This is a genomic window from Clostridium akagii DSM 12554 (assembly GCF_000686725.1).
In the GTDB taxonomy this organism is placed as follows: Bacteria; Bacillota; Clostridia; order Clostridiales; family Clostridiaceae; genus Clostridium_I; species Clostridium_I akagii.
In genome coordinates this window covers 1-57671 of record NZ_JMLK01000021.1, presented here as the reverse complement: position 1 = coordinate 57671, position 57671 = coordinate 1, and the positions used below count along the sequence as shown (strand labels likewise).

The 57671-nt window shown below is 31.9% G+C and carries 52 protein-coding genes, 1 tRNA gene and 1 pseudogene (1 of these 54 running past the window's edge); 11 read left to right on the top strand and 43 right to left on the bottom strand.

Translation table 11 applies throughout. The features are described from left to right. The 3 genes from BR66_RS0112030 to BR66_RS0112020 form a co-directional block, all read right to left on the bottom strand. Window positions 1–59, bottom strand: partial view of a hypothetical protein gene (locus BR66_RS0112030; protein ID WP_026883161.1) — the start only. It extends 313 nt beyond the left edge of the window; the window shows 59 of its 372 coding nt (coding positions 1–59); it begins with the start codon at window positions 57–59; the stop codon falls past the left edge of the window. A 118-nt stretch (window positions 60–177) separates the two neighbouring features. Beyond that, complete coding sequence (locus BR66_RS0112025) at window positions 178–456, bottom strand: spore coat protein (RefSeq protein ID WP_026883160.1); 279 nt, start codon at window positions 454–456, stop codon at window positions 178–180. A gap of 21 nt (window positions 457–477) precedes the next feature. Beyond that, window positions 478–687 carry a hypothetical protein gene (locus tag BR66_RS0112020; RefSeq protein WP_026883159.1) on the bottom strand — a complete coding sequence of 70 codons (210 nt, stop codon included), beginning with the start codon at window positions 685–687 and terminating at the stop codon, window positions 478–480. Window positions 688–875: 188 nt separating this feature from the next. Here BR66_RS0112020 and lgt point away from each other — a divergent pair, with 188 nt between their 5' ends. After that, window positions 876–1682: a prolipoprotein diacylglyceryl transferase gene (lgt, locus tag BR66_RS0112015; RefSeq protein ID WP_084156505.1), complete on the top strand. Its 807-nt coding sequence runs from the start codon at window positions 876–878 to the stop codon at window positions 1680–1682. A gap of 124 nt (window positions 1683–1806) precedes the next feature. On the opposite strand, the gene BR66_RS0112010 is transcribed toward lgt, so the two are convergent. The 19 genes from BR66_RS0112010 to BR66_RS0111915 form a co-directional block, all read right to left on the bottom strand. Then, window positions 1807–2295 carry a hypothetical protein gene (locus BR66_RS0112010; RefSeq protein ID WP_051624219.1) on the bottom strand — a complete coding sequence of 163 codons (489 nt, stop codon included), beginning with the start codon at window positions 2293–2295 and terminating at the stop codon, window positions 1807–1809. Between the two features lie 122 nt (window positions 2296–2417). Beyond that, the gene (locus tag BR66_RS0112005) at window positions 2418–2900 is read right to left on the bottom strand and encodes an HD domain-containing protein (protein WP_026883156.1); all 483 of its coding nucleotides are present in this window, start codon (window positions 2898–2900) and stop codon (window positions 2418–2420) included. Window positions 2901–3021: 121 nt separating this feature from the next. Continuing rightward, window positions 3022–3111, bottom strand: a tRNA-Ser gene (locus BR66_RS0112000). Window positions 3112–3294: 183 nt separating this feature from the next. Beyond that, the gene (locus BR66_RS0111995) at window positions 3295–3735 is read right to left on the bottom strand and encodes a nucleoside deaminase (RefSeq protein WP_026883155.1); all 441 of its coding nucleotides are present in this window, start codon (window positions 3733–3735) and stop codon (window positions 3295–3297) included. A gap of 305 nt (window positions 3736–4040) precedes the next feature. Beyond that, window positions 4041–5912, bottom strand: coding sequence for a PTS fructose transporter subunit IIABC (locus tag BR66_RS0111990; protein WP_026883154.1), 1872 nt, complete (start codon window positions 5910–5912; stop codon window positions 4041–4043). A 66-nt stretch (window positions 5913–5978) separates the two neighbouring features. Beyond that, window positions 5979–6893 (bottom strand): 1-phosphofructokinase, encoded by a 915-nt coding sequence (pfkB, locus tag BR66_RS0111985; protein WP_026883153.1) that lies wholly within the window; start codon window positions 6891–6893, stop codon window positions 5979–5981. Window positions 6894–7259: 366 nt separating this feature from the next. Continuing rightward, on the bottom strand, window positions 7260–7706 hold the full coding sequence (locus tag BR66_RS0111980; RefSeq protein WP_026883152.1) for a MarR family winged helix-turn-helix transcriptional regulator: 447 nt from the start codon (window positions 7704–7706) through the stop codon (window positions 7260–7262). Between the two features lie 29 nt (window positions 7707–7735). Then, the gene (locus tag BR66_RS0111975) at window positions 7736–8059 is read right to left on the bottom strand and encodes a DMT family transporter (protein WP_026883151.1); all 324 of its coding nucleotides are present in this window, start codon (window positions 8057–8059) and stop codon (window positions 7736–7738) included. A 627-nt stretch (window positions 8060–8686) separates the two neighbouring features. Beyond that, on the bottom strand, window positions 8687–10204 hold the full coding sequence (locus BR66_RS0111965) for an MFS transporter (RefSeq protein ID WP_026883149.1): 1518 nt from the start codon (window positions 10202–10204) through the stop codon (window positions 8687–8689). A 51-nt stretch (window positions 10205–10255) separates the two neighbouring features. After that, a complete protein-coding gene (uxaC, locus tag BR66_RS0111960) occupies window positions 10256–11656 on the bottom strand; it encodes a glucuronate isomerase (RefSeq protein ID WP_026883148.1) in 1401 nt (466 codons plus the stop codon). Window positions 11657–11729: 73 nt separating this feature from the next. Next, window positions 11730–13337: a mannitol dehydrogenase family protein gene (locus BR66_RS0111955; RefSeq protein WP_026883147.1), complete on the bottom strand. Its 1608-nt coding sequence runs from the start codon at window positions 13335–13337 to the stop codon at window positions 11730–11732. 24 nt (window positions 13338–13361) lie between these two features. After that, window positions 13362–14429, bottom strand: a complete 1068-nt coding sequence (uxuA, locus tag BR66_RS0111950) for a mannonate dehydratase (RefSeq protein ID WP_026883146.1) — start codon at window positions 14427–14429, stop codon at window positions 13362–13364. 123 nt (window positions 14430–14552) lie between these two features. Continuing rightward, on the bottom strand, window positions 14553–15224 hold the full coding sequence (locus BR66_RS0111945) for a GntR family transcriptional regulator (RefSeq protein WP_026883145.1): 672 nt from the start codon (window positions 15222–15224) through the stop codon (window positions 14553–14555). A 210-nt stretch (window positions 15225–15434) separates the two neighbouring features. Beyond that, a complete protein-coding gene (locus BR66_RS0111940) occupies window positions 15435–16751 on the bottom strand; it encodes a gluconate:H+ symporter (protein WP_026883144.1) in 1317 nt (438 codons plus the stop codon). A gap of 34 nt (window positions 16752–16785) precedes the next feature. After that, window positions 16786–18504 carry a dihydroxy-acid dehydratase gene (ilvD, locus tag BR66_RS0111935; RefSeq protein WP_026883143.1) on the bottom strand — a complete coding sequence of 573 codons (1719 nt, stop codon included), beginning with the start codon at window positions 18502–18504 and terminating at the stop codon, window positions 16786–16788. A 237-nt stretch (window positions 18505–18741) separates the two neighbouring features. Next, window positions 18742–19416 carry a FadR/GntR family transcriptional regulator gene (locus BR66_RS0111930; protein ID WP_026883142.1) on the bottom strand — a complete coding sequence of 225 codons (675 nt, stop codon included), beginning with the start codon at window positions 19414–19416 and terminating at the stop codon, window positions 18742–18744. A gap of 73 nt (window positions 19417–19489) precedes the next feature. Further along, window positions 19490–20506, bottom strand: coding sequence for a sugar kinase (locus BR66_RS0111925; RefSeq protein ID WP_026883141.1), 1017 nt, complete (start codon window positions 20504–20506; stop codon window positions 19490–19492). A gap of 18 nt (window positions 20507–20524) precedes the next feature. Then, window positions 20525–21169, bottom strand: coding sequence for a bifunctional 2-keto-4-hydroxyglutarate aldolase/2-keto-3-deoxy-6-phosphogluconate aldolase (locus tag BR66_RS0111920; protein WP_026883140.1), 645 nt, complete (start codon window positions 21167–21169; stop codon window positions 20525–20527). Window positions 21170–21352: 183 nt separating this feature from the next. After that, complete coding sequence (locus BR66_RS0111915; protein WP_026883139.1) at window positions 21353–22114, bottom strand: IclR family transcriptional regulator; 762 nt, start codon at window positions 22112–22114, stop codon at window positions 21353–21355. A 373-nt stretch (window positions 22115–22487) separates the two neighbouring features. Between BR66_RS0111915 and BR66_RS0111910 the strand changes: the two genes are divergently transcribed. After that, on the top strand, window positions 22488–24719 hold the full coding sequence (locus BR66_RS0111910; protein ID WP_035796130.1) for a carbohydrate-binding protein: 2232 nt from the start codon (window positions 22488–22490) through the stop codon (window positions 24717–24719). 156 nt (window positions 24720–24875) lie between these two features. Here BR66_RS0111910 and BR66_RS0111905 read toward each other — a convergent pair whose 3' ends face one another. From BR66_RS0111905 to BR66_RS0111885, 4 genes are all read right to left on the bottom strand, one after another. Further along, complete coding sequence (locus BR66_RS0111905; protein WP_026883137.1) at window positions 24876–25592, bottom strand: SGNH/GDSL hydrolase family protein; 717 nt, start codon at window positions 25590–25592, stop codon at window positions 24876–24878. A gap of 253 nt (window positions 25593–25845) precedes the next feature. Beyond that, complete coding sequence (locus tag BR66_RS24840) at window positions 25846–26667, bottom strand: C40 family peptidase (protein ID WP_051624218.1); 822 nt, start codon at window positions 26665–26667, stop codon at window positions 25846–25848. Window positions 26668–26923: 256 nt separating this feature from the next. After that, window positions 26924–28654, bottom strand: coding sequence for a methyl-accepting chemotaxis protein (locus BR66_RS0111890; RefSeq protein ID WP_026883136.1), 1731 nt, complete (start codon window positions 28652–28654; stop codon window positions 26924–26926). Window positions 28655–28857: 203 nt separating this feature from the next. Then, window positions 28858–29229, bottom strand: a complete 372-nt coding sequence (locus BR66_RS0111885; RefSeq protein ID WP_026883135.1) for a CoA-binding protein — start codon at window positions 29227–29229, stop codon at window positions 28858–28860. Window positions 29230–29423: 194 nt separating this feature from the next. On the opposite strand from BR66_RS0111885, the gene hcp reads away from it, so the two are divergent. Beyond that, window positions 29424–31070, top strand: coding sequence for a hydroxylamine reductase (gene hcp, locus BR66_RS0111880; RefSeq protein WP_026883134.1), 1647 nt, complete (start codon window positions 29424–29426; stop codon window positions 31068–31070). A 120-nt stretch (window positions 31071–31190) separates the two neighbouring features. Here hcp and BR66_RS0111875 read toward each other — a convergent pair whose 3' ends face one another. Both BR66_RS0111875 and BR66_RS23740 read right to left on the bottom strand, forming a co-directional pair. Next, window positions 31191–32192 carry an acyltransferase family protein gene (locus BR66_RS0111875; RefSeq protein WP_026883133.1) on the bottom strand — a complete coding sequence of 334 codons (1002 nt, stop codon included), beginning with the start codon at window positions 32190–32192 and terminating at the stop codon, window positions 31191–31193. A 149-nt stretch (window positions 32193–32341) separates the two neighbouring features. Then, window positions 32342–32719, bottom strand: coding sequence for a winged helix-turn-helix transcriptional regulator (locus BR66_RS23740; protein WP_051624221.1), 378 nt, complete (start codon window positions 32717–32719; stop codon window positions 32342–32344). A gap of 164 nt (window positions 32720–32883) precedes the next feature. Between BR66_RS23740 and BR66_RS0111865 the strand changes: the two genes are divergently transcribed. Beyond that, the gene (locus tag BR66_RS0111865; protein WP_026883132.1) at window positions 32884–33444 is read left to right on the top strand and encodes a flavodoxin family protein; all 561 of its coding nucleotides are present in this window, start codon (window positions 32884–32886) and stop codon (window positions 33442–33444) included. A 207-nt stretch (window positions 33445–33651) separates the two neighbouring features. On the opposite strand, the gene BR66_RS0111860 is transcribed toward BR66_RS0111865, so the two are convergent. After that, on the bottom strand, window positions 33652–34509 hold the full coding sequence (locus tag BR66_RS0111860; RefSeq protein WP_051624217.1) for an AraC family transcriptional regulator: 858 nt from the start codon (window positions 34507–34509) through the stop codon (window positions 33652–33654). Window positions 34510–34764: 255 nt separating this feature from the next. Here BR66_RS0111860 and BR66_RS0111855 point away from each other — a divergent pair, with 255 nt between their 5' ends. The 4 genes from BR66_RS0111855 to BR66_RS0111840 all read left to right on the top strand — a co-directional run bounded on the left by BR66_RS0111855 (window position 34765) and on the right by BR66_RS0111840 (window position 37811). Further along, on the top strand, window positions 34765–35745 hold the full coding sequence (locus BR66_RS0111855) for an amidohydrolase family protein (protein ID WP_026883130.1): 981 nt from the start codon (window positions 34765–34767) through the stop codon (window positions 35743–35745). Between the two features lie 95 nt (window positions 35746–35840). Then, window positions 35841–36527, top strand: a complete 687-nt coding sequence (locus tag BR66_RS0111850; protein ID WP_026883129.1) for an SDR family NAD(P)-dependent oxidoreductase — start codon at window positions 35841–35843, stop codon at window positions 36525–36527. 305 nt (window positions 36528–36832) lie between these two features. Then, window positions 36833–37300 (top strand): RrF2 family transcriptional regulator, encoded by a 468-nt coding sequence (locus tag BR66_RS0111845; RefSeq protein ID WP_026883128.1) that lies wholly within the window; start codon window positions 36833–36835, stop codon window positions 37298–37300. A 67-nt stretch (window positions 37301–37367) separates the two neighbouring features. Continuing rightward, window positions 37368–37811 carry a hypothetical protein gene (locus tag BR66_RS0111840; RefSeq protein ID WP_026883127.1) on the top strand — a complete coding sequence of 148 codons (444 nt, stop codon included), beginning with the start codon at window positions 37368–37370 and terminating at the stop codon, window positions 37809–37811. A gap of 16 nt (window positions 37812–37827) precedes the next feature. On the opposite strand, the gene BR66_RS23735 is transcribed toward BR66_RS0111840, so the two are convergent. Further along, the gene (locus BR66_RS23735) at window positions 37828–38700 is read right to left on the bottom strand and encodes a YihY/virulence factor BrkB family protein (protein ID WP_278246814.1); all 873 of its coding nucleotides are present in this window, start codon (window positions 38698–38700) and stop codon (window positions 37828–37830) included. 215 nt (window positions 38701–38915) lie between these two features. On the opposite strand from BR66_RS23735, the gene BR66_RS24835 reads away from it, so the two are divergent. Beyond that, window positions 38916–39290: a lipopolysaccharide assembly protein LapA domain-containing protein gene (locus BR66_RS24835; protein WP_051624215.1), complete on the top strand. Its 375-nt coding sequence runs from the start codon at window positions 38916–38918 to the stop codon at window positions 39288–39290. Window positions 39291–39460: 170 nt separating this feature from the next. Here BR66_RS24835 and BR66_RS0111820 read toward each other — a convergent pair whose 3' ends face one another. The 13 genes from BR66_RS0111820 to BR66_RS0111760 all read right to left on the bottom strand — a co-directional run bounded on the left by BR66_RS0111820 (window position 39461) and on the right by BR66_RS0111760 (window position 55417). Next, window positions 39461–40669 (bottom strand): MerR family transcriptional regulator, encoded by a 1209-nt coding sequence (locus BR66_RS0111820; protein WP_026883126.1) that lies wholly within the window; start codon window positions 40667–40669, stop codon window positions 39461–39463. Between the two features lie 1093 nt (window positions 40670–41762). Continuing rightward, window positions 41763–42359, bottom strand: a complete 597-nt coding sequence (locus tag BR66_RS0111815; RefSeq protein WP_051624214.1) for a class I SAM-dependent methyltransferase — start codon at window positions 42357–42359, stop codon at window positions 41763–41765. A gap of 231 nt (window positions 42360–42590) precedes the next feature. Then, window positions 42591–43004: an RrF2 family transcriptional regulator gene (locus BR66_RS0111810; protein WP_026883124.1), complete on the bottom strand. Its 414-nt coding sequence runs from the start codon at window positions 43002–43004 to the stop codon at window positions 42591–42593. Between the two features lie 801 nt (window positions 43005–43805). Beyond that, a complete protein-coding gene (locus tag BR66_RS0111805) occupies window positions 43806–44666 on the bottom strand; it encodes a methyl-accepting chemotaxis protein (protein ID WP_084156502.1) in 861 nt (286 codons plus the stop codon). After that, on the bottom strand, window positions 44642–45442 hold the full coding sequence (locus BR66_RS0111800) for an alpha/beta hydrolase (protein ID WP_026883122.1): 801 nt from the start codon (window positions 45440–45442) through the stop codon (window positions 44642–44644). The genes BR66_RS0111805 and BR66_RS0111800 overlap by 25 nt, the downstream gene beginning before the upstream one ends. A 48-nt stretch (window positions 45443–45490) precedes the next feature. Next, window positions 45491–46360 carry a Nif3-like dinuclear metal center hexameric protein gene (locus tag BR66_RS0111795; protein WP_026883121.1) on the bottom strand — a complete coding sequence of 290 codons (870 nt, stop codon included), beginning with the start codon at window positions 46358–46360 and terminating at the stop codon, window positions 45491–45493. Window positions 46361–46483: 123 nt separating this feature from the next. Continuing rightward, a complete protein-coding gene (locus BR66_RS0111790; protein ID WP_026883120.1) occupies window positions 46484–48010 on the bottom strand; it encodes a sialate O-acetylesterase in 1527 nt (508 codons plus the stop codon). 81 nt (window positions 48011–48091) lie between these two features. After that, complete coding sequence (locus BR66_RS0111785; protein WP_026883119.1) at window positions 48092–49069, bottom strand: carbohydrate kinase family protein; 978 nt, start codon at window positions 49067–49069, stop codon at window positions 48092–48094. Between the two features lie 114 nt (window positions 49070–49183). Further along, a complete protein-coding gene (locus tag BR66_RS0111780; protein ID WP_026883118.1) occupies window positions 49184–49957 on the bottom strand; it encodes an alpha/beta hydrolase in 774 nt (257 codons plus the stop codon). Window positions 49958–49988: 31 nt separating this feature from the next. Beyond that, entirely contained in the window at window positions 49989–51356 is a 1368-nt protein-coding gene (locus tag BR66_RS0111775) for a glycoside-pentoside-hexuronide (GPH):cation symporter (protein WP_026883117.1), read from the bottom strand. 158 nt (window positions 51357–51514) lie between these two features. Beyond that, window positions 51515–52498, bottom strand: a complete 984-nt coding sequence (locus tag BR66_RS0111770; RefSeq protein ID WP_026883116.1) for a LacI family DNA-binding transcriptional regulator — start codon at window positions 52496–52498, stop codon at window positions 51515–51517. Between the two features lie 119 nt (window positions 52499–52617). Continuing rightward, window positions 52618–54072 (bottom strand): sucrose phosphorylase, encoded by a 1455-nt coding sequence (gene gtfA / locus BR66_RS0111765; RefSeq protein ID WP_026883115.1) that lies wholly within the window; start codon window positions 54070–54072, stop codon window positions 52618–52620. 808 nt (window positions 54073–54880) lie between these two features. Then, window positions 54881–55417, bottom strand: a complete 537-nt coding sequence (locus BR66_RS0111760) for a TetR/AcrR family transcriptional regulator (RefSeq protein ID WP_026883114.1) — start codon at window positions 55415–55417, stop codon at window positions 54881–54883. Between the two features lie 162 nt (window positions 55418–55579). Between BR66_RS0111760 and BR66_RS0111755 the strand changes: the two genes are divergently transcribed. Both BR66_RS0111755 and BR66_RS23725 read left to right on the top strand, forming a co-directional pair. Then, window positions 55580–56479 carry an amidohydrolase family protein gene (locus tag BR66_RS0111755; RefSeq protein ID WP_035796126.1) on the top strand — a complete coding sequence of 300 codons (900 nt, stop codon included), beginning with the start codon at window positions 55580–55582 and terminating at the stop codon, window positions 56477–56479. A 300-nt stretch (window positions 56480–56779) separates the two neighbouring features. Beyond that, window positions 56780–57103: pseudogene (locus BR66_RS23725) on the top strand (VOC family protein); the annotation flags it as partial. Window positions 57104–57671 lie beyond the last annotated feature (568 nt).

The following is a 57671-nucleotide window of genomic DNA, read 5'->3' as shown; positions in this document are numbered from 1 at the left end:
TTAGTGGAAGATTGCTCCTGAAATAAAGGTCTTAGGTAGGCGAACTTGGTTTTTGCCATATGTATACCACCTTTCTTCTCATTATACTTATATTATACTCTCTTAATTTTTGAAAAACAATTAGCAGATTTGTGAAAAAAATAAGCAAGGTTTCTAAATAACCCTGCTCATTTAAATTCATTTTAGTTCACTACACATCTGCTTAGACTCATTTTTAAGTTGATTAACTTCATCTTCTGGAGCATCTTTTGTTGGATACCAACCCTTTTGCCTCATGGCATCAAAAACTTTGTATTGTACATCTTGAACACTTTTAAAATTATTTACTAGGGTATCTCTTAAATTTGGGCATGATGATTCTGTAATTCCTGTACTATAAGAAGATACTACTTGTTTTTCTGTTGCCAATAAATCTTGCATCAATTCTTTTTCACTAAAATTACCTGCACTTGCCATAATAAAAAACCTCCTACTCTATTATTGATGAGAATCCAAATATGTCTTTAAATTATTAAAGTTGTTTTTATGAATATTGCTTGCTTCATTGCAAAGTTGCTTTAGTCCTCCATCTGTACAGTATTGACCATATTGATAAAATTTCTTATTCATAAGTAACTCATAACCTATTTCGTCTTTAATTACTTTTAAATTGCTAGCCTCTAATTGTTTTGACGCCGTAGCTTCCATATTATAGTACCTCCTTATCATATTAAAATTTCAATTTGCTACTTAATTATAGTTATCATTTTTTTATGATTTTATCCGTATAATAAAATTTTTTTATTTTGATATCTATCCCATAATTGAAAAAAGTCATCAAATACAAAGAACTATGTTTATTTTTCTACAACTATGTTGTAAAATTGATTTTGGATATGCTTTTAAAGAAAGCTTATAAAAGGAGTGATAAAATGAATCCAATAGCATTTTCAGTATTTGGTCTTGGTATACGCTGGTATGGAATAATAATCGCCTGCGGTATGTTGCTTGCAATTGTAATTTCAAGTTATACGTCAAAATTAAAAAACGTTAATTATGATGAACTTTTAAATATGATTTTAATATCCTTACCATTGGCTATAATAGGTGCAAGACTCTATTATGTTATTTTTAGTTTCGGTGACTATGTTAATAATCCAATAGAAATATTAAACATTAGACAAGGTGGCCTTGCGATTCATGGTGGCGTAATCGTAGGTCTCCTATCTTCTTTCACCTATTGTTATAGACGAAAGCTACGATTCATGGATTATGCTGATGTAATTGCTCCTTCAATTATAATTGCACAATCCATAGGAAGGTGGGGTAACTTTTTTAATCAAGAAGCCCATGGTGGTCCCGTTTCTTATAGTTTCATACAACATTTTCCTATGTTTATTCAGAATGGAATGCACATAGATGGCACTTACTATCATCCTACCTTTTTATATGAATCAATTTGGGATCTTTGTATATTCTTCATCCTTTTAGCCATATTGAAACGATCAAAACGTTCTGGTATTGTTATTTTCAGTTATATAGGTTTATATTCAGTGGGTAGATTTTTCATTGAAGGCCTAAGAACTGATAGTCTTATGATTGGACCATTAAGAATAGCACAAGTTGTTAGCTTAATTGGAATCTTATCTTGGATAGTTTTTATATTTTACTACTTTAGAAAGAAAAAACAATCCGCTACTTAAAATATTAGATAGTGTTTTTTTGTTAAAATAGAAAAAATAATAAAATGGGGATGTAGGTAGCTTTGCACCAAAGCTACCTACATCCCCAAACATTCATATCAATCATGAATTTTTTAACTTAACTCTATTGATTTCCTTGTCCATTTTGGTTATTACCACCATTTTGCCTATTTCCCATTACGCTTTTTGTTACTGTATCTGCTTGAGCCTGAGTAATAACTTTTTGAGTTACTAGTTCGCTTAATGGATTAAATGAGCCCTTTCCTTGTCCACCCCCATTACCGTTTGGTGGATTTCCGCCTGTACTATTGCCACTATTTTTAGCAGTGTTACCGCCTGCTTGTCCGCCTTTTCCTTGTGACTTTTTATCGAATCTAGCAGTAAGAGCAGTCAATATTTTACCCGATTGATCTTGGTTTATAGTTCCTTCCTTCACAAGTGCGGCTAGCTTATCTTTGTAGTTTTTCTCCATAGTACTCTTATCGAATGTCTTCCTCTGGCCAGTTCCTCCATTACCTGAATCTGAACTATCTTTGCTTTGACATCCTGCAAATAGGAACAATGTCATACTTAATATTGCTAGAACAACAGCAATCTTATTGAATTTTTTCATCTTATTATCACCCTTTTTTAAATATTTGATCATAATAAGAGTTTATATTTTATTTGTGTAAATCCCTTGCCAACTTTGTGAACAGTCCGTGAAGAATCTCATTGCTGCAAAGTAATCATTAACTATTGATAAATACTCCCAACAAAATTTAAGCCTGATTTGGTTTTAAAACATTTATTTTTTATATGTTCTATGGCTTGCTTATCCATCTTATCTTCAAATATATTTACTAAACAATCTGCCTCAACTAATATTTGAAATTCATTTCCATCTATTTTATTGTAGCTATGGTGATTACCTATTATATATAATATTCTGCTAAGCACATCCTCGGGTAAATTATATTTTTCTAACAGTCCCTTTGCTACTGCTGGTCCTTCTATTTCTTGATACTTTCCAGAAGAAGAATTATACTTTTCTTCACTTACTTTTATACCTATATCATGCAAGATAGCTGTGACTTCTAAAATCAACTGTTCTTTCTTATCTAAGTTTTCCAGTTCACCTATAGTTTTAGAAAACCCATAAACCTTAATAGCATGATTTATCCGAGTAACATCACATCCAAAATAAATAATCATATCTATCATTACTTTATCAACCATTTTTGCACCTCTTTTAAATTTAATAAAAAAAGACTATAGCTAAATTGAAATCTAACTAAGCTATAGTCTAAAAAGTTATTTAGTTATTTAAGATACTTCCAGAGGACTGAATCTAAAATTTTGGCGGAGGGAAAGGGATTCGAACCCTTGGCGGAGTCTCCCCCGCAGCAGTTTTCGAGGCTGCCACCTTCGACCTCTCGGACATCCCTCCACATATTTTTACTTAGATATATAATAAAAACGAACTAACATTCTCATAACTTTTCTAAACATGCCTTATCCATTATACTATTACCTATACGTAAATCTCAAGTATAAAATTAAAATTAATTATAACTTTAATGACATTAAGGCATCTGACAAAAGATAGACTATCATTTAGGACAGTTATGGCCTATCTGATTTTTCTAAAAAAATTTGTGATTATACTACTACAATTTTCAGAATACATCCATTTAACATCAATATTATAGTTCAAATAATCATTTTGTAAAAGATTTATTACAGAACCACATGCCCCCATAATAGGATCAAATGTGCCAATATATATTCGTTTTATTCTCGACGCCGCTATTACTGACGCACACATAGGGCATGGCTCAAGCGTTACATACATTTCACAATCATTTAATCTCCAATTTTTAAGTTTCTGTGATGCTTCTTTTATAGCTAATACCTCGGCATGAGCAGTACAATCATTAAATAATTCTTTTCTATTAAAAGCTCTTGCTATTATTTGCCCATCTTTAACTAGCACAGCCCCCACAGGAACTTCACCCAGTTTACTTGCTTTTTCTGCTTCTATCAACGCTTCTTCTAAAAATTTTTTTTCCATGATTTCTCTCCTGTGATCTACAGCCTCTACATTTTGCTTGTTATTATTTATTATATCATATAAAAATGCACAAAAAAATATGCCAGCTTTACACTGGCATAAAACAAATTTTAAAGGGGTAATCTTTATAATATTATATTACATTATATTTGTTACGATTATGTTGATTTTTTGTTACAAATCCATAATATTATAAGAATATTTTGTTAACTAAGTTTTAATTTTGTTCTAAAGACAATATTTGGGGTTAAATAGATATTTGAAATATCTATTTGAAATATCTATTTAATCAAGGTGTAGAACCCTTAAACTGTTTCAATAGGTCTTTTTAAGATTCTTAGTAAAATGCAAGTTACTATGGCACCTATGAGAATTGATAATATATAAAGTAATGGGTTACCTTTAACTAATGCAATTACAAATACACCACCGTGTGGAACTGGTAGTCCTATATTAAAGAACAATGCAAGTCCTCCTGCTACTGCAGAACCAACTGCAGTTGCTGGAATAACTCTTGCTGGATCTGCGGCTGCAAAAGGTATTGCACCCTCTGTTATAAAGCAGGCTCCCATTACATAGCAGCTAAGACCGGTTTCTCTCTCTTGTTTTGTAAATCTATTTTTAAAGAATGTAGTAGCAAGAGCAATTCCCAGTGGTGCAGACATACCTCCAGCCATAACAGCTGCATGTGGGTAATAATTTTTTGAAGCTATCATTGCAATTCCAAATGCAAAAGCAGCCTTGTTTATGGGGCCGCCCATATCTATTGCCATCATTCCACCAAGAATCACTCCAAGTAGCACTTTATTTCCTGTTCCCATGTTGCCTAACCAATGTTGTAGTAAAAGATTTATTTCGATAACAGGTCCGTCTATACAAATATACATTATAGCCCCGGTTATAAAAATGCCTAGTAATGGATATATAAGCACTGGCTTTATGCTCTCAAGTGACTCCGGTAATTTTGCGAAAGCCTTCTTAAGAAGCAATACTACATAACCACCAAGAAATCCTGCAATAAGTCCTCCAAGAAATCCTGCTTTACTTTGATATGCTAAAAATCCACCCACCATTGCAGGAGCAAACCCTGGTCTGTCTGCAATGCTCATGCCAATAAATCCAGCCAGTACTGGTACCATAAGTGCAAATGCATTATCGCCTCCAACAACTGAAAGTAGTTTAGACAAATATAACAAGTTTGGATTTGTACTCTTTTCAAATATAAATGATAAAGCTATTAATATTCCTCCCCCAACAATGAAAGGAAGCATATTTGAAATACCACTCATAAGATGTTTATAAATACCAGTCTTTTCTCTGGTATTTGTTTTTTCAGAACCACCCTCGTGGTTATATATAGGTGCTTCACCATTCAATGCTTGATTTATAAGTTGTTCTGGCCTTTTTATTCCCTGTACCACAGGAACTATAACTACTTTTTTTCCATTAAATCTTGCCATTTCAACTTGTTTATCAGCAGCTACTATTATACCTGATGCTCTCGATATTTCATCATCAGTTAATCTGTTTTTAACTCCCGTAGCACCATTGGTTTCAACCTTTATGTCTACTCCCATTTCTTTAGCCTTATTCTTCAATGCATCGGCTGCCATGTAAGTATGTGCTATTCCTGTAGGACATGCTGTTACGGCTAAAACTAAACCCTTTGAGCCTTCCGCTATTTCTGCAACGTCCTCTTCAGCATTTTCTTCTTCTAATTTTTCTTCTTCTTGACTATCAATTAAACTTAAAACTTCATCCTCAGTGTCAACAATAAGAAGTTTCTTTTTAAACTCTTCATTCATAAGCATAGTAGACAATCTTGATAATGTTTCTAGGTGTGTATTGTTAGCCCCTTCAGTCGCTGCAATCATAAAAAATATGTTTGCTGGATTACCATCTAGAGAATCAAAATCAATACCCTGCATGGAACGTCCAAAGGCTAAGGCTGGAGTTTTTACAGCTGCAACCTTTGCATGTGGTATAGCTATTCCCTCACCAATTCCAGTTGAGAAGTCTGCTTCTCTTTTTAAAATTGCTTTCTTGTATTCTTCTTTATCATTTAATATTCCAGCACTATCTAATTTTTCTACTAATTCATCAATTACTTCTGCTTTATTTGTAGATTTCAAATCTAGAATTATGGTGTTTTTTCTTAAAAGTTCTGTTATTTTCATCTTTTTCCTCCTGTAATAAATTACATTTCATTAGTTTATATAAACAGCCCAATTAAGGGCCAATTATTAATCTATTTTATTTACACTTACTTGTGCTAAATAATATTCAACGTCTTCTTTTGTACATAAATCCTTTGAAAATGCTGTTGCACTTCCGCATGTAGCACCCCACCTAAAAGCTTCAATTAAATCCTTTGACCCTGAATATTTAGCTAAAAATCCTGCAATAACTGAATCTCCTGCGCCAACCGAATTCTTTACTGTTCCCTTTGCAGGAGTTGCATGATATACTCCTCTTTCACAAATTAAAAGGGCTCCTTTTTCAGCCATAGATATAATTACATTCTGTGCTCCCATAACTATGAGCTTCCTTGCATATTCTATAATTTCATCTTGATCTGTAAGTTCTTTGTTAAAAATTTCACCTAATTCATGATTATTAGGCTTTATTAAAAATGGCTTGTTCTCTAATGTCGCTACCAAAGCATTGCCTGTTGTATCAACTATAACTTTCACATTATTAGAACTACACTTTTTTTGAAGTTTTGCATATATGTCACTGGGAACAGATTTCTGGACATTTCCTGCTAGTACTAGATAATCCTCTGAGTTTAATCCTTCTACTATTTTGAATAATTTGTTCAAATCCTCCTTTTCAATAATTGGACCTGCCCCATTGATTTCTGTTTCTCCCTTTGATTTAAGCTTAACGTTAATTCTTGTATCTCCATTTATCTCAATGAATTCAGTTTCAATGCCTTGCTTTTCTAATGAATCAATGATGAATTTTCCAGTAAAACCTCCGACAAACCCTAATGCCTTACTTTTTACACCCATGTTATTTAAAACTCTTGATACATTTATACCTTTTCCACCAGCAAATTTTTCTTCACTGCTAACCCTGTTAACTATTCCAGCTTTAAAATTGTCTACGTTCACAACATAATCTATGGCGGGATTAAAAGTTACAGTATATATCATCTTTTCATCACTACCTTTTCTATTGGTTTTTAATACCCTTATACACATGATAATATAAAAACGATCACTAAACAACATATATAATCAAATTCAATCATATTATTTTTGATTTCTTTTAATTTCGCTCACATTTAAACATAAATGGATCATTAGTATATGAAATATTAAATTGTTCATGCTGTGACTACAGCTGAGATTGTTGTTAGTCTTGTGTTGGTTGATGTAGCTCTTTAAAGCATAGTCATAAATCCTGGCCTTTTAGAAAAATTTGACCAAGTGATATCCTCTTACATAAGCAATGTATTGTCTCAATGAATGTGATTAAAGCAACTTAAGTTGTATGTTGGTAATGGTATCATTCCCACCTCATTTAGAAAGACTTTTAGCTAATAAATCAGATAATAAACTAAAACTTGCAAACATAGATTTTCTTTCTTCTTGTGACATATTACCTAAGGCTCTTATTTCTGCCACTTTAAGTTCGTCAAGTATGCCTTTTGCATATTCCTCTCCTTGCTCCGTGAACCTAACAATCTTATTTCTACGGTCTTGAGGATTTAATTCCCTCAAAACATACCCTTTCTTTTCAAGCCCAGATAATATTAACGACACTGTCTGCTTTGGTAAAAACAGTTTTCCACAAATTTCATTTTGAGTACAGTAAGGTAATTTTTCGTTTATTTCATGTAGAACAAATAGAACTGTATCCTGAATACCATGATTTTTAGCCCAAACATGATACGTATCGCCAAATTCAAAATAATATTTATAATAAAGATTTATTTCCTCATTAAATTCCTCTTTTTCATTCATTTATTTCTCACTCCTTCCTTATGCAAAACCTAGTGGCTAACACCACTTAGGTTCATGCCTATAACACCCAATATAATAAAAAGTAAAGACAGTATTTTTAAAGCACTAACGCTTTCCTTAAATACAAGTATTCCTATTACTGATACAATAATAATTCCAGTAGCTCCCCATATAGCATATGCCACACTAACAGGTATTTTTTTTAATGCTATTGCTAAAAAAGCAAAACATAAACCATATGCTAGAAATGTTCCTACAATTGGGAATAGTCTTGTAAATCCATTAGACATCTTCATACAAGTTGTTCCTATAGTTTCAAGAATAACAGCTAGAATTAAATAAACCCATTCCATAATATAAAACCCTCTTTCATTAACTACAATTAAATTAGTCCATAAATGGACTAATTTAATTGTAGTTAATGAATTCGATTTTGTCAATAATAAACAAGACTAGTTCCATACAGTTCATAACCCTATGGTGATAAATTTGAATAAGATTTCGTTAGATAAAGAAATAATCCTCAATGCAACAAAAGAAGTCATTCACCGTTTCGGACCCCACAAAGCTAATATAACTGACGTGGCAAAAGCACTAAAAGTAAGTCACGCTGACATGAACCTTCGTCATTGGATCAAAGTAATGACGGAAGCTACATGTCTTAGCTCCATTAATGATCCCAAAATGTTAGCAAATTATATGAAACTATTAAGCGGGCTTAAAAGTGCCAACGCCTGAATCCTTTATGCAAGAAAGGGACCGCCAATAAGGCGGTCCCTTTTAAATTCTAACATAGTAACAGATCAAAAGCCTCATTAGCACGATATAAAGTTATAAATCATCCTAGCTAAATAACTATTCACACATATCTTCTTCTTCTGACAATACTTCTGGTATTGAGACACATCCCCGCCACCATATGTTACCGCAAATAAGACCTTTTTGTCCGAGGAAAGATAAATTAATTTAATCATACTTTTTTACAGACTTACCCTCGGTATTTCCTGCCAAATATCTTCATATTTATATCCAGTAAGATCTTCAACAACTTCCTTTGTTTTAGCATCAACATCTAGTTTTGAACCGTTATTTTTTAATCGTTCAATTTCTTTTGTTAATATAAGATGTGTTTGTTTATTAAGATGGAAGGTTAACGTAAAGAGTAAAGCAATTACAAGTAATCCAATAGATCCACCAACCATAAGGTATGCAATAGTATGCATTACATGAGGTGGTTGAACTGCTCGTCCCTTAACAAATCCTCCATACTCCAATATAACTCCAACAACAAATGTAGCAACGGCTACGCTACTCTTTCTGGTGAAAGTCATAACTGCGGCAAAAAGACCTTCTCTTCTTTGTCTTGTAACAATTTCATCCACATCAGGAATAAATGGGAACACATTCCATGGTGTAAATTCTAATATACTTCTGCCTATTTGGTAAACTCCAGCAATTACAAATAAAATCACAATTTTTGATCCTGGATTAATTACATAAACAGTATAGAAACCTACTAAGCATACAATCATTATAGAGTAAGATATTTTGAATAAATTACCTGGTCCTATCTTAATCATCAAAAATCCTGCAAAGATAGTCATAGGTATGCCCACAATACTAAGTGAAAGCAAATTGGCAGCAAGTGAAGCTGTAACTTTTAAGTCATAAACACAGAAAAATACGAATACTGCATTAAATGTATCTTTAGCTGTAAATGATAGCATATAAATCATTAAATGTTTTCTAAAGCTTTTAATCTTTAATGTAGATATATAATCCATAATTATCTTAACGATAGTTTCCATGCGTTGTCTAACACTTTTATGTTCGTGTGTTTTGATTAATAACTCCTCTTCCATTTCAGGTGAAAGTTCTCTTTCCCAAGTAACTTTATATGATATAAATATACAAATAGCAAATATTATAGCGAAAAGGCATCCATTAAAAAAATAAGCGTATGGGTTTTTTTGACCAAAATGACTAATTAATATTCCCGGAACAAATGTTGCTAGAAATGTACCTGTAGCGGAAACAAACATCCTAGATGTAGAAAGTATAGTTCTTTCATTAAATTTCTTTGTCATTTCAGATGGCAATGTTTCATATGGTATCAATACCATAGCCGCAATAATCTCAAATAATAAATAAGTGATTAGATAATACCAGTAGCCCCTGCCAGTAACCCACAGCATAGCATACACTGCCATTAAAGGTGCTCCAATCAATAAAAAGAAACGACGTCTTCCAAATATTTTTCCTAATCTAGTTTTATAAAAATTGTCTGTTATACTCCCTATGCACAAACTAGAGACTGCATCCACAAGACGAGCAATGGCAATAATAGAAGCTGCTTGTATCGGTGATAGACCTGCAAAAGTGGTATAAAAGAATAGTAAAAAAGCTCCAATAATTGTAAATGCTCCTCCACCCATGGTGTCAACTAGTCCATAACCAAGACCTACTCCTAAAGTGATCTTCCTTGATTTTTTTAACATTTTATTTGCCTCTCTCTCTAATTAATATAGTATTTCATATTTAAATTTCATCTAAATATTAAGGTATGATTTTGCATTGTTATAACAAATATTTTGAACCATCTCTCCAAGCATTTCCATGTCGCCTGGAATCTCTCCATTTTCCACCCATTCTCCAATTAAATTACAAAGAATTCTTCTGAAATATTCGTGTCTAGTATAAGATAAAAAGCTCCTTGAATCCGTTAGCATCCCAATGAATGTGCTTAATAATCCAAGATTACCAAGTGCTTTCATTTGCTCAATCATACCGTCCTTATTGTCATTAAACCACCATGCAGCCCCCAGTTGTATCTTACCTTTTCCTTCACTTGCTTGAAAACATCCAATTAATGCACCTATTGTATAATTGTCATTAGGGTTTAGACTGTATACAATTGTTTTAGGTAATAAATCTTGTGAATCAAGTGAGTTCAATAACATTGAAAGTGAAAAAGATACTCCGCTATCACGAATTGAATCAAATCCAGTATTATGTCCAATTTTATTAAGCATTTTAGTACTATTATCTCTTTGTGCATTAATATGCAGTTCCATTGACCATCCTAAATTTGAATATAATTTTCCCAGAAATATCAAGGTGAATGTTCTATATTTTTCTTCTTCATCAGAGCTTATAATATCTCCCTTTAATCCTTTTAAAAATATCAGAGAAATTTCTTCCCTTGTGGCTTCCATATATGGTACATAATCAAGTCCATGATCTGAAATTCTACATCCAACTGAATGAAAAAACTTTGCTCTACTTTCAAGTGCCTCTAAAAAGTCATCATAATTTTCTATATTCCTATCAGATACTTTTTTAAGTTTCTCAATCCATTCAATGAAACCTACTTTGTTAATAGCCAGACCCTCATCAGGCCTAAAAGCTGGTAAAACGTTTACATTGAAATGCTTGTCTTCTTTCAATTTTATATGATATTCTAGATTATCTGTAGGATCATCAGTTGTGCATATTGTCTTCACATTTGCTTTTTCAATTAAATCCCTTGTCCTATAACCTTCACTTTTAAGTAAAACGTTTACTTTTTCCCATATAACTTGTGCATTTTTCTCATTTAACACTTCATATATACCGAAGAATCTTTGAAGTTCTAAATGTGTCCAATGATATAGTGGATTTCCTATGGCCATTGATACCGTTTTTGCATATGCGACAAATTTTTCATAGTCTGTTGCGTCGCCCGTAATGTACTTTTCATCAATACCTGCACTTCTCATTGCTCTCCATTTATAATGATCTCCGTAAAGCCATGCCTCAGTGATATTCTTAAATTGTTTGTTTTCAAATATTTCTTTTTCACTTACGTGGCAGTGATAATCAATAATTGGCATATCTTCTGCATAATTGTGAAACAATTTAATTGCTGCATCGCTATTCAATAAAAAATCTTTATCCATAAATTTTCTCATTTCTTAACTCCTCTTAAGTATATTTTAGCTGCTAGAACAACAGCTAAAATATTTATTTAATAAATTATTTTTATTACCTGCACTCCACATACTTTTGAAGTGTTAACCTAACAGCACCAGTTCCAGTAATCATTTCATCAAAATAACCTTCTATTTTTTCTCCCAGGCTAGTATCATAAAGATTTAATCCAAATATTTCTTCATTTGAAAGTATTGGTTTTAACCTTTTACCTGCTTTTTCTTCGCTACCTAATTTAATTTCTGAAACATAAGTTTTAAGTGTGCTAAGTAGTGGATCTGAACTCAATTCCATAACCTGACCATTATCATCTATAGCCATTAGATACCTGCACCACCCTGCAATTACAAGAGGTATATATTTAAGATTATTAGGGTCTAAATCTTCTCTTTGCACATATGATTTAATTGTTTCTCCAAATCTTATTCCGATTTTTTGAGAAGTATCTGATACGATTCTCTGAGGAGTATCAGGCATATAAGGATTTGGTAGTCTTACCTCAAGTACTTCCTTAATAAAATCTTTTGGATCCAATATCTCAGGATTAACAACTACCGGCATTCCTTCGACATATCCAACTTTTTCTACTAATCTTCTCAAATCTTTATCTTTCATTTCATCTGCAATCAAGTTAAATCCGAGTAAACAGCCAAAAATAGCAAGAGAGGTATGAAGTGGATTCAAACATGTACATACTTTCATCTTTTCTACCCTTTCTACAGTTTGTCTATCAGTAAAAAATACTCCGGCATCCTCAAGTGGCAACCTACCATTTGGAAAACTATCTTCTAATACAAGATATTGGGGTCCTTCTGCATTTACAAAAGGTGCAATATACGTATTACACTTTGTAATAACAACATCGGTGTCTGTAAATCCATCTTTATTTAATGTATTTTTAACACTTTCAGAAGGTCTTGGTGTGATTTTATCTATCATGCTCCATGGAAATGATACCTTTTTAGGATTATTAATATATGCTAAAAAGTCTTTCTCAGCTACTCCATTGTTAGCCCACTTAGTTACAATTGTGTTTATTGCATTATATAATTTTTCTCCATTATGTGAACAATTGTCCATACTTACAAGCGCAATGGGAAGTTCTCCACTTTTATACCTTTGGTGCATAAGGGATGCAACTTTCGCTATAACACTTTCAGGATGTTCTAAACCATCCGATATATCATTATCCGAAATATTTTTTAAGCTATATCCTTTTTCAGTTATTGTAAAACTCACCATTTGTAATGATGGTTTTGAAAATATAGTCTTCAATCTTTTAAAATCTTGCTCCCTGGAAAAATCTGCTGTTAGACCTTCACCTATACTCGCTATAACTTTTTTATCTAAACCACCATCAGGTTTCATAGTTACAAGCAAACTTAAATTATTATAAGGGGTATAAATTTTGTCTATGATTTCATAGTCATAACCTTCTACTGCAACAATACCCGTATCCGCTTTACCGGTATTTAATAATGTTTGTTGAAGCGCTGCTATAAATCCTCTGAAAATATTTCCTGCACCAAAATGCACCCATGTAGGGTTATCCATAGTTAAAGCTGACATCTTTTCAACATCAAATTGTGGAAGCTCTATACCTGCTTTTTTCCATGCTTCTGTTTGTTTTATGCTTTTTTCATTTAACTCTAATTTTTCCATCCTAGCTCTTCCCCTTTATAATAGTTATTTTTTATCTACTCTCTCAATCATGTCCCATAGTCCCCAAATATACATAATTCCAAGAGCTCTGTCATACAGTCCGTAACCTGGTCTACATTGTTCATTCCAAATATGTCTTCCATGATCTGGTCTTGCATATCCTGTAAATCCAATTTCATGGAAAGCTTTTACAATATCCGTAATATCCAGTGAGCCATCTTGAGTTCTATGAGAAGTTTCTATGAAATCACCATTTTCATAAATTCTTACATTTCTAATATGAGCAAATGCTATTTTGTCCTTAAAGGTTCTTATCATATCTGGTACATCATTATTTGCATTAGATCCTAGTGCCCCAGTGCAAAGCGTAACACAGTTATATGGGCTATCCACAGCCTTTAGTAATTTTGATATATCCTCTTTATTGCTAACAATTCTAGGTAGTCCAAATACAGAATTAGGTGGATCATCTGGATGTATAGCCATCTTTATATCATTAATTTCAGCTACTGGAATAATTTGTTCTAGAAAATACTTTAAATTTTCTAATAGGTTTTCTTGTGTTACATTTTTATAAGCTTCAAAAAGTGCTGGCAGATGTTTTAATCTTTCAGGCTCCCACCCTGGCATTGTCAACTTGGGATTTGAAGCTATTTTAGTAACTAGTTCCATTGGATCCATATTTTCAATCTTAGCTTTTTCGAAAAAAAGTGCGTTTGATCCGTCTTCTAATTTCTTATGCAAATCAGTCCTAATCCAATCAAATACAGGCATGAAATTATAACAAATTACTTTTACGCCGACCTTAGCTAGTTTTTCTATTGTTTTTTTATAATTTTCTATATACTTGTCTCTACTTGGTAACCCTAGCTTTATATCCTCATGAACATTAACACTTTCAACAACGTCGATATTAAATCCATGTTCATCAGCTATCCTTTTTACTTCAAGGATTTTATCCATTGGCCACTCTTCACCTGCTGGCATGTCATGAAGACCCCAAACTATTCCGCTAACTCCAGGTATTTGTTTTATATCGCCTATCTTTACTGTATCATTTCCTTCTCCATACCATCTAAAACCCATTTTCATAATATTATCCCTCCAAATATAGTTAATTGATTTTTTATATATAACGTTTACACGATTTGTTAAAAATAATTTTGCTAGCTTTAATATTTAGGCTTCATTACACTATCCATAATTCTGAATTTTCTACTTAAAGTACTCTGGAAAATCTTCTTTTAACTGATGTTTATCAAAATTAACCATTGTTAAATGCTCTTTCATGGTTTTTTCGCCTAAATCTGGTTTTTGATTTTTTATAGCATTACAAATATCAAAATGCTGGGAATAAACTATATCCCATCTAAGCTTACTTGTTAGCCTTAGCAATCTTATTCTCTGAAAATCGCTTTCCATGCCACTAATTGTTGCCCAAATATTCTTTTTATTACACCCGTCAAAAATCAGTTCATGAAATTCTTCATCTGCTACAAATATTTTTTTATGATCATGGCTTTCCATATACATTTCTTGAAATTTTAAATTCATCTCTAACTGTAATATTTTTTCCCTGGGAAACTCCTCACAAGCAAGTCTTACTACAGCTCTTTCTAAATGTTCCCTCATAAACCTTGCCTCTTCTACTGAAGATAGATCAATTAAAGAAACAAAACTTCCTTTTTGAGGATAAATATTTAGCAATCCTTCCTGGGATAAACGTACGAATGCTTCTCTAACAGGAGTTCTACTTACTTTGAATTTTTCTGATATATCTTTTTCAGAAATATTAAGTCCAGGAGCTAAATTTAAATTAATTATCTCTTGTCGTAGAAGATTATAAATCCTTCTACTTGTAGAATCTTTGCTTATTTCCAAAATCATACCAACTCCTTTTCCAACTGCCATACTTGTATGGTAGTTCGTATTTAATTGAATTATAACACAATTTCATATAAATTCAACATATTTTTTTTAATACCTAAAAAGAATTATTCAGCATACTTCTATTTACTCATCTAAAAATAAACAACAAAATAGCTCAACTATGGCATAAGAATCCTACGCCATAGTTGAGCTATTTATAATTAGATATTAAATAATGATATTTATTGCCAGAACTCCTATTAATCCCATGACTGAGATTATAGTTTCCATTACTGACCATGAAGATAACGTTTCACCGATAGTAAGACCGAAGTATTCTTTAAACATCCAGAATCCAGGATCGTTTACATGTGAAAATATAAGACTACCTGCTCCAGTTGCCAGTACCATTAGTGCTGGGTTTGCATTTGTTGATGCAATCATTGGTAATACAAGTCCGGCGGCTGTCATAGATGCTACTGTAGCTGATCCTAAAGCTAAACGCAATAGTGCTGCTATTAACCAAGCTAGAAGCAAAGGAGATATATTTGTTCCTACCATAAGTGTAGCTATATATTTACCTACTCCACTATCAATAAGTACTTGCTTAAATGCACCTCCACCTCCTATTATTAATAAGATCATTGCAATTCCGCTTGCCGCATCGGCTATACTTTTCATTATTTCTTCCATTTTTTTGCCTCTGAATATACCTAATGTAAAAATTGAGACTATAACCGATATAAACATTGCCATTAACGGACTACCAATAAACCCTGCAAATCCTCTTACCCCTGATGTCTTTGGCAATACAATCTCACAGACAGCTGAGAACGCCATTAATACGGAAGGGATAATTGCAGTTAAAACACTTATTTTAAAACTTGGCATTTCATCATCTTCAAAAATTCTAGCTTTAAATAAATTATTTGTTGCCTTATGATCAATCTTTTTTAAAAATAGAGTAAAAACTGGTCCCGCTATTATTACTGTAGGTACCGCTATTATTATCCCATAAAATAAAGTCATACTAATACTTGCTTTATATATTGCAGATATTGCCACTGGTCCTGGATGAGGTGGCAAAAATCCATGTGTAACTGAAAGTGCTGCAGCCATAGGAATTCCTATGTATAAAAGTGGTAATTCAGTCATTTCAGCAATTGTAAATACTAGAGGTATAAGTAATACAAATCCTATTTCATAATACATTGCTATTCCAACAATAAAACCTGTCAATACCACTGCCCATTGTATTCTTTTTACTCCGAATTTCGTAATTAAACTTCTTGCAATTCTTTGTGCTGCTCCTGAGTCTGCTATTATCTTTCCAAACATGGCACCAAACCCTAAAATTAAGGCAAGACTACCTAGTGTTCCTCCCACTCCATTTTGAATAGACGTAACTGTATCTATTGGTTTCATTCCCTCAGCTATTCCTACCACTAGTGCTACAAGAATTAATGAGATAAACCCATTCAATTTGAACTTTATCATAAGTAGTAATAATAGTAGAACTCCCATGGCTACAATGAACAATGGCATATTTATTCCCCCTTAGTATCTAAATTAATATAGTTTACTGCATGTATCCACCCTTCATAGGTGATGCTGCACATTTTGTGTAAAGACCTAAAATTCCTTTGGTATATCTAGGTGCTGGTTTAATCCAATTTTCTTTTCTTATCTTTAATATTTCTGTAATTTCTTTTTCAGTTTTCTTAGTCCCAGCTACTCCTATTATGTCAAGGCTTCTTTCAGGTATATCTATTTTTATTAGATCTCCTTCTTCAACTAGCGCAATAGGTCCGCCTTCGCTAGCTTCTGGTGAAACATGTCCTATAGCTGGTCCTCTAGTTGCACCTGAAAATCTTCCATCCGTAATCAATGCTATGGATTCAACTAGCTCTGCATCTGAAGCGATTGCTTCTGTTGTATAGAACATTTCAGGCATTCCTGAACCTTTTGGTCCTTCATATCTTACAAATACAGCTTCTCCTGGCTTTATGTTCTTAGTTAAAACTGCTTCTATGGCTTTTTCTTCGCAGTCAAAAACTCTAGCTTTTAAAACTACTTTCATTAATTTCTTAGAAATGGCAGAATGTTTTACAACGGCTCCTTCTGGTGCCAAATTTCCTTTAAGAATAGCAATAGAACCATGTTTTTGAATAGGATTTTCCTTTGATTTTATTACATCTTCTTTTTTAACTCCAAGCCCACTTATAAGCTTTTCATGTTCTTCATAATATCCACTTTTCTTTATATCTTCCAAATTTTCTCCAAGAGTTTTACCTGTAACAGTTAATACATCTAAATGTAAAAATTCTTTAATCTCTTCCATTATTGCTGGTACTCCCCCTGCATTCCAAAAATATGAGCCGGGATAAAAACCGCTTGGTCTTATATTAAGTATGTATGGAATTTTTTTATGAATTTCATCAAATAATTCTGGTTCTATTTCTATACCAAGTTCATGTGCTATGGCCGGTATATGTAAAAGTGCATTACTAGAACCTGCGATTGCTGCGTGAACCATTATTGCATTTTCAAAAGCGTCTTTTGTCATTATGTCTGATGGTTTTATTCCCAGTTCTACAAGCTTAAGAGCCTGTATTCCCGCATTTTTAGCTGCAATTTTAAGTTCCTTTTGAGTAACAGGAATTAATGCAGTTCCAGGAAGTGCTATTCCCAAGGTTTCTGCCATAACTTGCATAGTTGAGGCTGTACCCATAAATGAACAAGCACCGCAACTTGGACAAGCATTATGTTTGTAATAATCATATTGCTCCTTAGTTATTTCTCCTCTTTTATACTGAGCATCATAAGTACCAATTTGTTCAAGTGTAAGCATATTAGGTCCTGGATTCATGATTCCACCGGGAAGCATTATTGCTGGCATATCCAGTCTTGCAATTGCCATCAAATGTGCTGGTACCGCTTTGTCGCAACTAGTTATAAATACACCTGCATCAAAAGGTGTTGCTTCTACATGTATTTCAATCATGCCAGCCATAATGTCTCTTGATGGAAGTGAAAAATTCATGCCGTCATGTCCTTGGGATTCACCATCACATATGTCTGTTACGAAAAATTTAGCCCCTCTACCTCCATTTTCATTTACAGTCTTAAATGTTTCATTTACCAAAGTATCAAGATGTGCACTACCTGGATGACTATGACCAAAACTACTTTCGATTATTATTTGTGGTTTTGCAAGATCTTCAATTTTCCACCCAGCTCCTAATCTCAACGAATCAATTTCTGGAGCTTTTTCTCTTATTTCTTGACTTTTCAACATATAAATCACCTCATATTTAAATTTAGTTGTATTACAACTATACGTATTTTGTATATTTATTGGCTTTTTTTAGCTTTTATTTTGATTTATGTTTAAAGTTGTACTACAACTTTAGGTACATAATATCGTGAAAACGTTTTTCTGTCAATAGTTTTTTTATAATATAAAAAGGTTTTTCTGTATATCAAAAAACCCCAAGAAGTATTACTACCTCTTGGGGTTTTAAAATTATTTTACCTATTGCAGTTTTTTCAATTCATTTATAGTTCTCTGCGCGTGCCTTCTAGCGTAAATAGACGCAAGCTCCGGATCTCTATTTTTAATTGCCTCTAAAATAAACTTATGCTCATGAATTCCGCCTTCTGGTCCAAGACTTTCATATAAAGTTCTTTGATGGTATTCAAGCACGGATCTTAATAGTTCATTCACCTTTATAATCAGAGAATTTTGTGTTCCCTCTGAAATTTTTGTATGAAATTTCAAGTCTTCTTCTGTGAATTTTCTCATGTCACTTTGATAACTTTTCATTTTTTCATAACTTGATTCTAGTTCTGCCATTAACTCATCACTGCACCTCTCTGCACACAATCTAGCAGTTTCTGGTTCAGTAATAAGTCTAAATTCCAATATATCCATATAATTATCTCTATCCAAAATAAGCATAGGAAGCAGGCTATTTAAATATATTGATGGACCTAGTTCATTTACAAAGGTTCCTCCACCTTGTTTCTTACTTATAATGTTTAATGTAGCCAATTTTTCAATAGCTTCACGAACAGATACCCGGCTTACATCTAATTCCTCTGAAAGTTTTGTTTCAGACATAATTTTTTGGCCAGGTTTCCATTCACCAGAAAAAATTTTCTCTTGAATTTTCTCTAAAACCTTATCACTTGTTCTACCATCTTTCATATGAAATCTCCTATTTTAAGCATCCAGAAGAAAATACACTAGCATCATAACCAGTCATTTTTTAGATGCCTTACTATCTTTGAACACTACCTGAAGTATTTCCACCCGTTATTGCCATTATTTCGCTTTCAATACAAAGATTAAAATCGCCTTCAACTGTGTGCTTTAAGACGCAAGACGCCGTAGCAAATTCTAGAGCATCCTTATAATCTGATCCGTTAACCAACTTATAAACTAAGCCTGCAGCAAACGCATCTCCTGCGCCAACTCTATCTTGAATTGTAAAATCGTATTTCTTAGATTGATACAATTCTTCTCCATTGTATATAAGAGCAGACATTGCGTTATGTGTTGCAGAATAGTTATCTCTTAAGGTAGTTACAACATATTTTACATTAAATCTTTTTTTCATACTTGAAAATATATCCTTGAACCCTTTAAGGTCTACTCCTTGCTTTGCAAAGTCTGCAATTTTATGTCCCTTTTCACTATCATCATCTATCCAACCAAAACAAACGTCTACGTCTTTTATTATTTTCACCATAACTTTTTCAAATTCAGCATAATCCCAAAGTTTATTCCTATAATTTAAATCCACACTTACTGGAATTCCTTTTTTCTTAGCATATTCTACAGCTTTTTCTACTAATTGTATACATTTTTCTCCTAATGCTGGAGTGATCCCTGAAAGGTGGAACCAATCAGCATCTTTAAATACTGAATCAAAATCTATTTCTTCCACTTCTATATCACAAATGGATGAGTTTTTTCTATCATAGACTACCTTGGATGGTCTAACAGAAGTACCCTTTTCAAGAAAATATATTCCTACTCTTTCCCCGCCTCTTACAACATAATCTGTATTGACACCATAAGTTCTTAAAAAATTGATAGCGCTTTGTCCAATCTCATTATCCGGTAATTTGGTTAAGAAATATGACTCCATACCCATATTTGCTAGAAATACAGCAACATTAGCTTCTGATCCACCATATATGGCATCAAAAGATCTAGCCTGAACAAATCTACTATTCCCAGGCGTGGTAAGTCTTAACAATATTTCTCCCATAGTGACTATTTTCTTTGCCATAAACAATCATCCTCCAAATTACTTTCTTGCCTCTTTTACTTTTTCAACAAACTGCTTTGCAACTGCAGTAATCTCTGCATAGTTTCCTGTCTTTGCTCCGCCTGTAAGTTTTCCACCCACACCAACTGCAACGCATCCGTTTTTAATCCATTGATCTACATTTTCAAGACTAACTCCGCCAGTTGGCATAATTGGAACTTGTGGAAGTGGTGCTTTTACATTTTTAACCATACTTGGTCCAAATGCATCTCCTGGGAATAATTTAATTATATCCGTACCAGCTTCCATAGCCTTTATCATCTCAGTGATTGTCATGCATCCAGCCATGTATGGTATTTGATATCTGTTGCAAAGTTTAACAGTTTCTAAATCAAAACCAGGACTTACTATATACTGTGCTCCAGCAAGTATAGCAATTCTAGCTGTCTCACTATCAAGAACAGTTCCTGCACCAACTATTAATTCTTCTTTTGAAAATTTATTTTTTAAAGCAGTTATAACTTTATCTGCTCCAGGTACTGTAAATGTAACCTCAATAGCAGGTATTCCACCCTCAATGCAAGCCTTAGAAATTTTTTCAGCAATTTCTTGACTTTCAGCTCTAACTACTGCAACTACACCAACTTCTTCAATTCTTCTTAATGTTTCAAATTTTTCAATCATATTTGTTCCTCCTCATGTAATGTTGTATTTAGTATTTTATTTTTTTCTATATGTTTCATTATACAAAACTGCGTTTCATTAATCAAAACAAATTTATTCTATATTCGCTATTTAGCGTGAAATATAATAATATAATTGAATATTTCGTCTAGTTACTAGTGGATAGGAGCTAAAAATATATGCTTATTTTTTATAACCCAATTCCTTTGATATCCTTGCTGCAAATTCAGTTACCATCTTTGAAAATTCCTCTATTTTTTCTTCTTTAAAACTTATTATTGATCCAGAAATACTAATTGCGCTACAAACTTCGCCTCTATGGTCTAGTATTGAAGCTGCTGTACACCTTATACCAATCTCATTTTCCTGTTCATCCAGTGCGTATCCATTTTCTTTTACTTTACCAAGCACTTCTTTAAACTTTTCAAAATCCGTTACCGTATATTCTGTTAATTTTTCTATATTACTATTTTGCCAAATATTCAAAACTTCTTTATCTGTCATATAAGCAAGCATTGATTTTCCTACCGCAGTGCAATATACTTGACTCCTCTTTCCAACCTTTGAATACATCCTTATTGGATTTTGAGATTCTACTTTGTCTATATATAAAATATCGCTGCCTTCTCTCACTACCAAATGTATTACTTCGTTGGTTTTTTCCATAAGCTCTTTTAGTATTGGTCTAGCAATGTTTACTATGTTCATTTTTTCTACTTTTCTGCTTCCAAGCTCAAACAATTTTAAAGTTAATCTGTATTTATTAGTACTTTCATTTTGCTCCACATAACCTTTAACCATTAAAGTATATAAAAGTCTATGTACAGTACTTTTATGAAGACCTACCTTTTCACCTATCTCAGTTAATCCTAGGCCTTCATCATATTCAGACAAAACCTCCACAATTGATAAAGTCCTTTCCACCGACTGCACAACTTCCTGCATTTAAATACTTCCCTTCTTATACACAATATAACCATAATATATTTACTTAAAGAATATTACAAGTTTTTATATTAAATTGCCCGTGCACAAAACTCAAAATCTCTGAAAACATTATACTTGGAATAACTATTACTTTAGGTCTTATTTACTGCAGGGCTTTTTTCCACTTCTAAGAATAAAAAATACATTTACGTATTAAAAATTAATACATAAATGTATTTTTTATGTATTATAAATATGATACAATACAATTAATCCAATTTGCGCAAACGATTACACAATCGTTAATAAATTATAATTGGGTATGAAAGGAGTGTGCCCAACATTTATTACTCTAGTTTTTAAACAAATTTATATTGGGAGATGATTTTTAATGAAAAACAAGCTAAAAGTAATACCTAAGAAAATAGCACCAATATTTCTTGGATTGGCCTTACTCTTCTACTTCACGGTTTTTCCATCACAACAATCTAATTTTTTACAAAATAAAACGTCAGTAGTATCTGCTGCCACTATTTTACCATCTACTACAAAGGATGGTGTTATACTTCACGCCTTTGATTGGTCCTTTAATACTATAAAAAATGAACTACCTAATATAGCCGATGCTGGATATAAATCTATTCAAGTATCACCTGTACAAGGCACAAAAAGTTCAAGTACAGCTGCCTCAAATTGGTGGTTATTATATCAGCCAACAAATGAAGCTGTTGGAAATGCACAACTTGGCACTTACGATGATTTTAAAGCACTTTGCACCTCTGCAAAAAGTTATGGAATATCAATAATTGTAGATGTTGTAATGAATCATATGGCTAATAACGGAAATGCGGACCAACTTGATTCTTCTGTTGATTCAAGTTTTCAGGATTCAAGCTTATATCATAATTTAGGTCAATGCACTAATTGGACCAATCGATATGATATAACTCAACAAGGCATTGGTATGCCTGATTTAGATACTCAAAGTTCCGCTGTTCAAAACAAAGCAATTACTTTTTTAAATCAGTGCATAGATGCTGGTGCTAGTGGCTTTCGTTTTGATGCTGCAAAACACATTGAAACAGACATAGGCTTAGATGCAAATCAATCATGGGCGGGCAACTACTGGGAAAACGTTTTAGGTAATTTGCACAATAGATCAAATTTGTTCATTTACGGCGAAGTATTACAAGATGGAACTGTAGACAATGTAGCATCCTATGAAACATTAATGAATGTCACTGCAAGTACTTATGGTTATAACCTTAGAACTGCCATAACTTCAAATAATTTAAGTGGAGCAGGTGGTATGGGTGGTCTTATTCAAGCTGATAGCGTAGATTATGTTGAATCCCATGATAATTACGAAGATGGTACAAGCAGTAGTTTAACTGATTGGCAAAGAAAAATGGGTTGGGCTATCGCAGCTTCAAGGGCAGGCGCTACACCTTTATTTTTTGACCGACCTACAAGCTCAATACAAAATGAAGGGGATGGCTTATGGAAAGATACTGACGTAGTAGCTGTTAACCAATTTCACAATGCAATGGTAGGCCAAAATGAATATTTGAGATGGACAAATAGCAACCAAACAATGTTAATAGATCGTGGAACTGTTGGAACTGTGATTGTGAATGCTGGTGGGAGTATTTCACTCAATTCTTCAACAAATTTAGCAAATGGCACTTACACTAATCATGGTAGTGCAAACGCTACACTAACTGTTTCTAATGGCACCATAACAGGAACTATTCCTGCAAATTCAATTATTACGTTGTATAATACTAGTTCTGCACTTACTGCAACTGCAAGCGCCGCATCTGGTACTTATTCTTCTCCACAAAGTGTAACCTTAACAGCTTCAAGAACTGCAAATATTTATTACACCACTGATGGAAGTACACCAACAGCACTTAGTACTCTATATACAGGAGCTCTTAATGTAGCTAAAAGCCTAACACTTAAGTTTATAGCTATAGATTCAAATGGAGTTTCCTCACCAGTATATACGGATTCCTATGTTATAAGTACAGCTACTACTTATAGTCCACATTCTGGTTATAAAGTGGACTATGATAGCAGTAAACTATTACAAGGTACTAGCTTTACTGTATATTATAATGGATCTTTAGATAGTTCAAGCACTGTATCTTTACATTGGGGATATAATAGCTGGACAAGTGCAACTAATGTAACAATGACTAAACGCTCAGATGGTTTTTGGGCAGCTACTGTAACAATTCCTACTACAGCCACAAAGTTAGATTTTGATTTTACTGATGGAAGTAGTTGGGATAATAACGGCAGTCAAGACTGGCACTTACAAGTATGGTCAGGCTCTGTACCAGTTCAAGTAAGTCCAGCACCAGTTGCTACTAAATCCGTGTCAATATATTATAATGGAACTTTGGCTTCCAGTGCCACTGCTATTACATTACATTGGGGATATAATGGCTACACCTCACCTACAGATGTATTGATGACTAAGCAATCTGACGGGAGATGGTTGGCTACAATTACTGTACCAACTGGAAGCTATGCCTTAAACATGTCATTCAAGAATCAATCTAGTACTTGGGATAGTAATGGCTCCTCAAACTATAATTATTCTTCAGCAGAATAATTATACGTTTGTTAGTTTGTTAATTGGTTATTACTTTATCTACACATAATTTAAAAACTGTCATGAACTATTGTTGATTTTTAAGATTCAAAATAGGCAGCCTCACAGCTGCCTACTTTGAAAAAATTTTATAGATAACGTGAATTGTTTCCATTTCTAATTCTGAAGCAGAAAATTATAATTTTCTTTAATAAATTTTAATATGACATTTGCTATCAATGATTGACCATTAATATTGGGATGTATACCATCTTTGCATAAAAGCCTTGTATAATCACTGTATTTTAAAAATTCTGTTCTTACATCTATTAATGCAGTATTGGTTTCCTTAGCTACATTAGCAATCATTTTACTATAGGAATTATGCCAAGTAAAAAGTCTCTCCTTCGTACCTAACCAATGTAAAATATTTTGTTCTGCAAAAGAATCACCCTTAGTAATCCATTTGAAATATTTTAAAGGGTCTAATGGTGGTAAGGTCATAAGCATAGGAAATATTTGATTATCTTTTAATGTTTCTATCATATTAAGTAATGTTTCACGGAAAGTTGTTATATCAGTATTGGGTTCATATTCCACATGAGAATTTTTAGCTATATCATCCCATTTATAGTCACAATCATTACCCCCAAACTCTATTAAAACTATATCAGGAGATTTTTTGATAACATCATTATACATTTTGCTCATGCCTCTTCTAATAGTATTTCCAAATTTCCCTGCATTATATACTGATCCTTTTATGTTGTTTTCAATGATATTTGTGAAGTTTTCTTTTAAAATTGAATATCTAGATCTTTCATTATCATAAACAATTCCCTTGGTAATGGAGTCCCCATATGCTAAAAAAATATACTTATCTTTTATTTTCATAAATTTCCTCCTTAGTAGGCTTCATGATTAAAATCCATGAAATCACCGCCCATGTTCTTGTTATAATATACTTTTTATTTATAAGTCTATTATACCCCATAATAAAAATTAATAGCCTTTCTTAACCTACTAAACACTTTAATCCATGTTTTTTTGAGATTACTAAAACCACAAAAGGGTAGCATAAGTGATTTATTTATCCCACCTATGCTACCCAGTATTCTCAATAATTATAAATGCTTTTGCCTTGTAACTATTTAATTATTCTTCTTGCACCACAATAATCTGTTCTAGTGCTTAATGTAGCAGTTCTTACATTAGCACCTGTATGTGGTGCTTCTATAAACTGATTTGAACCTATATATATACCAGCATGATATGGTGATGATAAACTACCAAAAAACACCAAATCTCCTGGTTGTAAATTTGATTTAGCTACTGAAGTCCCAACATTAATTTGAGAATAGGTTGTCCTTGGAAGTTGGATTTCATATGAACCATTATGAGCGTATACATACTGAATAAGCCCAGAACAATCAAATCCAGCAGGCGTTGCTCCACCATAAACATAAGGGACCCCTAAAAATTTCTCAGCATAAGCTACAATTTGATTGCTTGTACCTATAAGCGTATTTATTGATTGATTTGTAACTGTTTTTGATAAAACATTAATTTTAACATTTGAACTACCCGTTGATCCGTCATTTCCAGTAGCCTTAATAGTAATCGTATGTATCCCAAGTGTTGATGGTGCTAATATTGAACTTATGTATCCTGAATTATTACCACTTGGATAACCAGGAATAGCAGCATTTACGTCAGGTCTACTTATGTTATATTGTGCTCCAATTAAAAAATTTCCATCAATAATAACTTGTACATTTTTTATTCCTGATTTGTTAACTGCCCATCCTCTAATATTAATAACTCCGCCGCTAGTTATTCCTTGATTACTAGTTGGTCCATCAATAACTGTAGCAGATTGTGGTAAAATAGCAGCTTGAACATGACTTGTATATGTAAATAACATGAAAAAAGTCGCTAAAAACAAAACTAACCTTATGTTTTTTTTCATAAAACTCCTTCGTCTACATTTTTTATAATATATTATTGTTTTATTTAATATATTTTTTAACTATACACTTTCATTGTACCATTTTATAGTATAAATTCATATTAAATTTAATATTTTGTTATAAAACAATTTAATTTCACATTTAATCCGTACTTTATTGTCACATTTTATCCTTTTATATTTCTCTTTAATTAATCAAAAAAATAGCTATCCCAAAATGATCTTTTCATCATTTTGAAATAACCTATTTTTTATCCTATAATTTAAACTTTGAAACCTCAATCATTAAATTTTCTCCTATTTTGGCAAGGGCCTCAGACGCAGTTGCTATTTCATGCATTGCTGCGGTCTGTTCTTCTATACTAGCTGCAATGGTCTGTGATTGAGTTGATACATCTTTGCTTATATCATCAACTTTATCCATGGAAGTTACAACCTTTTCACTTCCAGTTGATATATTTTGTGATGCATTTGATGCATCTTGTATTTGATCCGTGATTTTTTTTACTAAGGATAAGATATCTTGAAATGCCTTTCCTGCTTCATCTACAACATCCATGCCAGTTTTTACTTGATTAGTTCCTTCTAACATTGATGAAACAGCATTATTTGTATCATTTTGAATTTCCCCGATTAATCCTGATATTTTTTCTGTTGCTTTTCTAGAACCTTCTGCAAGCTTTCTAACTTCTTCTGCTACAACTGAAAACCCTTTTCCTTGCTCTCCAGCTCTAGCTGCTTCAATAGCTGCATTTAGTGCTAATAAATTGGTTTGCTGCGCTATACTTGATATAGTCTCTACAATCTCACCAATTTTCAGTGACCTTTCGCCTAGTTTTTTTACTACACCATCAATTGCACTTACTGTACCTTGAATATTATTCATTTGTTCTTTTGTTTTATTAATTGCCTTCTCTCCACCTTTAGTGGCTTCAAGAGTTTTTCCTGCTACCATTACTGTTTGATTTATATTTTCATTTGTTTGATTTATGCTCACAGACATCTCTTTAATTACTTTAGAAGTATCCACAACATTATTAACTTGATTTTCTGCGCCATATGCAATGGTAGAGATTGATTTTGCAGTTTCCTCTACGCCTTTGGAAGATTCTTCTGCGTTAGCATTAAGCTCCTGTGATGAAGCAGCTATCTGCTCAGATGCATCTGATACCTTAGATAAAAGCCCCCACAAATTTTCACGCATAGCAATTATTGAGTTGCCAAGTTTTCCTATTTCATCGTTATATAATTTTGCAGTTCTTGCTTTATTAAGAGTTTCATTACTTAAATCTCCAGAAGATATTTTTTCTATATACTTCTCCATAGCTATTATAGGTAAAACAATTAATCTTATTATAAATAAAGATATAAGTATTGAAGAAATTATAGCTATTATTATTATTATTAAAATTATAGTCTTAGCATTTGTGGAAGCAACTAAATTTTGCTGATTAGCTTGAGCTGCAGTCTTAACATTGTAATTTATTAAATCCGAAAGATTTTTTTCTATTTTTTGATTTACAGGACTTAAATCCTTTATATATTGTGCATAGGCTTCATCATTTTTATTAGCAACTGCTAAAGTCAAAATAGATGTTTTTATATTTGCTGAAATTGCCATATTGCCTTTTAACAATTTTTCATTAGTAACCTCAAAAGAATCTGGTGTTATGGTATCGTACTGGGCTATGCTTTTTTCAATGGCATCCTTTTTATTTTTAATGCTTTGTAGTAATTGACTATTACGACTATCATCTTTTGTAACCATTAATTCAAACAAATCCGCATTTGATGAATTATATGTAGCTTTTAAATCCCCAAGATATTGAATTGCTAGTAAATCGCCCTTGTACATATCATTGATTTTTGAATTTGAACTTTGAATATAATAAAAACCTATTGCCCCAACTAAAATTAAAAAAACAAGAAACGATGCTGACATAAACATCAATTTGTTTCTAACTTTAGCATTTCTTAATAAATTCATAATGCTCCCCCCAATTTTTTATTCCATAATCAAATTATACATTAACAAATACTTTTTACGACATATATTTCTATATTATGATCTTTTTCTTCATTTTTCTTCTGATTTACTTTATTAGATAATAAAAATTAAAAACAAGTAAACTAAAATAAGAGTATCAAATTTGATTTCTCAAAATCCGATACTCTTATTTAATGCTTATTTTATCGTTTCGATAATTCTATTAAGGCGCATCCTTCTACTGCATCCATTCCATTTAGTTCACAAAAGCTAAGTATTTCAGAGCTTTGAGCACCTGGTTGTATAAGTATTTTATCTATTTTTAGCTCCTGTGCTTCCTTTAGAATCTTAATCCCCTTATATGGATTAATGCATAAATCTAAAACATCTACCTTGTATGGTATATCACTTAGACAGTTATAAATTTTGCCATCAGTAACAGATGGATTAACACCTGCAACATTAAATTCCTGTTTTTTTAAGGAATCCAATATTTTATAAGCATATTTTGAAGAATTTAGTACGTCCCCTACTACAACCCAGTTTTTATAATCTAAAAATTCACTAGCATTCACTGTTATCATCTCCTAATATAAAATTAGTGTATTTATATTATACCAAGTTAATAATATATTTGTTAATACTCTTTTATTGTAAATTAATAAAACATATGAAAACGAATACATAACTGTTAATTACTTTCATGTATATTTATATAATAAAAGTGTAACATGATATTATACTATTTTATAAATTAGGAGGAATAAATATGCAAGGAGAAATGTTTTGTTTTCAATGTGAACAAACAGCCTTTGGAAAAGGTTGTACAAAAGTTGGTGTGTGTGGCAAAACACCAGAAATCGCTGCAATGCAAGATTTACTCATTTATCAGTTAAAAGGAATAAGCTGTTATGCTACTAACCTTTTGGCTAAAGGTGAAAAACTTGATAAATCGTGGGTTTCATTTATTGAGAATTCATTATTCATGACATTAACTAATGTAAACTTTGATCCTGAATCTCATATTAGCATGCTAAAAAAATCTCAAGTAATCAAAGAGGAGATTAGGAAAAAACTTGCTGAAGAAAATATTACTGCTAAAGAGGCACTATATAATTTAAGTGATTCTAAGGAACAAATTCTTCAAGATGCCAAAAAAGCAGGCGTTATGTATGATGATGATTTAGATATTGATATTCGTTCAGCTAGAGAAACTATAAAATACGGATTAAAAGGAATTGCAGCTTATGCGCACCAAGCTAGATTTATTAAATATAATAGTGATGAAATAGATGAATATTATGTTAAAGCTCTAGCCGCATTGACTGATGATAGTTTGAATCTTCAAGATCTTATTAAATACATACTTAAAACTGGAGAAATCAGCGTTAAAGTTATGGAGTTATTAGATAAAGCTAATAATGAAAAATACAGTTCTCCTTCACCTGAAAAGGTTAATGTAAATATTAAAAAGGGTCCCTTCATAATAATTTCAGGTCATGACTTAAGAGACTTAGAAATGCTGCTTGAACAAACAGAGGGGAAAGGAATAAATATTTATACCCATGGTGAAATGTTACCTTCTCATGGATATCCTAAATTGAATAAATACCCTCATTTAGTAGGAAATTTTGGAGGAGCATGGCAAAATCAGCAAAAAGAATTTGACGGTATACCTGGTTGTATTTTAATGACAACAAATTGCTTAATGAAGCCAAGAGATTCTTATAAGGATAGAATTTTTTCAACAAGTGTTGTTGGCTGGGATGGCATAAAACATATATCCGCTGATGAAAATGGTCATAAAGATTTCTCTGAAATAATAAGTAAAGCTCTCGCATTAGGTGGATTTGAGAAGGATGAAGAAGTTAAAGAAATTCTTGTAGGTTTTGGCCATAAAGCAACTTTAAGTCATGCTGAAACAATAGTTAATGGGGTCAAAGATGGTAAGATTAGACACTTTTTCTTAATAGGAGGATGTGACGGTGCAAGACCAGGGCGTAATTATTACACCGAATTTGCGCAAAAAGTTCCTAAAGATTGTATTATTCTTACCTTAGCCTGTGGAAAATACCGCTTTAATAAATTAGATTTCGGCGAAGTAGCAGGACTTCCTAGACTACTTGATATTGGGCAATGTAACGATGCATATTCAGCCGTTAAAATAGCACTAGCACTAGCTGATGCATTTAAATGCACTATAAATGATCTACCACTATCATTTATCATAACTTGGTATGAACAAAAAGCTGTTGCTGACTTGCTAGCTTTACTGTCACTAGGAGTAAAAGGAATCTACTTAGGACCAACTTTACCAGCTTTCTTAAGTCCTAATGTATTACAATTTCTAGTTGAAACTTTTAATATTAAACCTATAAGTACACCAGACGATGATTTAAAAGAAATATTGGGATAAAAGTTGTAAATATAGCTCAAATAAAAAATATTTATATTTTAATAATAAGAAACTGTAACTAAAATTTTAGTTACAGTTTCTTATTATTAAAACCATATACTTCAATCTAATACTAGGCTATTATAAATTAAAATATTGAAGTTTTAATTTTACGAATATAACATGCCTACAGTAATTTATCTTTGTAAAAACATAATTATATATTTTATAAAATATTGGTAGGGATAGAATTGCACATATTATAATGGAAAAAATCACAATAATGAGCAGATTACCAGTTAATGAATTTAAAGTTGGTACCCATGTATCAATGAATCTTATAGCATATATATGTCCCAAATAAATTATCATAGTATTTGCTCCTATTTTACTTAGATTAAATTTTCTGTTTGAAACTAGATTAATTATAAAAATACTTACTATTATAGCCAGTATATAAAATAGAGCTCTTAACAGCATTCCTTGAACTACCCCTAGTCCAAAACTCTTATATGATTCTGACATATAGAGAAACCTATAATTTACAACACTATATTTAGTAATTAAAAATGCAAATGAGCCTATGCTTATTAATCCTAAAACTGATATTATCTTTGGGTAGCTTTTAATTTTCTTAATAGTTATATTATTAGAATAATATCCAAATAAGAAAAATGGTAAGAAGGCAAATGTTCTTGTAAACGATAATAGATAAACATACTTATCATCAAACCCAACAAATAAACCCAATATTATGCTTAATCCTAGAAGCCATTTTACTTTAATAATATCTATCAAAAAAAATCTCCAGATAAACAGACTGAGTAAATACCATAATGTCCATCCTGCATAATAAATTGGAAACTTGAAATTACCAACAGATATATACCAAATGATATTAAAAAATATAAATGGTATTAATAAATCTTTAATTGCATTTTTTCTACATTTCTCAACATTCTTAGAGAAATATCCAGATACATATATAAATAATGGCATATGAAACATAAATATAAAAAAATACATACCTCTCAAAACCATATTGTTATCAATGTAATTTTCTAATGAATGGCCTACCACAACTAGAAATATTAATAAAACTTTTAGATTATCGAATAGATAATTACGCTTTATTTCTTTCATTAATTAAGCCCCCTCCATTTTCATCGCCCTAGATTTAGTCTAATCTTATTTTATGGCGATGATATTACGAAGGTAAGAATAATCCATAAAGTATTAATATGGTCAATTAAATAAACATATAAAGACCACGTGATCTATATCTTCCCAACCTATTTGCTTTTTTTATTCAATATCTTCTCATCTAGAATTTCAGGGAAAGTTCCATTTGGGACTTGTTGTTTTTGAGATTCACGAACTTCATAACCCCATTTACCAAGGGATTTCAAAACAACAGTTAGTCTTTGACCAAATTCTGATAATTTATACTCTACTCTTGGTGGAATTTCATTGTATTGATGACGAATAACGAGAGAGTCTTTTTCAAGTTCTTTTAAATTTTTTGAGAGCATTAGACTGGATATGCCATCAACTTTCCTCTGTAAGTCATTAAATCGAATAACTTCATTTTGTGATATAGCCCAAATAATTAAAATTTTCCATTTACCACCTATAGCCTTTAGGGCACCTTCTATATAACAACCTTCTATATAACAACTTTCCATGAAAATAGCCTCCATTACTTATATAAATATTAGTAACTAAATATTTATTGCGTACTTGTTAGTTTATATGTTACTCAATATAATTAGGTTAGTCAATAAGTAATTAGCTTGATTGAAGAAAATTTTGTAGTTAAAAGGAGATATATCAGATGTCAAAAATTGTTGTTTTTAACGGTAGCCCAAGAAAAAATGGGTATACATCAAAATTATTAGAGCAAGTGGTAAAAGGAGCAAAATCTAAGGGTGCTGAGGTTATGGAATTTAATTTAAATGATCCTGGTATTCGTGGATGTCAAGGATGTGGATATTGTCGTACGCATGATGGTTGTGCTGTTAATGATTATCTACAGCCAATGTATGAGGCTATTAATGAGGCAGATGCTATTGTATTTGGTTCTCCAATCTACTATTATCAAATTACAGGTCAAGCAAAAGTTTGGTTAGACCGTACATTTCCAATGGTTGAACATGATGGACATACCGTTACACCTAGACATCCTGGCAAAAAGGTAATAACTATATTTGCTCAAGGCGGCTCAGATCCTAAAATAGGTGCAGAGGGCATTAAATATATTACTAATATTTTTGAATTATATGGTTGGAAATTAGAGGATAGTATTCAGTTCTGTGGAACTAATAATCCTGATTTACAAAAGTTTGAGGAGTTATCTTTAAAAGCATTTAAGGATGGCGAAAATTTAGTTGAATAAATTATGTACTAAATAATTATTATAATATTAAAGAATTTAGAGTATGAATAAAGGCATAAAAAACATAATCTTTCTTGTGAAAACGGACATAGTGATATTTGCTCACTGTGTCCGTTTTCAGCTTTATCTATAGATAATATAATTGTTACAGTTTTGAATTACTTGGTTTATGAGCAGAGATACATTTTCTAAGCTCAAGGATTATACTTACCTGCGCATGGCAGATGGTGATATTTTTTGATATTTTTTAAATAGACGACTGAAATAATTACTATCATCAAAGCCTACAGCCATAGCAACTTCGCTGATATTTAAATCACTCTCGGATAAAAACGTTACTGCCTTATTAATGCGTAGGTAATTCATATAATCAACGGGGCGCTTACCAGTAGTGCCTTTAAAGATACGACAAAAATGTTGATTGCTCATGCTAGCTAAGTTTGCCAGTTGGGTGAGACTAATATTTTCATTGTAATGCTTATCTATATATTCTAATACAGTACGTAATTGGTTCATGCCTTTTTGCTGGCGATCATACCCATTGTTATTGAACATTTCCTGTTTATATTGTCGAAGTAGTAATACGATTATATGATAGATATGCTCTTTGATAGCCAATTCGCACCCTATTTCTTGTTGATTATATTCTTTGACAATCTTCTGGATTTGCTCTGCCAACCGATCATTTTGGGTGATATGATTTTGAAAGCGGATTCGACCTTGCAGCAAGGGATTTATATATTTTGTTTGGCAAAAATCAACCTGGCTGCTGAGCAGGAAGTTAAGATCGACTTTCACAATATAATAAATCAAATGCTTACAGAGAGTTTCACCACAATGTATTTCGTTATTATTTATAATCATTATATCCCCTGTTTTGACTTCGTAAGGACGCCCATTGCAATGAATCAACGATTCACCTTGTTCAAAATACAAAATTTCAAATTGTTCATGCCAGTGACTTTCAAGAACAGGTCCACGTTCTAATTGTTCATAACGGGTTATTTTAACCGGAAAATCATGGTACATATCGTAGTCCCACTGTCGTCTATTAGCAATTGTCAATTTTATCACCTCCTAATGCTAATATTGTGCTAATAGTTAGTAATATAATCCATGAATTATATTACTGATTTGTATTATAATAATACCATCATATAACTAAATAGTAAGGTGTATCGTAGAAATTGATAAATTAATTTTGTGCTACTATATGAGTTTTCACTAATGATCCTGTATTCATGAAGTATCTGAAAGTTCAATTTATAATCTTTGTTTGGTGCTCCAAAAATCAGTAAACTTAAAGGAGAGATGATATCAATGAAAATCGTAGGAATTGAAGAACATTTTCTTACCAATAGTGTTAGAAATGCCTGGTCTGTCGGGGAGCAGGATAGTAGTCAAGGTCTTAACATGGGAGAAGTGGAGAATCGGTTGGATGACCTGAGTGATGGTCGTATAAAGCTCATGGATGAGAGTGGAGTCGATATTCAGGTTCTATCACTCACCTCACCCGGCTTGCACAACCTTGGTAGTGTCAAAAGTGTTGACTTAGCCAGGCAAACCAACGATCTCGTCTCCGCTACAGTGTCACTTCGACCTGATCGTTTTGAAGGATTTGCTACTCTTCCTACCGCTGCTCCACGCGAGGCTACCCTGGAACTTGAGCGAAGCATCCGCCATCTCAGACTGAAAGGAGCTATGCTTTGCGGCCGGACACAAGAAAAGAACCTTGATCATAGTGATTTTCTGCCAATTTTTGAGGCGGCAGAAAGTTTGCACGTCCCACTGTTCATCCATCCTCAAATCCCGCAACGTGCTGTACAAGATGCTTACTATTCTGGTTTCGGCAGTCAAGTAGACCTTGCTTTTGCAACTTTTGGTCTCGGATGGCACTACGAGAGCGGGATCCAATTTCTACGGCTGGTTTTGGCTGGTGTATTTGACCGATTCCCGAACCTACAGGTCATTCTCGGCCACTGGGGTGAAGTCATACTATTCTACACCGAACGTCTCAAAAATTTGGACAGGGTGGCAAAACTGCAACGGCCCATTGTTGACTATATGCGTCACAATCTTTACGTGACATCGAGTGGTATGTTTAGCCAGTCCTATCTCCAACGTTCCATTGAAATCGTTGGTGTTGACCGTATTTTATTCTCAACCGACTATCCTTATCAGTATCGTCCTGGTGGTGGTCCAGGTCACTTCTTGGATGAAGCAGCTCTCAGTCCAGATGAGAAAGATAAGATTGCTCACATAAATTGGGAGCGTCTCTCCAGGCCAAATGAACATCAATAATAACGGCTCATTTAACCTAGATAGATTGTCTAGTAATTATGGTTTTGATGAAAAAGTAAATAGCGAAATAAAACTCATAAAAGGAGAAATGTAAAGTGGAAAAGAAAAAAGCTTTGATCATAGGCGCATCCAGAGGGCTTGGATTAGCTCTTGCCAAGGAGTTTCTGGCACGAAATTGGTCTGTTATGGGAACTGTCCGAAAAGAAAGTGGAACTGCATTACACGATTTATCGCAAAACTCGTCCGATCAGCTTCAAGTGGAGGTGCTAGATATCACATCCATGGACCAAATTTTGTCACTGAAGTATCGACTTCAAGGCCAAAAATTTGATCTGTTATTTGTGAATGCAGGCACTGGTACCTATGAAACTACCATCACCATTACAACAGATGAGTTTGTAAGAGTGATGGTAACCAACGCGTTATCACCAATGAGGGTTGTTGAAACACTTGAGTCAAATGTTGTCGAAGGCGGCACTATCGGAGTGATGTCTTCTGGCCAGGGTAGTGTGGCTGACAACGAGAGAGGTGATTTTGAAGTGTACCGCGCAAGCAAAGCCGCGTTGAATACATTGATGCGCAGCTTTGCAGCTAAACATCCAGAAGACAGTCGGGCGATGCTTTTGATATCTCCAGGCTGGATTAGAACGAAACTTGGAGGCCCCAACGCTACCTACTCAATTGAAGAAGCCATCCCACGAGTTGTAGATACCATTGTTGCTCAGGCTGGTAAAGTTGGCCTTCAGTACCTAGATCAATTCGGAAAAGTTGTGCGTTGGTAAATCTTAACCCTCACTTGTACTTTCCCTAGCCAGGATATGATTCCTTCATTACTAAATTTAACTAGAATAAAATTTAGTTCAACTTATTATTACAATTCAGCATACACAATCTGTCCATTATCCAAATAGAATAATAGATTCTTGGACAGATTGGCAATTAACTGAGTTTGGTAAAGAACAGACTGGTAATATTGTAAGAAAATTATCAGCAGAAATGAAATAAAATTTTTCACTATATCTATTGACATTAACTATCTATGGATATATAATATCTATAGATAGTTAATAGAGAAGGAGAATTAAAAATGCAAATTACAATTGGTGTGGAGCAGGCAATATACGTAATTGCTGTACTAGCAAGACAAAATGATAATCAGCCATTAAAAAGTCATGTGTTAAGTAAAATTTTAGATGTTTCTGATTCATATTTAAGAAAAATCATTCGAAAATTGGTCATTGCAAAAATCGTAAAATCTAGTGCAAGCAAAACAGGTGGAATATCCTTAAATATGGATACAAATAAGATTACATTTCTAGATATTTTTGAAGCTGTCGGAGGGAATTCATCTTTTTTAAAACTCAATAATCTTGGAGAGAAAGTAATAATGAATAGTGTGGAAAATTTTAATAATAACTCAGATAAAGTAGTTTGTGTTTTTAATGAAGCAGAAAATGAATATAAAAAAGTATTAAGCAGATTTACAATTGCAGATTTACTTGCTTATGAGTTTGAGAATCTACCATCCATTGACTGGAACTTAATCGTCAAGTAGATAAGAAATTGTAAAGCAAGTGTTTTTAGTAATTAGAAATTTATGATAATACTATTGGGGGAAAAGCATGTGGGAAATATTAATAATTTTATTAATACTGTTTAAAGGTTTAAAATCAAAAGAAGTTGGTATAAAAACATTTATAGCCTTACCTATAATTATGCTTTATGAATTGTATGATAATTTTAAAGGTGTTACAATTCAACCAACTGAGATTAGCGAATTAATTGTTCTTTTAGTAATAGCAGTAATAGCCGGCATAATACTAGGAAATATGAAGTTGATAGAAGTTGACAATGGTAAATATTACATAAGACATACTTACAAATATATAGCTAGTTGGGTAGTGATAATACTAATAAGAATTTTGGTATCTAAATTCATTTTTAAATCAAGTATGGACGATTTCAATTGGATTTCATGGGCATATTTTTTAGTATATTATTCAACAAGAAGTATTACCATGGTATTAAGATATCCCGAAGTATTAAGCAACCTTATAAAAAATTGAGAAATGAGAACGTACGCTATTCCCGCCTTATAACCTTAGGGGCTTGTACTAAAGGGATACTTAATTTAAAAGAGTCATACTTTTCGATCTTTTCTTTACTTTGAAAATATCTATTAATTGCATTTAATTCTCCGCCTATAAGTATAATTAGGGTACTACCATATAGCCAGCTTATTAAAGCAATAATACCACCTAAACTTCCATAAACTTTTTGATAATTTGAAAAGTTATTTACGTAGAAAGAAAATAACAAAGAAGTTGCAATCCACCCAACTGTGGTAAAAATAGTACCTACTATAACAGTATTAAATTTCAACTTTATATTTGGTACATACCTGTATATTAAAGAGAATGTAGTAAACATTGTCATAAGAGGAATACAATATCTTAAAAATGACCAAATAATATTAAACAATAGAGTTGCTCCTACCAAACCAAAAACATAGGTTCCTATAATTTGTCCAAATACTATCATAAAGAATGACAGTATTATCATAATGGTTATCCCGATTGTGGAAATAATCGCTATCAAATTAAGTTTAATAAAATTACGATTTTCCTTTATTCCATAGGCTTTATTAAGACATTTAATAATAGCGGATATTCCTTTAGAAGCTGCCCAAAGACTTCCTAACATCCCTACAATTAAAAGAGTTTCACTTTTAGATTGTAAAGTCTGTACAACCAAATTCTTTACTAAAACACCTGTGTCATTAGGAAGAAATTTATCAAAGCTTATAATAAGTATCTCACTTGAAAGAGGCGTGAAACTTAATAAATTAATTAGGAAAAGAAGAAATGGGAAAAAAGCCAATATTAAGTAATATGTCATTTGAGCACTCATTGAGGGTAAATCATCATCCTTATACCTGAATATTAGTTGTTCTATATATCTAAATAAAAGTGAGTTTTTAAATTTTTTAATTATGCTTCCCTCCTCTAAGAATAGTAATAATCTACTATTCTATTCTTAGCTATACTATATAATCTTACCTTTTAAAATACAAGATAAAGATAGGCTAAAAATAAATATAAATTGAAAACATATTTCAATTTTCTTCTTATTTATGTATAATGTAAATAAAAAGAAGGAGGAAGTGTCTAATGCGAATTGGTTTTATAATCTCTTTAGTTTTTGCTATTATAGTAACCTTATTTGGTATACAAAATGCTGCAATTATATCTGTTAATTTCTTTATTGCAAAATTTCAAATTTCTTTGGCACTTATAATATTTGTATCTGCAATTATTGGGGCTATAGTAGTTACGTTATTTGGATTTAAAAAGGAATTGAAACTAAGTCGTGGAAATACGCGACTAACAAAAAAATTTGAAAATCATGAAAAAGAAACTTTATCATTAAAGATGGAGAATGAAAACTTTAAAAGCAAAATTGAAGCCTTACAAACTGAAATCCAAGCTTTAGAAATTAAAAATAAAACTTTAAATGATGAAATTCGACGGCTTAATAATATTTAGATAACAAACTAACAAATTAAAATCGGATAGTTATTATTCTAACCCGATTCTAGAATATAGAAAACTCAATTGCATTTTTTGTATTATAAAAAATGTTTTTTTCCATGTTCAAAAGTAAAATTTTACTGATATGTGATGCTATTTTTGATGTAAGGCTCCTTTTTATTTCACTACTTATTATTTTTAGCATAAAACTTTAGGGCCTCGCCAATAAATTTAGATGAACCACTCCCATATTTCTTGTCTATTGCTTTTATATACGTAGGCTTTGATAAATACCAATCTGCCATATACCCCAAATGATTTTCTCCCTCATCTACTTTTAAATCCTCATGGATTTTTCTATTCTCATCTGCTATTTCGGAAACAATTTGTTGAATCTCTTTTGAAGTAGGATCTTTACTTAAGTTAGATCCAAGCTTTTTATATAGAGTTTCTATTTTAGGCTCATAATTCCCCAGATAAATTTTTAAAGCTTTTCCAATAAATTTAGATGCGCCCTCTCCATATTTCTTATCAATTTCTTCTAACCACGATACACCATGTCCCCCATATTTCTTATCAACTTTGTCTATTCCCTTAGGAAATTCTAAGTAAAATTTTACCATAGTGTACCAATAATAGTCTCCCATATTAGTTTTAAAAGCTTCATAATCTTTTTTAGCTATATTAGTTATTTCACCAGCGATATGCTGAATTTCCTCTGAAGAAGGATTCTTTGTTAAGTTAGCCGTAAGTTTTTTATATAGGTCTTTTAATTGTGGATGCTTATCGTAAAGACAGTCTTGTTTAAACTTATCAATTTGTTCCGCTTTAGTTATTGCTAGACTATTATTTAAATTTTTCTTCAAAGCTTCAGTAAATTTTTTTATACTTCCATAATGATCTATAGCCTCTTTAGCAATCTCAGTTTCCTTAGACTTGCATCTTTCAATGAATTCATTATAGTTATCTACACTACCATAAATTCTAATTACTTTATCCTTATTTACGTTCTTAAATTCTTCTAATACATTATAATATTCAGTCATATCAAATTCTTTAAAACTCATCTTTTTCTCTCCCTTTATAGTTTTATTTATAAGCTCTATCAAGCTATTCAATCTATCTCGTTTTAAAACCATTAGCTTTTTATGACTTTCTAGTGCTTTCATCTTATCAAAATGAGGGCTAGTTATGATTTCTTTAATTTCTTTCAGTGGTAAATCAAGTTCTTTAAAAAACAAAATTTGCTGCAAAGTTTCAAGAGCTTCATCATCATAAATCCTGTAGCCTGCTTCTGTTAATTTGGTTGGTTTTAATAATTCGATCTTGTCGTAGTGATGTAGCATACGCACACTTACTCCCGTTAAATCCGAAACTTGTTTTACTGTTTTCATAAACTTTACCTCCAACAATGAGTTTTAGTTTATATCTTCAAACTCTATTTTTATATTACACTATGACACTGTGTTAGGGTCAACACTAAAAAAATTTTTAATTTGAATTAATTTTTACAATTCTAACTTTTATATAGAAAAAATAAGCGTAAAACCTTATAAATTAAGATCTTACACTTATTTGATGAAATCCACATAATTGTTATTATATTGATTTCATTTAGACTATCCTCGTGACAAAATAAAGTTAAGAATATAAAGAGATATACCATAACCTATGATAACAAAAAACAAACAAGGCGTTTATACTTAAAATATTTATTTTTATTTGATGTGTTGTGACATTTTACCAAAAGCCAAATACAACACATTACGATTATTTTGACCAATTATGTAGAATGCAAAAACTGATTTTAGCTTATAATTGCCCTTGCCCGGTGATCAGTTGTTTTTTAGCCTTGATAAAATGTTTTAAAATTAGGAAAATCAAACTTGAAATTTCTTTAGATTACTTTGATTTCCTATATGATACTATCAATTGGATTGATGTGGCTTTTTTCGTAAATATCAATCTATATGGTTATTTTAACTGTTTACAATCAATATTTAATTTTTTCACATCATTTTCATAAATAAAGATTAGTATATAAATATAGCATTGCCTATACGTATAACGGGTGACAGACGACTTACGTATAAAAAAATGAGCCACATCAAGTTGATGTAGCTCATTTTTATTTTGTACTCAATTTCCCAAAAAATAATAAAAGCCCATAACCATTGAGGCTATAAGTTTTGTGTTGGTGCACCTAAGAGGATTCGAACCTCCGGTTCAAGGTTTAGGAATGTGGATGAGTACCTATTTCACTCTTTAGTGCCTTTCGTTAAAGCCTTATATATATCCATTTTATAAATCTTAATTACTGTATTTTATCGTGAAATTGGAGACTATTTTATGTGAGTAGTCTCCAATTAAATATTTGATTCTATACTTGTCTTGATGCTTCCTATATTGTTTTACATTTTTATCCATTACCTTGTTTTTAATTAGTACCTAAATGTATAGGGATTTTAGACTGCAACGAGAACAATCTTATCTTTTAACAATAAAAATATATAAAATATCACTTGGAAATAATTTTTGTATTATACTAAATCCAGCATTTATTAATTCCTCTTCCATAATCGATGAAGGAATTCTTATATGCATTGGGGGGCCATCAGTAGCACTTTCTGTTTTTTCAAATTCGACACATAGAAAATATCCATCTTCTTTAAGCACACGTTTAATTTGCTGTAGCGTCTTAGATAACGGTTTAACTTCATGTAAAACTAATGAAGCTAGTACAATATCAATTGAATTATCTGATAGTGGAATATCATCAATACTTCCTTTAACCAATTGAATATTTGTAATATTTTCATCTTGAGCCTTAGACTCTATAATCCTAAGCATCTTAGAATTCATATCTAGTGCATAAACTAATCCATGAACCATTTGAGCTGCAGTAATTGCTAAATATCCTGTACCTGCACCTAAATCTAAAATATTATCAGTTTTTTTAATAGGGAGCATTTGCAATAGTTCTTTTGGTGGAAAAGCCTTTATTCTTTCAGGACTGTCTAAATATTCTACTGTTCTTGATAATTGTCGCTGGATTTCTTTTAGATTGTGTTGATGTTTTTTCATATTTGTCCTCCTCTTGATAAAATGATTTATTTGTTATATGGCAGTCATCGCCTACTTAATTATATTAAAAGGCTTTGATATTACCTTTAGTATATTTTCTGAAAAATCTGCTCTATAATAGATCTTATTTTATATATTAAAATTTATATCTTTATTGTATACAATAAAGACTCTTATTATCCTTAATTGATATATAAAACATTATACATTAATTAAGGATATATGAAAGGATTATTCCTCACATATTCCATTGGTTGTTGTACTTGGTACTACTTCATATAGCTTTTTATTTTGCAGATACGTTTCCATAACATTTTCTGCTTCTGTCATTACTTTAAAAATATGACACTTGTCGTCCTCTTGTAAGTCACAAGTAAATAACGCCCCAGTTCCTTCGGTTGCATTAATTACATCCATAAATGAAATGTCCTCTTTCTTTTTACGCAAAGTATAACCACCATTTACACCTGGAGTTGACTGAATTATATCAGCCTTTACTAACTGCGTTAAAATCTTTGAAAGATAGGTAGCCGACATATTCAAGTGTTTTGCTAATGGTTGTAAACTCAAATTATCATTTTTATCATATTTAATCATATACGCGACAATATGCAGTGCATAGTTTGTCGCTTTTGTATATTTCATAATATACCCCCTTAAAAGATAATACAGACTCTATTTATCTTTAATAATACCGATATCAATTACTTTTGTCAATCCCTTAAAAAGAAAGTTAATGTAAATAGTTGCTAAAATGATTTTTAAAAATTAAGTGTGTGTACTTGAATCTGATAAATTGAGACCGCTTAATATTAATAATTCATAAAATGGTTTACAATGGGTTTTGTTAAAAATGTTAGCTATATGGTTATTTTAACTGTTTACAATTAATATTCAATTTTTTCACATCATTTTCATAAATAAAGATTAGTATATAAATATAGCACTGCATATACGTATAACGGGTGACAGACGACTTACGTATAAAAAAATAAGCCACATCAAGTTGATGTAGCTCATTTTCATTTTGTATCCAATTTTACAAAAAATAATAAAAGCCTATAACCATTTCGGCTACAAGCTTTTTTTTGGTGCACCTAAAAGGATTCGAACCTCCGGCCCACGATTTAGGAATGTGGATGAATACCTATTTTGTGGTTTAGTGTCTTTGGTCAAACCCTTATATATAGGTATTCTATAAATCTTAATTATTGTATTTTATCGTGAAATTGGAGACTATTTTATGTAAGTAGTCTCCAATGAAATATTTGATTCTATAGTATTTTTCCATACTTTTCTTGATGATCCCAAAATAGTTCTGTCATAAAAAAGTCAGGAAATTTAAATTTAAAAAATATGATTTTGCCAACAAATCTTTTCTAATTTTTTTGAAGATGCCTAATGCAGTTTAATTAATAATTATCAAGCAAATAACTCATTAATTCATTATATTTTTTTAGCTAATTCTTCTAAACTATGTGTAGCAGTATTAAGTTCTTCAATAGATGTGGCAATCTGCTGAATATTCGTTGCTTCATCTGTAAATACTTCATTTGACTTTATTATCATTTTATTTATACTTCCTATTGATAATTTTACTTTTTTTAACACAGAATCTATTTCTTTAATAGACTCCCCAGTTGAACCAGATAGCTTTCTTATTTCTGTGGCCACTACACTGAACCCTCTTCCATATTCACCAGCTCTTGAGGCTTCGATTGCTGCGTTTAAGCCCAACATATTTGTATTAGTAGCTATACCCCTTATAAAATTTAATATTTCATCAGTATTTTTAGCACCAATATCTGATTCATGAACTTTTTCCAATATATCATTATTCATATCCTCCACCTTTTGTATACCAGAGGATAGATTATTGATTGCTATAGATATTTGTTCCACCGCAAAAGCTACAGTATGGATCTGATTATTAACATCATTTTTCTTAACCATACTCTTTGCAAGAACTATACAGCCTGCTAGCTCACCATTCTCATCTTTAATAGGAATTGCATAAGAAGTAAATGGTACTCCATAAATTTCTTTAGGAACATCTTTTGTAATTATTTTACCCGTTCTTAGGGCATCACTAATAGCTCCACCCTTAGGAATTTTGTCACCTACATTAGGTTTCATAGGTATATTATCATTGTTTTTTTGAATAATAAATGTATCTAAGTTTGTAATTGAAAATGATACATCATCTTCAAAAAAATATTGAATATAATCGAGTAAATTATTAAACGAGTTGAATATCTCATTATCAAATATTTCGCCGGTGGTCATGAATCTTTTTCCATTGCCCATATAATTGCTTTTTCAATATATTCATTCCAAAAATCCCAGTTATGAATACCAGTACTTTCAACATACGTATGCTCTATCTTCTGTGAAATTAAGAAATCCCGATAGCTATGATTTACTTCTAGCAAAAAATCTTCAGTACCACAAGCCATATATATTTTAGGAATATAATCATCTTTCTTCTTTAGATTAATTATAAGTGCCTGTGGATCTTTATCACTGCCTAGAAGTTTATTTAAATCACCAAAAACCCTTGTATAATATTTATAGTCTGCAACTTCATCTTTATAATCGCTAGTAATCCCAGCAATATTGTAAGTTATAAGAGCAGAAGATAATGCTATTATGCGACTAAATTTTTGAGAATATTTTAGTCCATTTCGAATTGCTCCATATCCACCCATAGATAATCCACCTATAAATGTATCTTCTCTTTTATCTGAAAGTAGAAACATCTTACGTGTAAATTCTACTAGCTCATTCCCAACAAATTCTGCAAATAGTTCCCCTTTATCAATATCATCTAAATAAAAATTATTTTCGACAGAGGGCATAAATACTGCTATATTATGTATTAGTGATAATTCTTGGATTTTAGAGCCACAAACCCAGTCCATATGATTTCCCGAGTAACCATGTAAAAGGTATAGAGTTTTCATTGGTCCCCTTTCAATTTTCTCTTGACCCGGTATCTCAAATGTATCAATAGGTATAAGCGCATTAAATGTAACTAGTCTCTTTAAACATTTTGAAAAAAAGTTTACTTGTAAAAAAGCCATTTTATTTCATCTCCTATAATATGTTGAACTATTAATTTATTTTATTTATCACAAATATTTAAATGGTTCTTTTGCATCCACAAATCGTACTGGAGTATCTTTCAGCATTGGAGCTAACCATTCAGCCATATACTTCATTCCAGGTTCTTCGCTGCGTTCATGTCCTAAAACAAGCATAGCTTTATTCATTCCCAAAGAAGTAGCATCACGAATATATGGACATAATGTCCATTCTATGATATCACCGCACACAATAGCATCTAGGTTCTGCTCTTTCATTAGGACCATAGGAATTTCTTCTCCACCTATTCCTAAACTTACCCCACCAACCAAAATACCAACTCTTCTACATTTAGTATTAGGAGATCCTACAATTTGAATCGCATCAATTCCTAATTTTTTTTTGAAATTTTCTGCTAATTCTTTCAAAGATATTTCTGGTATCTCATAGCAATGTGGATTTTCTTTAAAAACTTCTTCCAATCCTTTGAAAGGCATTTTTTTTATCTCCTGACAATGTGAAGATTGTATTCCTTTAATCACGTAATCTTCCCAGCCTAGCTCCTTTAATAAACCATCATAGATTAAATCAGTAGGTGCTGCATGCATATGATCATGGAAACGCCAAATTGCAATACCGTGTTCTTCTAGTATTTTTTTCTTTTCTTCGTATATTGGGTCTCCCTTTAACCATTCCGTTTGATCTAATCCAGTATAGTATGTTGGTTCATGAGTAATAATAAAATTGGCCCCGCAATCAATTGCTTCATTGATTACATCTACCGTAGCCATAAATGTAGTTACAACACCTGTTACTTCTGTATCAAAACTACCGCTCATAAGTTGGTCACAAGTTTGTTCAAATTTAACGCCACCAAACTTGTTTATAATTCCATCTATAATTTGTTTTACCTTCATAATATAAAATCCTTTCAATAAATACTTTTTTAAACAAATTCCTACTACAAACTACTCTACATTTTATAGAGTAGCCCAACTATAAATCAGATATTTATACAAATAAGTTAATGAATTATCATGTTATACAATGACTTCAAAGGGTTTCATCGGATTATCGTTCTTATTATAAAGATTAATTTCATAATAACCTGTCTTAGCAAAATAAACATATACTTTCTCAGGGAATTCTCCCTTAATCAATAAAGCATCCTCAAAAATAGAAACGCCCATTGGAGTGAGTTCTGTTCCATCTACACTCACAATTGACAATGCATTCACCTGTTTACCTTTTACATGTAAACCATCTGCATTTTGGAAGTCAATCCTTATTCCTTCCGGAACCCTCTTGGCATTTAAAAATTCAGGAGGATTACACAATATATTTTCACCATAAATATGTCCTCTTGCCAATAGAGCTAGACGCGTACCGATTGGTTTCTTATGCTTCGGGTGGATATCCCATTCCATACCGGCATCGGAAGAACTAATCATCCAGGTATCAGGTACTGTTTTAGACACAAGTTCCTGTTGCTTACGCAGTTCTGGAAATTGCTTACCGGAAGCTATTAACCATTGGTCAAATGGAGCCAGTTGTACGAACAAGAACGTCAGTTTATCTCCCCATAGGTCACGCCAGCATTCAATCATTTTACTAAAAACCGTGCCATAAATTTCTGGTTTTTCATCATCGCTTTCCCCCTGATACCAAATGACACCTCGAGCGTTATAATGTGCAACCTTTTTCAGCATCACTTCATACAATCCACCAGGACGCCTTTCATAATAAGGTCCTGGTTGTGGTAAAAGCATCTTACCCTGATCACCTGACATCATTTGAATTAATCCTAACTGCTCCTCACGAGAAAGTCCCGGATAAAACATTTTGCTCATCATTTCATCTTGTAATGGATTTGAATGGTCATTCATAGGATTAGCATGAAAATTAGACTTATATTCTTCAACATTAAGATCACTAACAGCTTCTTCATATGATTCAAGCCATGCTTTTCCTTCATTATCCTTTAAATAATCCGGATCCAACCAGGCGCAGGCAGGAGTACCTCCCCAATTACATCCAACTATACCGATAGGGATGTCCAGCATTTTTTGCAAATTCTCCGCAAAATAATAACCTACGGCAGAAAAATAAGGTAAATCCTCTTTAGTACATGTTCTCCAAATGCCAAATCTGGAATAGTCATGTTCCTCAAGCTGTCCTTCATAGGATACTTCTGGATAATCAAAAAAACGGATATCAGTATTCATTTTTTCGTCCAGAACGCTTTCTTTTTCTGCATCATATTGTAAAAAATATTCCATGTTGGATTGTCCACCAGCCACCCACACTTCACCGATACAAATGTTACCATATGTCAATGTCTCGTTGCCATCCGTTATTGTAAGTTCTAAATTCCTCTCAGCTTCTAGTGGCGGAAAAACCAGCATCCAATTACCATTTTTATCTATAATTCCTCCTACCACTTCATTTTTCTTTCCTTTTATCATACCTGTGATAGATTTACCGGATAGACCAGTTCCCCATATATTAAACTTCTTTTGTCGCTGAATCACCATATTGTTACCAAAAATCATCTCAGTTTTTAACATTAACATCACTCCCTCTCCTAATGGATCTTAGTAAATGGTTACACGTTTGAAACCCCTCCTACAGCATATTGGGTACTGAAACTATTCAACCTGTAATTCTAATTTATCTTCATTTTTATTTTCCACCTCAGAAATGGTTGGCAATGAAGAAATAGCACCTAATTTTGTACATACTTTAGCCCCAACTTTATTTCCAAAATAAATAATTCTTTTTAATTTATTGAAATCTTCGCAAATTTCATGTGGATTGTCTAGCTGTGATATTTTATATAGTACCCCCCCTACAAAGGCATCCCCTGCTCCTGTTGAATCAATTGATGTTACATTAATGCTATTAATAATTTCTGTTCTTTTTCCATTAGAAATCATTGTTCCATCTTTTCCCAAGGTCACAGCAACAATTTTATTTTTAACTATGCTTTCAATTCCTTCAGCTAAATTTTCTTTACCCGTTATTAATCTTAATTCCTCATCACTGAGTTTAACGAAATCAGCAATTTCTATACAGGCAAGAGATAGTTCAATAAATTCCTTAGTTCTACAGCCCCAAAGATTGTCTCTAAAGTTAGGATCAAAAGATATAAAAATACCTTTAGCTTTAGCTTTCTTCATAATATCTATATAGGTATTCTTCATTTCGCCACCTAGAAGAGCTGTTGCAGAACCAAAATGTATTATTTTATTTGAAAATATTTTATTAATGTCTAGTTCTTCATATTTTAGTAACTCATCTGCACCTCTATTAAAAACAAAATCTCTTTCGCCATCTGATTTTATTGATACAAAGGCTAGTGTGGTATAAGCATTTTTATCTAATACGATCATTGATGTATCAACCATGTTATGTTCTAATGTGTTTTTTAAAAAAACACCAAAGGCATCATCCCCAACTTTCCCAACAAATGAAGCCTTTCCTCCCAATTTGCAAATAGCAGAAGCAACATTTGCAGGAGCACCTCCAGCTTTCTTCTTGAAATTTCCTCCAGTTATTATGCTCGAATTAATATCTGAACATATAAAATCAATTAGAATTTCACCAATACATAATACATTATTCATACAAATTGCTATGATTTAGTAAAACCATAGCATTCACCTCCCTATATTTAATTCTGATGCAAATTAATAAGTTGCTGGCTAATGATTTCTTTCATCCAACAACTTATTAATATATTATTTCAAGAAAAAGTTTAATGTTTTATTAAATAGTTGTTCTCTTTGATCTACAGTGCCCCAAGAATGATCTGCTCCACTTATTACTTCAAGCTTTGCTTTTGCACCATATTGTTCAATATAAGTTTCCGCATATTTAACTGGTGCAATCCAATCTTTATCTCCATGAATTATTAGAACATCTTTATCAAATTTTTCAGCTCTACCGTAAATATCTAAATTTATAGCATCATCTATTAACTCTTGGCTAACTTTTAAAGTATTGAAATCAAAATATCCTTTTTCTTTAATTTCTTTAGCATATGGTTTTCCTTGTAATGTTTTATTTATTTTAATTTCATCTACAACAACAGCTGCTGGTGACCACATACATAAAGATTGTACATCTTCGATTTTTTCCGCAGCTACAATACTAGCTACAACACTACCAAGACTCATGCCCATTAAATTAATATTATTCGAATCAACAAACTCTAGAGTTTTTACGAAATCAATTATTTGTTTTCCTTCATTAACCTCATTTGATATAGTAACATCAAAGAATTCCCCGTCACTCTCACCATGCCCTGACAAATCAAAGCGTACACTAGCAATATTATTCCTTTCCAATAATCTTGACATGTTAACAAATGAGGAAAAGTATTCAATTCTATTAGCACCAAAGCCATGGAACATAATTACGGTTTTGAATTTACTTTTGCCTTTAATTTCTGGAATATGAACTGTTCCTCTTAACCAATTATCTCCACATTTAAAATTTACATAGTTAATCATTTAAAAATCTCCTTAGTTATTATATAATATTTTAAACTGACTCATTATGTCTCCTTGCAAGTTCTGAGAGCATTTCTTCTCTACATGAATCTAAACGATAAAAACATATTAAAACTATACATATAATTAAAGTTATAACTGGTAACCACACATAGCAAAATGAAATTGCGTTTAGTGCTGAAGATTTTTCAACCACATTTGGGATAAACCCTGCTTTTGATAATATAAATGACATTAACACACCAGCAATACCAGCACCACACTGTACTCCAATTGTTCCAGCAGATGTAACTAGTCCTTGAGCCCGTACTTTAAATTTCCACTCACCGTAATCAACGGTATCAGCAAACATTACAAATACTATACTTTGTGCTCCCCCTAGTCCAAAAGATGCAATAGCTGCTCCCATAAGTGTTATTACTATGGAATGATTTGTTGTTGCTATATATAATATTAATTGTCCAGCAATACTAATAAGTAAACCTAAAATAACTATATTTTTATTTTTTAACTTCTTAGCAATAATTGGAACAAGTGCCATAGCTAAAATCATAGCGAAAGCATTTAAACCATTAGCTATGGAAGCTATATTTTCATTACCAATGTTGTATTTGAAAAAGTATACAGTTGCCTGTAATTTAACAACAATTCCAGTAAAAATTACAAAGTTTAAAATAGCAAGTATCCACCATGGCACATTATGAACAAGTGCCTTAATGCTAATAAATAAAGGTGCTTCTTTTTGTTTCTCTACAATAACCCTTTCTTTTGTGTTTTTAAAAGCTGTAAGTTGTAAACACACTGCAACTACACCATACAAAAGTAATGTTAAAAAGAAACCAGTTTTCTGATTACCATGTCCTAAAATTGACACTAATGGTAATGTTGCCATACTTGCAACAAGAACACTTACTTGACCACATACACATCTAAAAGTATTTGCTTTAATTCTTTCCTGTGGATTAGTTGTTAAGCTAGGCAATAATGCTGTTATTGGCACTCCTACTGCTGATGCCATAATATTCATTAATATGTAAGTTACATACATATAAACTATTTGTCCATTAGCACCAATACTTGGTACAGAAAAAGTCATAACTCCAATAATAGCAAATGGCCAGGTAAACCATAAAAACCAAGGTCTGATTTTTCCCCATCTAGTATTTGTTTTATCGATCAGTGCACCAACAATTGGGCTTACAACTCCATCCAGTACACGAACTACCAAGAAAAGTGTTCCTACCGCTACTATATTGACCCCAGCAACGTCTGTATAATAAAACATTAAGAAACTAGAAATAACAGTAAAAACTAAATTGTATCCAGCGTCACTTGCCCCATAACTAAGCTTTTCCTTTAATGACAGTATAACATTTGAATTTGAACTTGAATTTGACATTTTATAATTCCCCCTTCATCATAAAAAATAGCTTTCCGCAAACGTTTACTTCAATATATTTATTGTATATCAACCGATACCATATGTCAACCGGTTTCATAGTATTGTAATAAAAAAAGATGATGTAAAAGTTTGTGACATCATCTTCTTTATTTAAATTATGTAGTAGTTCCTTCGATAAGTTTCACAGGTAGAATTGTCTGCAAATTTGTATCATTATAGGTACCATCAATTTGTTTTACTAAAATGTTTACTGCCACCTTAGCAATTTCTTCAATTGGTTGCTGTATAGTTGTTAACTGTGGCATGCAGGTCCTAATAGTTTCTGTACCATCATATCCAATTAATTTTAAATCATTAGGGATATTTATATCCCTTTTTCTAGCTTCGTTAATTACTGCCGAAGCAATTAAATCATCACTTGCAAAAATTCCATCAACATCTTTATTTTCATCGAATAGTTTATTTACTGTTGTAATATGCGTGTCTTTTTCAAAGCTAGCTGATATTTCATAAGTAATAGGTATTCTTGCTGCTGCGAGAAGTACATCTTCATATGCTTTTTTTCTCATATTTGCTGGTGTTTTTAATCCATTTGGACCACTAATAAGTATTATTTTTTTACAACCTTTATTCAATAATAATTTAGTTGCCATTTTACCACCTTCATAATTATCACTTGAAACAATAGGAATTTTATCTGATAAATAACGATCTATTGCAACAACGTGTATGTTAGCATTTTCATAATCTAATATTCCTTGATTATGAGTTCCAACAATTATTCCGTCCACTTGATTCCTCTGTAACATATCTAAATACTGTTTTTCTTTATCAATATGATTCAGACTATTGCATAGCATAACCTTATAGCCTAACGACATACATATATTTTCTATGTGAAAAATTAATTGTCCAAAAAATGGATTGCTTGTAGTTGGAAAAATTAATCCAATTATATATGTTCGATTATAAAAAAGTGACCTTGCTAAATCATTTCGATGATAATTTAGTTCCTCCATTACTTTATAAACGCTTTCTCTTGTTTTTGCGCTAATATAACCACGATTATTTAAAATACGAGAAACCGTAGTAGGGGAAACACCTGCTAATTTTGCTACATCTTTTATTTTGGGTTTCAATTGCTTTCCCTCCCTTGAATTATTCACATATTTTATAGTATACTATAAAACATGTGAAAGCAATTGTACATTTTTTAATACATTTGTAGCAAAATTCACATGATATGCTCCAGCAAATGTTAAATCTCTTTTAGTTCTTCAAATCTCCCTGTACTTATATCATAGTAAGTAATTTTATATTCATGAGTGTTTAGATTAGCACTTAAGGTTGTGTTAAACTCATCTTTTTTCCATGTAAGTTCAATGTTACTTATAGCGCAATCTTCATTTATAAACAAATCACCATCAAAAGCTTCATAGGAATTTCTGAATTTCATTAATTTAAACAACCGCTTAAGCACAGGTCTTTGTAAATTAGTCTCAATTTCTTCTTTCGAATAATAATGTCTATTAATATTTCTACCAACCTTAGTTTCTTCAAGTAATTTAATATCATTTTCACCAGCTAATAATCCAACATAATATACTTGTGGAATACCCGGAGTGAAAAACTGAATAGCTCTAGCTAATAGATAAGATCTATCGTTATTTCCTAAAGCAGAATAATAAGTACAATTAACTTGATAAACATCAAGATTGTTATACGCCATTGTATTGTATATTTTCTTTACGTTTGCACCCTTTGAAAACAAATTTTTTTTCGTTTCGTGAATCTCTTCTTCTGTTAATAGGTCAGCAACATCAACCACACCAATTCCATCATGAGTATCAAGAGTAGTAAACTGTTTTCTTGGGCATATTTTAAGCCAATTATTAATCCGTTTGTTAGATCCACTATATAATGTATAAAGCAATATCATTGGCAATGCAAAATCATATACCCAATATCCTTTTTCTGCTAATTTCATTTGTATTGAATAATGTTCATGTATTTCTGGTAATAATTCAACTCCATATGGATTAAGTATTGATTTAACAAAATCAAGAAGTTCCCAGACATCTTTTTCAATAAAAAAGCAATTTGTCCCAGGACGTTTTGTTGCATATGCAAAAGCATCTAGCCTTACAATAGATACTTTCCTTTTGCAAAGATAAACTAGAAAATCTTTAATTAATTGTTTTGTTACATCTGAATATATATTTAAATCTATCTGTTCTTCATCAAATGTACACCACACTTTTTCACTTGTACCATCTGAAAAATCAACATCAATACATGGGGCTTTTGGTTTTCGTTTGTATATCAAATCTATGTCTTTTTCACTTGGCTCACCACTCGGCCAAAATTTTTTGTATCTAATAAATAAATCTGCATAGGGTGATTTGTCTTTGTTCTGCTTGAAATCTTGAAAATACTCGGAACTCTTGGAAATATGATTTATCATAAAATCATACATTAAATAAAAATTTTCACCAATTTGATCTATATCATTCCAATCTCCAAAATTTTTATCTACCTCTTTATAAGTAAGTGGAGCAAACCCACGATCTGATGATGATGGATAAAAGGGTAATATATGAACTCCTTCAACTATTCCTTTAAAATGCTTGTTTAAAATTTCGCCTGCTTCTTTTAAATTTTTTCCAAAGCTATCAGCATAAGTTATTAACATGATTTTATTTTTAATACTCATTAGAATACTCTCCTATCTTTCACAATTTAATGTATGTTATTTATTTATCTAGAAATTAATATAACCATAAATGATTATTTTCTATTTAAGTAGCCTTAGTGATCATACTAATTACCGACACTATTTATAAAACAACCTCCCATAAAATAAAATTTTAAAATCATATTATAATTATATATCGTTTACATATCTATGTCAATCGGTTGACATAGATATTATGACTTTCATCTTAGGCCATATTGTTTAATTTTCACACAATTTTTTAAAGCTATCTAAATAAATGTATATATTATGGATATTTGACAACAAATCAGCTTGCTAATCAATTTCAAAAAAATATAACAAGGCCTGAAACTTAGCATTTTCAGGCCTTGCCTTGGTGCTCCCGAAGTGATTTGAACATTCGGCCAAATAATTCTTTGATAAAAAAGTCAGGAAATTTCAATTTCATATATGAAAAATATTATATTATTCATTAAATTTTTTAAGCAGATTGCTTTATAAACTGAGGATTTATATGTTTTATCACCTGCACACCTTTTATTTTGGATACATCCACTTAATAAATTATATCTGTCTAAAACCTAAATTTGACGCAATAAATGTCAAAAATAAAAAGGCGTATTGATAAGTAGACTTTTGCGAATAGTATGTAATAACTTTATTATCCCATCTTTCTTTCCATAAAATCCTATATATTTTTGAAATACTTCAAAATAAACCTTTATAACTCTAATGAAACACTTTTTCATCATGTTATTAGGGTGTGCTTGTTGAAATATAATAAAATTTAGTATTTAATATGCGGCTAATGAGGTATTTCAGCTATAAGTTTTGACATATCCTCAATACTTTCTCTCTTAGTATTTTTAATCCATGCTAATAATATACTAAGAAGGCCTGCTGAGGCATAATGTGCTAGATAATTATTATACTCTAATTTAAATAAAAAACTGTAAGGTGTGATCATAAAAAATTTTGACATATTAAAACTAAAACGATCGAAAAGAATATAACTTAATCCGGAGTTGACTAATGTTTCAATAATTTCATTTCTATTCATAAAAAAAGAAAAGTACAATAATGCGAAATCATATCTTGTACTAATTTTTGAACACTTGATTTCATTAACAAATTCATTAAATAATTCGTCTAAATATTTAATAATTATATCCTCTTTAGTAATGTAATTCCTGTAAAAAGCCATTCTAGATACCCCTGCAACTTTTGTTAATTGCGTTATAGTTATATCATTAAATGATTCTTTTTTTAACTTAATAATTAAAGCGGTAAATATACTTTCTCTTGTAATTTTCTTTTGAGATTCAGCATACGAATCAGGCATATCAAATTCCCCCTTTCTGTAACAGAACCCTCGAGTTGTATTGATTTCTAACATTAACTACTATATCATATGATTATATCAGTTACAAATGCAACGGACTTAATTACTATTAAGCAACTTTACAATTAACCCAATATAGATAATAAGAGAGGATGATAAATTATGTCAAATGAAGCAAGAATAATAGATGTTCACCATCATGTGTTTCCTAAAAAGGTGGAAACCGGTGGTATACCTTGTCCGGAGTGGAGTATTGAAAGCGATAGAGAAGAAATGAGACTATTAGGAATCACAGGGGCTCTACTTTCATTGCCTAATAGCGATGAAAATTTTGAAACAGTTCGCAAACTCAATACTTACTTAGCAGAGATAAGTGCAAAGTATCCTAAAGAATATGGAGTATTAGCTGGCATCCCATATTTAGACACTGATAAAGCCTTAGAAGAAATAGCATATTCCTATGATATCTTAAAAGTGGATGGATTTTCTCTTGTAAGTAATCATGCTGGAGTTTATTTAAGTGATGATAGTATGGATGTAGTTTTAGCTGAATTAAATAGAAGGTCTGCGGTGGTGTTCGTTCATCCTGGTCATCCTGCAGGAGATAACTTACCCTCATTTGGACGCCATGTATCTGTCTATGAATTTACGTTTGATACAACACGAGTATTTATGGATCTTATTTACAAAGGGAAACTTAAGCGTTATCCCAACATCCGTTGGATTGCTGCTCATGCCGGAGGAACAATTCCATATCTTTCATATCGCTTGAGTATTGCAAGTGAATGGGGTGGGATTACCCAATCTCCAGAGGAAGTATTATCTTCCTTGCGCACATTGTATTACGAACTAGCATTATCAACTTCACTAATTACATTTTCTGCATTGAATGAGCTGGTGGGTCCATCTCATATTCTTTATGGTACGGATTATCCTATACGTGCTAAGAATGGGGTAGAAGCAAGTCTTAATCAACTAAATGACTATAAAGGTTTTAGCGAGGCCGAAAAGCAGATGATCAAATCAGATACGATATGTAAACTCTTCCCTCGTTTTAGCTGAGTTCAATTCGGATGTTATCAACTTTACTGGTTAAATTCAAAATTGTGGTAAAAATCCGATAAACATTTCAGCACTTTTGCTTTTACCAGATTGGCCTAACCCATCCAAAAGGCTATATTAGATGGCGTAATACAAGCATCTCTGTAATCAGGGGCAAAGTAGCATTAATATATTGCCGTAGTTATATAATAACTTACATGGTAGTCACTACCATTGATTAACCATGAAAGGTCATTTTTATTACCTAAACGGTCAAGGAAAGCATAAAAATGGAATTTAAAATACATAAAAGCTTTGATATATAATCAAGTTCTCGGATTTAGAATTTAAAATGACCTTGATAATTATGTTGAATTTGAAAACGATGGAGCAAGATTTGCTATTTGTATGAGAGATGTTATGTATGTGTATAGTAGCGAATATAGGAAAGAATCATTTGGACAGGGGTTTGAACTTGCTTTTCCATGTGAAAATCCTAATGATGTTGATGAATCATTTAAGAAGTTAATCTCTAAAGGAGCAACTTCTGTTCATGAACCACAAGATATGCCTTGGAATCAAAGAACAGCACTATTCGCCGACCCAGATGGCAATATACATGAAATTTTTGCAGAAATTAAATAGTACGTAGTTTTGAAAAAAGGCGAAGTACCAAGACAATACGCCTTTTTTATTTTTTGCCATTTATTGTGTCAAATTTAGGTTTTAGACAGCCATACTACCATACCAAAAGAATATAATTCTATAAACCTAAGTTTTGATATTTCAATATGGACATAACATTTATTTTCACCAATTATGTAAATAGCCAAAACTGATTTTAATTTATAATTGCCCTTCTCAGTTGATTGCTTGTTTTTTTACCAGGATAATTTGTTTTAAAATTAGGAAAATCAAACTTGAAATTCCTATAAATTACTTTGATTTTCTATGCAATACCATTAATTGAATTGCATATGTTTTTGTATATGCAATATTTGTTAATATACGTGCCTATAACGCACGTATACACCTTATATATCACTGCTTAAAAAGTGTTTCATAAATGCTAACGTTCCTTTTATTGTAACCTTTTAATAGTAACATTCCATAACATAAAAAAGACTAAAACCTTTTAATATCATGGTTTTATACTTGTACCATTTGGTTTGTAGCATTCCAAAAACATTGCATTTTTTTCGGAGCATTGTGT

Coding starts and splice junctions, on each gene's coding strand:
- BR66_RS0112025 (WP_026883160.1), bottom strand. CDS start 456: ATGGCAAGTGCAGGTAATTTTAGTGAAAAAGAATTGATGCAAGATTTA.
- BR66_RS0112020 (WP_026883159.1), bottom strand. CDS start 687: ATGGAAGCTACGGCGTCAAAACAATTAGAGGCTAGCAATTTAAAAGTA.
- lgt (WP_084156505.1), top strand. CDS start 876: ATGCTTTTAAAGAAAGCTTATAAAAGGAGTGATAAAATGAATCCAATA.
- BR66_RS0112010 (WP_051624219.1), bottom strand. CDS start 2,295: ATGAAAAAATTCAATAAGATTGCTGTTGTTCTAGCAATATTAAGTATG.
- BR66_RS0112005 (WP_026883156.1), bottom strand. CDS start 2,900: ATGGTTGATAAAGTAATGATAGATATGATTATTTATTTTGGATGTGAT.
- BR66_RS0111995 (WP_026883155.1), bottom strand. CDS start 3,735: ATGGAAAAAAAATTTTTAGAAGAAGCGTTGATAGAAGCAGAAAAAGCA.
- BR66_RS0111990 (WP_026883154.1), bottom strand. CDS start 5,912: ATGAAAATAACAGAACTTTTAAGAAAAAACACCATAATTCTAGATTTG.
- pfkB (WP_026883153.1), bottom strand. CDS start 6,893: ATGATATATACTGTAACTTTTAATCCCGCCATAGATTATGTTGTGAAC.
- BR66_RS0111980 (WP_026883152.1), bottom strand. CDS start 7,706: ATGAATGAAAAAGAGGAATTTAATGAGGAAATAAATCTTTATTATAAA.
- BR66_RS0111975 (WP_026883151.1), bottom strand. CDS start 8,059: ATGGAATGGGTTTATTTAATTCTAGCTGTTATTCTTGAAACTATAGGA.
- BR66_RS0111965 (WP_026883149.1), bottom strand. CDS start 10,204: ATGTTAAAAAAATCAAGGAAGATCACTTTAGGAGTAGGTCTTGGTTAT.
- uxaC (WP_026883148.1), bottom strand. CDS start 11,656: ATGAGAAAATTTATGGATAAAGATTTTTTATTGAATAGCGATGCAGCA.
- BR66_RS0111955 (WP_026883147.1), bottom strand. CDS start 13,337: ATGGAAAAATTAGAGTTAAATGAAAAAAGCATAAAACAAACAGAAGCA.
- uxuA (WP_026883146.1), bottom strand. CDS start 14,429: ATGAAAATGGGTTTTAGATGGTATGGAGAAGGAAATGATACAGTAAAG.
- BR66_RS0111945 (WP_026883145.1), bottom strand. CDS start 15,224: ATGATTTTGGAAATAAGCAAAGATTCTACAAGTAGAAGGATTTATAAT.
- BR66_RS0111940 (WP_026883144.1), bottom strand. CDS start 16,751: ATGCCATTGTTCATTGTAGCCATGGGAGTTCTACTATTATTACTACTT.
- ilvD (WP_026883143.1), bottom strand. CDS start 18,504: ATGTTGAAAAGTCAAGAAATAAGAGAAAAAGCTCCAGAAATTGATTCG.
- BR66_RS0111930 (WP_026883142.1), bottom strand. CDS start 19,416: ATGAAAGATGGTAGAACAAGTGATAAGGTTTTAGAGAAAATTCAAGAG.
- BR66_RS0111925 (WP_026883141.1), bottom strand. CDS start 20,506: ATGGCAAAGAAAATAGTCACTATGGGAGAAATATTGTTAAGACTTACC.
- BR66_RS0111920 (WP_026883140.1), bottom strand. CDS start 21,169: ATGATTGAAAAATTTGAAACATTAAGAAGAATTGAAGAAGTTGGTGTA.
- BR66_RS0111915 (WP_026883139.1), bottom strand. CDS start 22,114: ATGCAGGAAGTTGTGCAGTCGGTGGAAAGGACTTTATCAATTGTGGAG.
- BR66_RS0111910 (WP_035796130.1), top strand. CDS start 22,488: ATGAAAAACAAGCTAAAAGTAATACCTAAGAAAATAGCACCAATATTT.
- BR66_RS0111905 (WP_026883137.1), bottom strand. CDS start 25,592: ATGAAAATAAAAGATAAGTATATTTTTTTAGCATATGGGGACTCCATT.
- BR66_RS24840 (WP_051624218.1), bottom strand. CDS start 26,667: ATGAAAAAAAACATAAGGTTAGTTTTGTTTTTAGCGACTTTTTTCATG.
- BR66_RS0111890 (WP_026883136.1), bottom strand. CDS start 28,654: ATGAATTTATTAAGAAATGCTAAAGTTAGAAACAAATTGATGTTTATG.
- hcp (WP_026883134.1), top strand. CDS start 29,424: ATGCAAGGAGAAATGTTTTGTTTTCAATGTGAACAAACAGCCTTTGGA.
- BR66_RS0111875 (WP_026883133.1), bottom strand. CDS start 32,192: ATGAAAGAAATAAAGCGTAATTATCTATTCGATAATCTAAAAGTTTTA.
- BR66_RS0111865 (WP_026883132.1), top strand. CDS start 32,884: ATGTCAAAAATTGTTGTTTTTAACGGTAGCCCAAGAAAAAATGGGTAT.
- BR66_RS0111855 (WP_026883130.1), top strand. CDS start 34,765: ATGAAAATCGTAGGAATTGAAGAACATTTTCTTACCAATAGTGTTAGA.
- BR66_RS0111845 (WP_026883128.1), top strand. CDS start 36,833: ATGCAAATTACAATTGGTGTGGAGCAGGCAATATACGTAATTGCTGTA.
- BR66_RS0111840 (WP_026883127.1), top strand. CDS start 37,368: ATGTGGGAAATATTAATAATTTTATTAATACTGTTTAAAGGTTTAAAA.
- BR66_RS24835 (WP_051624215.1), top strand. CDS start 38,916: ATGCGAATTGGTTTTATAATCTCTTTAGTTTTTGCTATTATAGTAACC.
- BR66_RS0111820 (WP_026883126.1), bottom strand. CDS start 40,669: ATGAAAACAGTAAAACAAGTTTCGGATTTAACGGGAGTAAGTGTGCGT.
- BR66_RS0111815 (WP_051624214.1), bottom strand. CDS start 42,359: ATGAAAAAACATCAACACAATCTAAAAGAAATCCAGCGACAATTATCA.
- BR66_RS0111810 (WP_026883124.1), bottom strand. CDS start 43,004: ATGAAATATACAAAAGCGACAAACTATGCACTGCATATTGTCGCGTAT.
- BR66_RS0111805 (WP_084156502.1), bottom strand. CDS start 44,666: ATGGGCAATGGAAAAAGATTCATGACCACCGGCGAAATATTTGATAAT.
- BR66_RS0111800 (WP_026883122.1), bottom strand. CDS start 45,442: ATGGCTTTTTTACAAGTAAACTTTTTTTCAAAATGTTTAAAGAGACTA.
- BR66_RS0111795 (WP_026883121.1), bottom strand. CDS start 46,360: ATGAAGGTAAAACAAATTATAGATGGAATTATAAACAAGTTTGGTGGC.
- BR66_RS0111790 (WP_026883120.1), bottom strand. CDS start 48,010: ATGTTAAAAACTGAGATGATTTTTGGTAACAATATGGTGATTCAGCGA.
- BR66_RS0111785 (WP_026883119.1), bottom strand. CDS start 49,069: ATGAATAATGTATTATGTATTGGTGAAATTCTAATTGATTTTATATGT.
- BR66_RS0111780 (WP_026883118.1), bottom strand. CDS start 49,957: ATGATTAACTATGTAAATTTTAAATGTGGAGATAATTGGTTAAGAGGA.
- BR66_RS0111775 (WP_026883117.1), bottom strand. CDS start 51,356: ATGTCAAATTCAAGTTCAAATTCAAATGTTATACTGTCATTAAAGGAA.
- gtfA (WP_026883115.1), bottom strand. CDS start 54,072: ATGAGTATTAAAAATAAAATCATGTTAATAACTTATGCTGATAGCTTT.
- BR66_RS0111760 (WP_026883114.1), bottom strand. CDS start 55,417: ATGCCTGATTCGTATGCTGAATCTCAAAAGAAAATTACAAGAGAAAGT.
- BR66_RS0111755 (WP_035796126.1), top strand. CDS start 55,580: ATGTCAAATGAAGCAAGAATAATAGATGTTCACCATCATGTGTTTCCT.